The organism is Micromonospora sp. NPDC049891 (genome assembly GCF_040660295.1).
In the GTDB taxonomy this organism is placed as follows: Bacteria; Actinomycetota; Actinomycetes; order Mycobacteriales; family Micromonosporaceae; genus Micromonospora.
The window spans coordinates 57,672-114,923 of the sequence record NZ_JBFAML010000014.1; the positions used below are offsets into that span (position 1 = coordinate 57,672).

Genomic DNA, 57,252 nt, shown 5'->3' on the forward strand with positions numbered 1-57,252 from the left:
GCTCTGCGCGATGTGCGGTGGCTTCTTCTGGTTCGTCTCCCGCCGTATCGATCTGCGCCCGGAGGACCGGCCGGACGCCGAGATCGCCGACGGCGCGGGCGAGATCGGCTTCTTCAGCCCGGGCAGCTACTGGCCGTTCGGGCTGGCACTGGCCGCCGCGATCGCCGGCCTGGGCCTGGTGTTCTGGCAGTTCTGGCTGCTCGGCCTCGGTGCGGTGGCAGTGATCCTGGCTGCCTGTGGCCTGCTGTTCGAGTACTACAGCGGCACCCGGCGTACCGCCGAGCACTGAGCATCGGAACACGAGAAGGCCCGCCCCGACCGGGGCGGGCCTTCTCGTCGTCGGGTGGTCGAGCGGTCGGCCGGGTCAGGCGGCGCGATGGTGGACCGTCGCACGGTGCCGGGTCGACCGGCGCGGCGCGTTGATGATGAACATGACGATCGCCGCCCCGCAGCCGGTGCAGGCTCGCTCGGGGCAGTCGGTGCCGTGGCCGTCGACACAGGGCGGCGCCTCGAACCGCTGGGTGCTGCCGCAGGTGTCGCAGTGAAGCTCGCGCTCCGACACGGACCTCTCCTTTCGCTCGGCGGCCGGTCGGTGGAGATCGCCGGAACTACTCGGTTGTAGTTTCCCACGCTCCTCCGACAACCGCGTCGCGGCGGGTCAGGCGGCGCCGGCGACCTTGATCCAGCGGTCGAGGGTGCGGGCGGCTGCCCCGGAATCGATCGACTCGGCGGCCCGGTCCAGGCCGGCGCGGAGCGCGTCGGTCAGGTCGCCGTCCAGGGGGCCCTGGGTGGCCAGGGCCGCCGCCGCGTTGACCAGGACGGCGTCGCGCACCGGTCCCGGCTCGCCGGCGAGCAGGCGCCGGGCCACGTCGGCGTTGTGGGACGCGTCGCCGCCGCGCAGGTCGGCGAGGGTGGCCCGGGGTACGCCGAGGTCGACCGCGTCCACCACGGTCTCCCTGACGGCGCCGTTCTGGGCGATCCAGAACCGGGTCGCGGCGGCGGTGGTGAACTCGTCCAGCCCGTCCTCGCCGCGCATCACCAGCACCGAGTCGCCCCGGGCCGCGAAGACGGCCGCCATCACCGGTGCCATCGTCGCGTCGAAGCAGCCGACGGCACCCGCGCGGGGACGGGCCGGATTTGTCAACGGGCCGAGGAAGTTGAACGCGGTCGGCACCCCCAGCTCCCGACGGACCGGACCGGCGTGGCGCATGCCGGGGTGGAACCGGGCGGCGAAGCAGAAGCCGATGCCGGCCTCGGCCACGCACCGGGCCACCTGATCGGGCCCGAGATCCAGTGGAATGCCGAGGAACTCCAGCAGGTCGGCGGTGCCGCAGGAGGACGAGGCCGCCCGGTTGCCGTGCTTGACCACGCGTACGCCGGCCCCGGCCACCACCAGCGCCGTCATGGTGGAGATGTTGACCGTGTGGGCGAGGTCGCCGCCGGTGCCGACCACGTCGAGCGCTTCGGCGCGTACCTCCTCGGGCAGCTCGACCGGGACGGCCCGGCCGAGCATCGCCTCGACCAGCCCGCTCAGCTCGGCCGGGGTCTCGCCCTTGGCTCTCAGCGCCACGGCGAAGCCGGCGATCTGAGCCGGCCCGGCCGACCCGGACATGATCTCGCCCATCGCCCAGGCGGTGTCAGCGGCGGACAGTTCCTCGCCGCGTAGCAACGCGGTGAGCAGGTGCGGCCAGGTCCGATCGCCCATGGTGGGCCTCCCGAGCAGACGGTTACGGGTGGGACGGGACCGGCGCCGGCTCGCCCGGCGCCGTGGCGGTGCCGGAATGGAACGTCAGGCGGGTGCGCTGGCGCGCAGCAGCTCGGTCACGGTGGCGGCGGTGGTGACCGGGTCGAGCGGGTGTACCAGGGTGGCGTCGACCTCGGCGAAGGACGCCAGCCAGCGGTCCGCGGCGCGGGCGATCACCACACAGGTGGGCGGGGCGTCCTCACGGTCGTCCTTGATCTGCCGGGCGATGCCGATGCCGCCGCCGGGGGTGGCCTCACCGTCGAGCAGCATCAGGTCGATCTCGTAGTCGTCGACCAGACGGATGCACTCGGCGTAGGTGGACGCCTCGACGAACTCGATCCGCAGGTCGGCCGCGGGTCGGGTGCCCACGGCGAGCCGCATCCGGTCCCGTACCTGCGGGTCGTCGCTGTAGAGCAGGACGGTGCACAGACGGTCGCTCATGCCGACACTCCGCTTCGCTTCGTGCCGTCCTGAGTCACCATCGCACTGAGCTTGATCGGCTCGCTGTGCTCACTCATGGCTTCCAACGGCTCCCACTTCGTAGCTGCGTGGCTGATCGTACCGGTCGGTGTGGTGCGCGTGACACGCCGCCCCGGGCCGGTGGCCGACCCGCCTCAGGCGGTGGATTCCGCCGCTCGTCGGCGGGCCTCCTGGCGGTCCAGCTCGCGGTCGACCCGGCGGGCCTCCCGCTCGGCCTGGCGCATCCACTGGACCACCAGAACTGCGAGCATCGTCACGCTGACGAACTCGCCGCCGGCCCACAGGATCCCGCCGGCGAGCACCTGGTCCTCCCACGGGTCGGCCCAGCTCAGTCCGAGCGAGGGGTACCAGTCGCCGCCGAAGAGAGTGGTGCTCTGCATGATGGTCAGTCCGAGCACGGTGTGGAACGGCACCGACAGCAGCATCAGCAGCGCCCGCCCGGGGTACGGCCAGCGTCCCGGTAGCGGGTCCAGGCCGAGCAGCGGCCAGAAGAAGACGCAGCCGGTCATGATGAAGTGCGCGTGCACCACCTCGTGCGCCCAGGCGTGTTCCAGCGTGTAGCGGTACAGGTCGGTGAAGTAGAGCGCGAACGGGTTCACCACGAAGATGGCGAACGCCACAAGCGGGAAGGTGTAGATCCGGGCGATCCGGCTGTGCACCACCGCGAGCAGCCGCTTGCGCGGGCCGGTCGGCAGCGTACGCAGGGCCAGGGTCACCGGCGCGCCCAGCGCCAGGAAGATCGGCGAGACCATGGACAGCACCATGTGCTGCACCATGTGCACCGACAGCAGCGTGGTGTCGTACGCGTGCAGCCCGCTTACCGTCACCGAGGCGATGCCGCCGAGTCCGGGACCGAGGAAGAAGATCGTCCGGGCGATCGGCCAACGGTCGCCGCGCAGCCGCAGCCGGTACACCCCGTAGAGGTAGAGGCCGGCGGCGAGGACCAGGCCGACGGCGAGCCAGCTGTCCAGCCGGGCCTCGGTGACCACGGCGGTGATGGAGAACGGCGGTGGAGCGGCCTCGGCCGCCAACGCACCGGCGCTTGTCGTCACCTCGGTCGCGGCCTGGCCGGTCGCGGCTGCGGTGAGCAGCGGCGCGCCCGGTGCGGCCAAGGAGATCGGATCGACGTGCAGCACGCCAATCAGCCTAGGTCAGGCGAACCGGACGGTACCGATCGGGCCATGCCGGGCCCGGGTTTCACCCCCCGCTGATCGCCGGCCGTGGTGAACGGCAATAATGACCGCGTGACTGCGGCCCCAGCCATTGACAAGAGCCGGATCCACTCCCTGACGCGGCCCAACATGGTCAGCGTCGGGACGATCGTCTGGCTCTCCAGCGAACTCATGTTCTTCGCGGCGCTGTTCGCGATGTACTTCTCCATCCGCGCGGCGGCGCCGGAGCAGTGGGCGGAGCACACCGAGGTCCTCAACATCCCGTACGCGACCACCTTCACGGTGATCCTGGTGTTGTCCTCGGTGACCTGCCAGCTCGGCGTGTTCGCCGCCGAGAAGGGTGACGTCCACGCGCTGCGGCGCTGGTTCGCGATCACCTTCGTGATGGGCCTGATCTTCGTGCTCGGCCAGCTCAACGAGTACCGCGAGCTGGTGCACCACGGCGTCAAGATCAACAGTGACGGCTACGGGTCGATGTTCTACCTCACCACCGGCTTCCACGGCCTGCACGTCACCGGCGGTCTGATCGCCTTCGTGATCTTCATGATCCGCACCACCATGGGCCGGTTCACTCCGGCTCAGGCCACCGCGGCGATCGTGGTGTCGTACTACTGGCACTTCGTCGACGTCGTGTGGATCGCGCTCTACGCCATGATCTACTGGCTCCAGTGATCTTGGCGCGGCGCCCGACGCCTTGCCGCTGCTCCACCCCCGCAAGACAAGGTCCAACCGGTTAAGGACACAGGTCATGACTTCTGACAACGACCGCCGACGCGGTCTGTTCGCGCGGCTGCGCGGGCGGCCCGGGGCGCCCAGCAGGGGCCGCCGCCGGCTGGGTGCTGCGGTCCGGCTGGTCGCCGCGCTGATGCTGGCCGGCGGCGCCTACACCGTCCTCGCCCCCGGCGCCGCCGCCCAGGAGAACCCGCCGCTGAGCAGCGCCGCCGCCGACGGCAAGGCGCTGTTCGACGTGAGCTGTGTGACCTGCCACGGTCGCAACGCGCAGGGGGTCGAGGGGCGCGGGCCGAGCCTCGTCGGCGTCGGTGCCGCCTCCGTGGAGTTCCAGGTGAGCACCGGCCGGATGCCGATGGCCCGGCAGGAGGCCCAGGCGGCGCGCAAGCCCGAGGTGTTCACCCGCGACGAGATCGACCAGCTGGCCGCGTACGTCCAGGAACTCGGCGGCGGGCCGGTCGTGCCGGCCGGTGACAACCTGCACGCCGACGGCAACGTCGCGATCGGCGGCGAGCTGTACCGGATCAACTGCTCGCAGTGCCACGCGTTCAGTGGCGGCGGCGGTGCCCTCTCCTCGGGCAAGTACGCGCCGAGCCTCGCGCCGGCCACCGACCGGCAGATCTACTCGGCGATGCTCAGCGGCCCGCAGAACATGCCCGTCTTCGGCGACAACCAGATCACGCCGGAGCAGAAGGCCGACATCATCGCCTACATCCAGCAGACGCTGAAGGACGACGGCGACCCGGGCGGCTTCTTCAACCTGGGCCGGTACGGACCCTCCACCGAGGGCGTGGCGATCTTCTTCGTCGGCATCGTCGCGCTGGTCTTCGCCAGCCTGTGGATCGCGGGTAAGTCGTGAGCGGGGGGACCATGAGCAGCCAGACCGGGCAGCCGGCCCTGCCGGGCGGAGAGCCGCTCGACGTGAACGACCCCCGGCTCAGCCGGTTCGACATCGTCCGGGAGGGTGCCCGGCGGGACGACATCGAGATCGTCCATTACGAGCCGCAGGTGGCCGCGGGCACCAAGGCCGAACGCCGGATGGTCCGCACCGTGGCGGCCTTCTTCCTGCTGACCGGGCTGGCGTCGACCGCCTTCCTGGCGGTCTACATCTGGTGGCCCTGGGAGTACGAGCCGGGTCGCGGCGGTGACAAGCTCTACACCCCGCTGCTCGGCGTGACCCTCGGCATCGCACTGCTCGCCGTCGGATTCGGCATCCTCACCTGGGGCAAGAAGCTGCTGCCCAAGGAGGTGTCGATCCAGGACCGGCACGAGGGTGCCGTGCCCACCGAGGACCAGCGGATCACCGGCGAGACCATGGCCTACATGGCCGATGAGCTGGGAGTCAAGCGCCGGCCGCTGCTGGGTGTGTCGCTGCTGGCCGGTCTGCTGCCGGTCGGCGCTGTCGCGGCGGCGCCGCTGGTCGGCGGGCTGATCTCCGACCCGCACAAGGACAACCAGATGATGACCACCGGGTTCGCCCCCCGGGACGGTCAGAAGATCCGGCTGGTCCGCGAGGACGGTCGGCCCATCCGGCCGGCCGACATCAGCGCCGGTGGTCAGATCACCGTCTTCCCGGGTGTGGAGCACGGGGTGAGCAACCAGTACGCCGACTCGCCCACCCTGCTGATCCACCTGCGGGACGCCGACGCCGAGGCGTCGCGCCGCAACAACGAGCGCGAGGGCCACGGCGGCTACATGTGGGGCAACTACGCCGCGTACTCGAAGATCTGCACGCACGCCGGCTGCCCGGCGAGCCTGTACGAACAGCAGACCAACCGGTTGCTCTGCCCGTGCCACCAGTCGCAGTTCCTGATCACCGACAACGCCAAGCCCATCTTCGGTCCGGCCAGCCGGCGGCTGCCGCAGCTGCCGATCGAGGTGGACGCCGAGGGTTACTTCGTGGCTACGTCCGACTACACTGAACCCGTCGGGCCCGACTTCTGGGAGCGGCCGTGAAGCGGCGAAAGTTTGACGTAGCAGCGGTGCCGGGCAACACCGCCCGGGCGGTCGACGACCGCTTCCAGGTGGCGACTCCGCTGCGCCGACTGCTCAACAAGGTCTTCCCGGACCACTGGTCCTTCCTGCTCGGCGAGATCGCGCTCTTCTCGTTCATCGTCCTGCTGCTGACCGGTGTCTTCCTGACCTTCTTCTTCGAGCCGACGATGACCGAGGTCATCTACAACGGCAGCTACGCCCCGCTGCGGGGCACGCCGATGTCGGCCGCGTACGCCTCGACGTTGGACATCTCCTTCGACGTCCGCGGCGGTCTGATCATGCGTCAGATGCACCACTGGGCGGCGCTGCTGTTCATGGCCGCGATCGTGGTGCACATGCTGCGGGTCTTCTTCACCGGCGCGTTCCGCAAGCCGCGGGAGACCAACTGGATCATCGGTTCGCTGCTGTTCTGGGTCGGCTTCCTGGCCGGCTTCACCGGCTACTCGCTGCCGGACGACGGCCTGTCCGGCACCGGCCTGCGGATCGCCTCCGCGATCATGCTGTCCATCCCGGTGATCGGCTCCTGGGTGACCGCGGCGGTCTTCAACGGCGAGTTCCCCGGCACGATCATCATCAGCCGGTTCTTCATCGCCCACGTGCTGCTCATCCCGGGCCTGCTTGTCGCGTTGATCACCGTGCACCTGGGTCTGGTGTTCAAGCAGAAGCACACCCAGTGGCCGGGGCCGGGCCGGACGAACGGCAACGTGGTCGGCGAGCGGATGTTCCCCCGCTACGCGATCAAGCAGGGCGGCTTCTTCATGGTCGTCTTCGGCGTGATCGCGCTGATGGGCGGTCTGTTCCAGATCAACCCGGTGTGGCTGTTCGGCCCGTACGAGGCATGGGTGGTCTCGGCCGCCAGCCAGCCCGACTGGTACGTCATGTTCCTCGACGGTTCGACGCGGTTGATGCCGGACTGGGAGATCACGATACCCATCGGCGAGGGATACGTGATCCCGCCGCTGTTCTGGCCGACAGTGGTGCTACCCGGCATCCTGGTGGCGATATCCCTGCTCTATCCCTTCATGGAGGCCCGCCACCTGAAGGACTACCGCAGCCACAACCTGCTCCAGCGTCCCCGCGACGTGCCGTTCCGCACCGGCCTGGGTGCCATGGCCATCACGTTCTACGTGATCCTGACCCTCTCGGGTGCGAACGACGTCATCGCCGACAAGTTCCACATCAGCCTGAACGCGATGACCTGGGCGGGCCGGATCGGTCTGCTGCTCCTTCCGCCGCTGGCGTACTACGTCACCTACCGGATCTGCCTCGGCCTGCAGCAGCACGACCGGGAGGTTCTCGCCCACGGCGTGGAGACCGGCATCATCCGGCGGCTGCCGGACGGCCGGTTCGTCGAGGTGCACCAGCCGCTCGGCTCGGGCGACGGGCACGGCGAGCTGGAGTACGTCGGTTGGGTGGTGCCGAAGAAGATGAACCGGCTCGGTGCCCTCGGTCCGGCCATCCGCGGCTTCTTCTACCCGATCGAGCGGCCGGCCGAGGCGCCGGTCTCGCCGGGGCACCCTCCGGTCGAGCCGCGCCCGGAGCGGGAAGAGATCACCAGCGGGGAGACCCGCCCCTGAGTTCCGCCGCAACGTGACGTGGCGCCCGCCGGACTCCTCCGGCGGGCGCCACGCCCGTTTCGCCTCTTCCGGACGTCGTCGCCGCTTCCCGCCGTCGCCGGATCGCAGGAATAACCCCGGCCAGCCGGGTATCCGTGCGGTCCAACGTCTCAACGGGGAGGAAGCATGTTGGGTATCAAACGCCTCGGCCTGCTGGCCGCGCTGGTGCTGGTGGGTGTCGCACCCGCCGCCGCAGCGCAGGCGGCGGCGCAGCCGTCGGAACAGGACACCCAGTACCTGCAGGCGGTCCACCAGACCAACCTGTACGAGATCGCCGCGGGTGAGCTGGCCCAGGAGAAGGGCCAGAACCAGCAGGTCAAGGAGCTGGGGCAGCAGTTCGTCACGGACCACACCGAGCTGGACCAGTCGGTGCAGGAACTGGCCGGACAGCTCAACGTGGACCTGCCGAGCGAGCCCACCACTGATCAGCAGACGGCTCTCGACCAGCTGAACAACGCAAGTGGTGAAGAGTTCGACAGGCTGTGGGTGACCCAGGGTCTGGCCGGCCACGTCCAGGCCATCCAGGCGACCCAGACGGAGATCTCGCAGGGTACCGAGCCGCAGGTGGTCCAGCTGGCGCAGACCGCGCTGCCGGTCCTGCAGGCGCACTACGACGCCCTGGTGATGCTGGCCGAGGAACTGGGCATCCCGGTTCCGGAGACCAGCCCGACCGGTACACCCAGCCCGGGTGGCACCGTCCCGGCTCCGGGGGCGACCACGCCGACTCCGGGTGAGACCTTCACCGAGGAGGCCCCGGTTCCGGGTGGCACCGTCACCGAGACCCCGGTGCCGCAGCAGAGCTGACCCGGCGGTACGAGGCGAGCCGGTCCACCCGTCCGGGTGGGCCGGCTCGTGCCGGCCGCGGTGCACCGCGCCGGCGGTCGGGTTGGTGCGGTGCCTGGACACCGCACCTGGTCAGTCGGTGCTGCCCAGCCCGATGGCGAAGGCCTCCTCCAGGTCGTGCCGGGAGTACGCGCGGAAGGCGATGTGCGACTCGGTGTTCAGCACCCCCGGCACCTTCGAGATGCTGCCGGCGATGATCTGCGCGATCTCGTCGAACTCGCGGACCCGGACCATGGCGATCAGGTCCACGTGCCCGGCCACCGAGTAGACCTCGCTCACCCCCGGCAGGTTCGCCAGTGCCTCGGCCACCTCGGGGATCGAGTCGGTGGCGCAGTCGATCAGCACGATCGCGGTGATCACGGGGCTCTCCGTTCGTCGACGTCGTCGCTCATGCTAAGGCCCGGCCCCGGTTCAGGCCGCCGGGACGGTCAGGTCGACACCGACCCGGATCACGTCCCGCAGGTGCTCCTCGTCGCCGACGCTGCTGTTCGGCCAGACCACGCTGCGGCTCACCGTCCCCCGGACGGTGGCGCCCGCGCCGACGACGGACCGGTGACAGTGGCCGGTGACAGTGGCGGCCGGGTCGATCAGGCTGCCGTCACCAGCGGCGTGCAGGTTCGCGGCGAGGTAGTCGCCCGGGGTGCCGGTGTCGATGAAGGTTCCCCGGTAGCCCACCACGTCCAGCCGGCCGGCGGCCTCGGCCGGGCGCCAGACCGCGCGTACCAGGTCGCCGAAGGCGGCGGGCAGGTCGCGGACCAGCCGCCACGGCAACAGGGAGAAACCGGTGAACACGTGCCCGTCGAAGGTGCCGGGTGCCGTCGGGTCGCCGGCGGGCTGGCCGAGCAGACGTACCGAGTCGCCGTCCCAGCCGTCCAGCAGCGCCGCGATGTCCGGGCCGGGTGGTGCCGCCGGGTCGGACAGGTAGGCGTCGGCGTTGCCGACAAGCACGCCCCGGCCGTCGATCCAGTCCCGTAGCCGTCCCACACCGCCAGCGGTGCCGAGCGGGCTGCCCGGTTCCACCGAGAGGTGCGCCCGGGTACCCACCCGCTCCACCACCTGGTCGCCCAGGTAGCAGGCGTTCACCGCGACCGCCGTCGGGCCGTTCAGGCCGAGACCGGCGAGCCGGGCCAGCGCCCGGTCCAGCAGTGGCACGTTGCCCACCGGGCAGAGCGCCTTGGGCACCCGTTCAGTCAACGGGCGCAGCCGGGTGCCCTCACCGGCGGCGAGCACCACCGCGCAGATCCCGTCGGCGGGTGCGGCGGGCCGAGGGTCGGTCGGCGAGACACCCTCGGGCCGGGTCATGGCGTCGTGTCGGGCAGCGGCGGGGGGAACTGCCCGGCCAGCGGACCGATGTCGTAGTAGGCCAGCAGGCGGGCGGTCGGCCAGGTCAGCTTCGGCAGGTCGTCCAGCGGGTGCCAGGCGGCCTCGAAGACCTCCGCGCCGTCGACGGTCAGCTCGGTGCTCGACGCCGGCACCTCGGCGGTGAACACCACGTCCACCCAACCCTTGGCGTGCACGACGGCGTTGGGTACCGCCGGGGTGAGTCGGGTGGGGGAGAGCCGGACGCCGGTCTCCTCGAACAGTTCCCGGGCCGCGCCGACCGCCGGGTTCTCGCCCCGTTGCAGCAACCCGGCCGGCAGCGTCCACCCCCGCCCCGGCGGCTGCCGCAGCAGCAGCAACCGTCCCGCCCCCGCGGCCTCACTGTCCCGCAGCAGGGTGACGGCGCCGACGATGTACTTGGGTACGGCCATCCGGACCAGCCGGCGTCGTACCGGCAGCGGCAGCCGGTAGAAGACCTGGTACGCGACGGCGCGCCCGGTGCGGCGCGTACGGGGGATCATGGTTCCAGGTTAGTGGCCGTGAGGCTTGCTCGCGCCACGAGGACCACGCCGAGCACGGCGAGGGGGCACTGCTGTCACTGACGGTGGTCGACCAGGTCGATGAGTTGGCGTACCACGGCGTCCGGCTCGATGACCCGGTCGAAGACCGCGACCAGCAGGGTTTCCAGGTCCGGGTAGCCGAGTTCCTCCGACAGGCGCAGCAGCGGCAGGTCGCTGGCCAGCCCTCGGTTGTGCTGACGCAGGGCCAGCCCGATGGTGGCCCGGCCCAGGCGTACCTTGTCGCTGATCGAGATGCCCGGCTCGCTGTGTGCGGCGAACCACCTGTTGATCTGCATCTGCGCGTGCGGTGACTTGACGAAGCCGAGCCACTCCCGACGCGGCCCGCGCGGCGCCACCTCGGCGTCCAGGCTGCTCTCCTCGTCGGTCTCGGTGAAGATCTCCACCACGTCACCCTCCTCAAGCTCGGAGGAGAGTGGGACCAGCCGGCCGTTCACCCGTGCCGCCAGGCACCGGTCACCCCGGTCGGTACCGAGTTCGTACGCCAGGTCGACGGGGGTGGCGCCGGCCGGCAGCACGATCTGCCGGCCGTCGGCGACCACCTGGATCTGGGCCTCGGACAGGTCGCAGCGCAGCGAGTGGAGGAACTGTGCCGGATCGGCGGCGTCCTGCTCCCAGTCCAGCACCCGACGCAGCCAGTCGAGCTGCCCCGAGCGGGCGGTGGCTCCGCCGGAGCGGGGAAAGCGGAAGTCGGCGGCCACTCCGTACTCGGCCGCCCGGTGCATCTCCGCCGTGCGGATCAGCACCTCGACGGTACGGTTCTTCGGCCCGCAGACGCTCGTGTGCAGGGACCGGTAGAGGTTGTTCTTCGGTGAGGCGATGAAGTCCTTGAACCGGCCCGGCACCGGCCGCCAGAGACCGTGCACCGCACCGAGTGCCGCGTAACAGTCGGTCGCCGGGCCGTCCACCACGATGGTGATGCGGGGCAGGTCGAACGGGGCGGTGTGGCCACCGGCGACGGTGTCCTTCCAGATCGAGTACAGGTGCCGGGGTCGCGGGGCGACCTCCGCGTCGACCCGGCTGCGCCGCAGCGCCCCCTTGGCCTGCGTGACCACCTCGGCGAGGTAGCTGTCCCAGCCGGGCCGGTCGTGCACGTGCCGGGCGATGCGGGCGTGCTCGTCCGGTTCGAGGTGCAGCAGCACCACGTCGTCAAGCTCCCGCTTCAGGGTCTGGATACCCAGCCTGTCGCAGAGCGGTACGAGCACCTCCTGGGTCTTGCGGGCGATGCGTTCGCGGGACGCGGCCGAACGGACGCCCAGGGTGCGCATGTTGTGCAGCCGGTCGGCCAGCTTGATGATGAGCACCCGGACGTCCTTGCCGGCCGCGATGATCATCTTGCGGATGGTCTCCGCCTCGGCGGCCTGCCCGTAGAACGCCTTGTCGAACTTGGTCACCCCGTCGACCAGGTGGGCGACCTCGTGGTCGAAGTCCTCCGCGAGAGCCTGCAACGTGTAGCGGGTGTCCTCCACCGTGTCGTGCAGCAGCGCGGCGACCAGGGTGGTGGTGTCCATGCCGAGTTCCGCGCAGATCTGGGCGACCGCGAGCGGGTGGGTGATGAACGGCTCCCCGCTCTTGCGGAACTGGCCGCGGTGCATGTTGTCCGCGATGGTGTACGCGCGGCGCAGCACCGCCGGATCGGCGCCGGCGTGGATGGTGCGGTGGGTGCGGACCAGTTGGCCCACCGGTTCGGTCTCGGCGGTCGGCCAGGTGAGCAGCGATCGGAGTCGTCTGGTCAGCGGCAACTCGCCGGGCTGTGTCGGGAGCGCACCGCCCAGGGCACCGCCGTGTCCGGCGTTGACGTCCACCTGGGACACCCCCTCACGCCTGCTGCGCCACCACCACCGGAATCCGGCAAGCGGGAGCAGACCCTCGAAACGGGCAGGACTGCACTTCCTTAACAGAGTAAGTGAGTCGACGTAGTCCGATCGGACAGTAGCTCATGAGCGTTCGGACCAGAGTTGCCGGGACGCCGCGCTCTCGGCCTTGGTCAACAGGTCGCGGAACCGTGCCGCGCCGGCCACCGGGGAGGTCCAACCGGCGGACATCTCGACCAGCCGGGTCTCCGGTCGCTCCAACCAGGACAGGATCCGCTCCGACTCCTCCGGGCTGGCCGCCGGGACCGGGCCGTGCCCGGGCGGCACCGTCTCGGCGGTGGCCCGGATGGTGGCCAGCGTCGGTCGAGGATGGACCCCGGGCGGAGACACACCGGCGCCGGCGAGCCGGCCGTGCCGCACCAGCGCCAGCTCCCAGCCGCCGCCGGCCGCCGGATGAGCGGCGGCCACCTCGGCGAGCCCACTCAACGCGGCGAGACGCTGCATGCGTACGGCGGCCCGCAGCACCGCCGCGAGGCGGGAGCGCAGCGTGGCCGCCTCCTCGTAACGCTGGCCGGCCGAGAGCGTGTCGATCCGGGCGAGCAGGGCGTCGACCACCGGCTGTGGGTCGCCGGTGGTGGCGGTGGCGAACGGCGTGACCGCGCGGGCGTCGTACTCCTCGGGGGAGATCCGGTGCTCGCAGGGGGCCGGGCAGCGGCCCAGCTCGGCGAGCGCGCAGGCCGGCGTGACGGTGCGCAGTGACAACCGGTGGGTGCACTGGCGCAGGGGCACCGCGTCGTGGAAGCCGGCGGCGGCCAGTTCGGCGGCGCGCCGTGAGGTGAACGGGCCCAGGTAGGCGCGGTCGCCCGGGGAGATCTCCCGGACCACCGACAACCGGGGGTACGGGCCGTCGGTCAGCTTGAGCCAGACCACCCGCTCCGGGTACTTCGACCGTCGGTTGTACGGCGGTGCGTGCGCCGCGATCAGCCGCAGCTCACGCACCTCGGCCTCCAGCGAGTGGGCGCACTCCACCGCCTCCACCCGTTCGGCGGCGGCCAGCATCTCCGAGATCCGGGCGCGCTTCTCCGCGGCGGTGAAGTAGCTGCGTACCCGGGTGGCGATGTCCCGGGAGGTGCCGACGTAGAGCGGACGGTCGTCGGCGGCCCGGAAGATGTAGACCCCGGGGGAGCGGGGCAGGCCGTCGGCCAGGTGCCGCTTGCGACGTTGGGTCGGGGTGACCGCGCGGGCGAACTCGATGGCGTCGCCGATGGTGTCGACCCGGTGCCCGCCGAGGCGGCCGATGAGTCCGTGCAGCACGTCGACGGTCGCCCGGGCGTCGTCCAGGGCCCGGTGGGTCGGCTGGGTGGCGGCCCGGAAGTACGCGGCGAGGGTGCCGAGCTTGCGGTTGGGCACCTCGTCGCGCAGCAGCACCCGCCGGGCCAGCGCCGCGGTGTCCAGCACCCGTGGGTTCGGCCAGCGGTAGCCGTGCTTCGCGCAGGCCGCCTTCAGGAAGCCGACGTCGTAGGGAGCGTTGTGGGCGACCAGCACCGCGTCCGAGATGAACTCCAGGAAACTCGGCAGCACCTGCTCGATCGGCGGTGCCGGCAGCAGCATCGCCTGGGTGATGCCGGTCAGCACGGTGATGAAGGGTGGGATCGGCACCCCGGGATTGACCAGGGTGGCCAGCACGCCCAACTCCTCGCCACCGCGCACCTTGACCGCGCCGATCTCGGTGATGCCGCCGCCGTCCGGTGCTCCGCCGGTCGTCTCCAGATCGACCACCACGAACGTCGTCGCGTACAGCGGCAGCGCCGGGTCGACACCGCCGACGGTCGGGTCGAGCCCGGCCAGCGCCGGTTGCAGGAACTCCTGTGCTGCCATCCGCGGCACCGTAACGGTCCGGTCCGACACTCGCGCCCCACCGGCCCCAGCGGTCACCACCGGTCTAGGATGAGAGATCGGCTCACCACCGGGCGGTGGGCCCGGTCGCGGTGGGAGACTTGCCACATGCCCCTCACCGAGCCGCACGACGACAACCTCCCGCAGGAGGAGCAGGTCGTCGCGGTGCCCGCGGCCGGTGACGGTCCCATCGACCCGGTGGGGGACCCCGGGCCGGCGGACCCGGGGCAGCCGGAGCAGGAGCCGGAGCCGAGTCTGCCCGAGCCGGTGCGGCAGCGCATCGTCTCGCTCACCGCCGCCGTGCTGCCCGGTCTGCCCGCCGACGAAGTGCCCGTGCCGCTGCGCCGGGTCGCCAAGTTCGCCCCGAATCGACGGGCCCGGCTCGGTGCCCCGGTGATCGCCGCCCAACTCGCCGCCGATCCGCTGTTCCGGCAGCGGGTCACCGCCCGGGTCCTGGCCGATGTCGGTGACCTGGGTGCCGCCGTGGTCGACGGCACCGCCCCCGCCGCCGCCGACCCGGTCGAGGTGGCTGCCCTGGCCTACCTGGCCCGCCCGCGCGGCTGGCGGGAGCTGATCGACGCCAGTGGGGCGGCGGTCCGCGCCGAGGCGGACACGGCGGTCGTGGCCGAGCTGGTCCGGCAGGCCGAGCAGCGGGCCACCCGGGCCGAGCATGACCGGGCGGTGGCCCGGGTCGAGGCCGACAAGCTGCGCGACGAGCTGGCGCGGGTGCGTGAGGAACTGGGCCAACTGCGCGAGGAGGCCCGGCAGTTGGCTCGTACGCTGCGGGAGAGCCAGACCCGGGAGCGCCGGGCGAGCGAGCTGCTGGCCACCGAGCGGGGCCGGGCGGCACGCGCCGCCGCCGACGCGGACGCCGAACTGCGTCGTGCCCGGGCCCGGCTGGCCGAGGCCGAGGCGGCGGCCGGGGTGGCCCGCAGCAGCGCCAAGGAGGCCCGCTCGGTCGACGACGCGCGGCTGTGGCTGCTGCTGGAGACGATCGGCCAGGCCGCCCTCGGGCTGCGGCGGGAGCTGGCCCTGGACCCGGTCGACAAACTGCCCGCCGACTTCGTGGCCGACTCCTTCACCGACTCTCCTGCCGCCACCGCGGCCGCCGTCCGCGCCCAGGACACCGACGACCCGGCCCGGTTGGACCAGCTGCTGGCCCTGCCCCGGGCGCACCTGGTGGTCGACGGCTACAACGTGACAAAACGTGGCTTCGGCGAGATGTCCCTGGAGCAGCAGCGCAAGCGACTGGTCACCGGCCTCGGCGGGATCGCCGCGCAGACCGGTGACGAGGTCACGGTCGTCTTCGACGGGGCCGAACGGGTGCACGGTCTGCCACCCACCCCGCGTGGCGTGCGGGTGCTGTTCTCCCGCAAGGGCGAGACCGCCGACGAGTTGATCCGCCGGCTGGTCCGTGCCGAGCCGCCGGGCCGTCCCGTGGTGGTGGTCTCCTCGGATCGTGAGGTCGCCGACGGGGTACGCCGGCACGGGGCGTACCCGCTGGGGGCCGACTCGCTGCTGCGCCGGCTGTCGCGGTCGTGACCGCAGGGCCGCGATCCTGCGCGGCCGTGCGGGTGGGACGACGGGCGGGGGACGGGCATGCTCCGGGACATAGGATGGGCGCCCATGGCGACAGGAGCGGCGGTATGAGGCGCACGGCGGACGACCTGTCGGTTCGCGTTCGCTGCGGTGGCGGATCGCCGGCGTCGAGCGGGGTGGCCCGGTGAGTCCGCGCGGGTGGGCGCTGCTGACCCTGGCCGGATTGGCCGTCGCCCTGGTCGTGGCGGCACTGGTGCTGATCCCGTGGCAGCGTCCGCCGGCCCCCCGGGCCGACCAGCTCGCCGCCCTGCGTGACCTGCCGACCGAGCAGGTGGAGCGGGCCCGGCAGTTCCGGTCCGCGTTGCGTCCCGGCGGATGGGCGGCGCTCGGCGTCGGACTGCTGGTGGCGCTGGCGCTCGGGTTGACCCCGCTGGGCAGCCGCCTGATCGAGGTGGCCGGGCGCCCCTTCGGCGACCACTGGATCGCGCAGGCGGTCCTCGGCGGCCTGGCCGTGGTGCTGGTCGCCGACCTGGTGACGCTGCCGTTCTCGGCGTGGCGGCACAGCGTGCTCACCCGCTACGGGCTGGCCACCAACGGCTGGGGCGGCTGGGCGGTGGACCTGCTCAAGTCGTACGCGGTAAGTGCCGTCATCGGTGCGGTGGCGCTGCTCGGCTTCTACACCGTCGTGCGACTCGCCCCCCGATGGTGGTGGGCGTTCGGCGCGGCCGGCGCCGCCACCCTGGTGGTGCTGCTCTCCTTCGTGCTGCCGGTGCTCGTCGAGCCGGTCTTCAACCGGTTCAGCCCGATGGAGCCGTCGCCGCTGCGCAGCCAGCTGATGGAACTTGCCGAACGGGACGGAGTGCCGGTGCGCGACGTGCTCGTCGCCGACGCGTCCCGGCGCACCCGGGCGGTCAACGCGTACGTTTCGGGACTGGGGCCGACCCGCCGGGTGGTGGTCTACGACAACCTGCTGCGTGAGGCCACGCCGGCCGAGGTGACCGCGGTGGTGGCGCACGAGCTGGGCCACGCCCGGGACCGGGACGTACCGGTCGGCACGCTGACCGGCGCGCTCGGTGCGGCTGCCGCCGTGGTGGCGCTCTACCTGATCGGCTCCTGGCCGCCGCTGCTGCGCCTGGCCGGTGTCGACTCGGTGGCCCAACCCCGCGCGTTTCCGTTGCTGCTCGCCCTGGTCACGGTGGCCGGGCTGGTCTTCGCCCCGGTGCAGGCGCTGATGTCGAGGCGGGTCGAGGCCCGTGCCGACGCGCACGCGCTGGCGTTGACCGGAGACCCGGCGGCGTTCGAGTCGATGCAGCGACGCCTGTCCGCGGTCAACCTCTCCGACCCCGATCCGCCCCGCTGGGAGTACCTCTACTCGGCGTCGCATCCGTCCACCGTGGAGCGGATCGCCGCCGCCCGCGCGTACGCCAGAAAGGTTGGCCGGTGAACCGCACGTTGCTTGTCACGAATGATTTTCCGCCCCGGCCAGGCGGTATCCAGTCGTTCGTGCACAACCTCGCGGTGCGCCAGCCGGCCGGTTCGGTGGTGGTGTACGCGTCACGCTGGACCGGGGCGGACAAGTTCGACGCCGACCAGCCGTTCGAGGTGGTGCGTGAGCGCACCAAGGTGCTGCTGCCCACCCCGGTGGTGGCGCGCCGGGCCGCCCGGCTGGCCCGGGCGTACGGGTGCGACACGGTCTGGTTCGGCGCGGCGGCTCCGCTCGGCCTGCTCGCCGCCGGGCTCCGTCGGCGGGCCGGGATCCGGCGGGTGGTCGCCCTGACCCACGGCCACGAGGTCGGCTGGGCGGCGCTGCCGATGGCCCGGGCCGCGTTGCGGCGCATCGGCCGGGACACCGATGTGGTCACCTACCTGGGGGAGTACACCCGCACCCGGCTGGCCCGGGCGTTGGACGGCCTGACCGAGCTGCGGCGGCTCGCGCCCGGCGTGGACACCGACGTCTACCACCCGTCCGTCGACGGCGGCGCGGTGCGGCACCGGCTCGGCCTGTCCGACCGGCCGGTGGTGGTCTGCGTGTCCCGGCTGGTGCCCCGCAAGGGCCAGGACATGCTGATCCGGGCGATGCCGCTGATCCGCCGTCGGGTGCCGGACGCCGCGCTGCTGGTGGTCGGCGGCGGACCGTACCGGGCCACCCTGGCCCGGCTGGCCCGCCAGTCCGGAGTGGAGCGGGAGGTGGTCTTCACCGGCTCGGTGCCCTCGGCCGAACTGCCCGCCCACTACGCGGCCGGCGACGTGTACGCGATGCCGTGCCGTACCCGCAACCGGGGATTGGACGTCGAAGGGCTCGGCATCGTCTACCTGGAGGCGTCGGCGACCGGCCTGCCGGTGGTGGCCGGCAACTCCGGCGGTGCCCCGGACGCGGTGCGCCAGGGCGAGACCGGCTACGTGGTGGACGGTCGCGACGTCGCGGAACTCGCCGACCGGGTGGCCACCCTGCTGGCCGACCGGGACCTCGCCCGACAGTTCGGCGCGGCCGGCCGCGCCTGGGTGGAGCGGGAGTGGCGCTGGGAGACGCAGGCGCAACGCCTGACGACGCTGCTCGCCGGCTGAGACACCGACGTGCCTCGCCTGCCCGGTGCAGCGGCCGGCCCGGGCCGAAGCTGTCGTCTGCGTCTGCGCGGCGGTCCGGGCCGTGGTGACGGGTGGGTCGGGTGGCGGCCCGGTTCGGGCGCGCGGGTGTGGCGGACCTGGCTGGTTCAGCGGATGCGGGCGAGGATGTGGTCGGGGGGAGCGGGACGGCCGAAGTGCCAGCCCTGGCCGGCGTCGCAGCCGATCGCCCGCAGTCGTTCGGCCTGGCCGCCGGTCTCCACGCCCTCGGCGGTGACCGTCAGGTCCAGCGCGTGCGCCAGCGAGACCAGCGAGGCGAGGATCCGCTCGTCGGCGCGGGCCTCCGGGGCGCGTAGGCCGCGGACGAACTCACCGGCGACCTTCAACTCGGTCACCGGCAGATCGCGTAGGTAGGCCAGGTTGCTGTAGCCGGTGCCGAAGTCGTCGATGGCGATCCGGATGCCCAGGTCGGCGAGGGCACGAAGGGCGCGTACCGGCTCCTCGGAGGTGGTCATCATGGTGCTTTCGGTGATCTCCAGCTGGAGCCGGTTCGGCGGCAGGCCGGTACGCCGCAGCAGGGCCCGCACCTCCTGCACCAGACCGGGTCGGCGGACCTGACGGACCGCCAGGTTGACGCTGACGTACGGGGGCTGGCCCGAGGCGGACGTCCAGCCGACCGCCTCACGGCACGCCTCGGCGAGTACCCAGCCGCCGAGCTGCACGATCAACCCGGTCTCCTCGGCCAGGCCGATGAAGCTGTCCGGTCGCAACACACCCAGCCGTGGGTGACGCCACCGGACCAGTGCCTCCACGCCCAGCAGCGAGCCGTCGTGCAACGAGGTCAACGGCTGGTAGTCGAGGAAGAACTCACCTCGTTCCAGGCCCGCCGGGATGGCCGCGCTCAGTTCCTGGCGGGCCTGCTCCCGGCCGTCGCGCTCCGCGTCGTACAGGGCCCACCCCGCGCCCCCGGCGGACTTGGCCCAGTGCAGGGTGCTGCCCGCGGCCCGCATCAGGTCGTCCGGTGAGGTTCCGGCGACCCGCCGCTCCACGATGCCCACGCTCGCCGTGACCGTCACGTCATGCCCGTCGACCACCACCGGCTCGGAGAGCGCGGCCAGCGCCGCCTCGGCGACGGCGACCACGTCTCCGGTGCCGGTGGACCGTTCGACGAGGACGACGAAGGCGTCCCCGCCGAGCCGCGCGACCAGGTGCGGCTCGACCGCCCGCCGCAGTCGTCCTGCCGCGGCTACCAGCGCCCGGTCGCCGATCTGGTGCCCGAACGAGTCGTTGACCCGTTTGAACCGGTCCAGGTCGAGGAAACACAGCCCGACCCGGCGGCCGCTGCCGGCCGACCCGTCGACGGCGATGGCGAGGCGTTCGGCGAAGAGCGTGCGGTTCGGCAGATCGGTCAACGGGTCGTGGGTGGCCTGATGCCGGAAGCGGGCCTCACTGGCCCGCAGGGCCTGTTCCGCCTCGATCCGAGCGGTCATCGCGGCACGCCGGATGGACTCCTGCTCGTCGAGGGTCCGGTCACGCAGCGCCCGGGCGTAGCCGGTGGCCACCGCGCCCAGCAGGCGGGCCATCCGGTCCTCGATGTCGTCGGCGACCAGGTCGAGGTCGCGGACCAGACGAAGCTGGATCACCTCCACGGTCCGGCCGAGCGCCTCGGCGGAGGCGATGTGCGCGGCGACCAGCTCGTCGGCGACCCGGTGACCCACCCGCAGGTCGAGCGGCTCCGCCCGCAGCGCCTCGGTCAGCAGGTTGGTGAGCCGCTGAAGCAGCATCTCCAACTGGGCGTGGGTCATCGGCAGATAGCTGGTGCCCGCTACCGCCTTCGCCCAGGCGCGGGCGAACACGCCGACGCAGGGCTGGCCGTCCGGAGGCTCACCCACCGAGGCGCCCGACCCCGCCGAGGAACACCGCCCGTTCGGCGTCCTCGGCGCTTTCCGGGGTTTCCGGACGCCACTGCGGCACCCACACGACGCCGGGTTCGACAAGCTCGAAGCCGTCGAAGAATCCGGTCAGCTCGGCCCGGCTGCGTACCCACAGCGGGTTGTCGGTGCGCCGGTAGACCTCTTCGGCCTCGGCCCGCTCGGTCTCGTCCCGACCGTCGTCGCTGGCCTGGGACAGGACCAGGTAGCTGCCGGGGGCCAGCGCCGCGCGCAGGGTCCGCAGCACCTCGGCCGGCCGGTCGTCGTCGGAGACGAAGTGCAGCACCGCCACCACCAGCACGGCCATCGGCTGGGAGAAGTCGAGCATCGCGCGGACGTCGGGGTGGGACAGGATCCGGTCGGGGTGGCGCAGATCCTCCTGGACCACCGCCGTGCGGTCGTTGCCGGCCAGGATCTCCCGGCTGTGCGCCACGGCGACCGGATCGACGTCGACGTAGACCACCCGCGAGTCGGGGGCGTGCCGCTGCGCGATCTCGTGCACGTTGCCCACCGTGGGGATGCCGGAGCCGATGTCCAGGAACTGGCGGATGCCGGCGTCGGTGAGGAACTGCACGGCACGACGCAGGAACGCACGGTTGGCCTGGGCCATCAGTGGCGCCTGCGGTACCGCCGCCACCATCGCGCGGGCCGCAGCCCGGTCAACGGCGAAGTTGTGCGAGCCGCCGAGATAGTAGTCGTACATGCGGGCGACGCTGGGACGTTCGACGTCGATCGTCTCGGGTGCCCAGTCCGGCCGCTGCAATGACCTCACCCCTTCGCGCGCCCTCGGGGCGACGGCGCCCCGGCGGGTATTCTGCCCCGCTTTCGCAAGGGAGGCCATAGGCGGTCCGTGCGGAGGGCGACCAATGCGAAGATCCGTGCCCCGCCGTGGCGGGACACGGATCCCCGTAGGTGCCTGCGCCGGACGCCTCAGAACTTCGGCGCGTCCGGCGCTTCGAGCAGACCGAGCCGCAGCGCGGTCATCAGCGCCTGCGCCCGGTTGGCCGCGCCGAGCTTCTCGTAGAGCTTCGAAATGTGGGTCTTGGCGGTCGATTCGCTGACGAACAGCTGCTTGGCGATGCCGGCGACGCTCATTCCGTCGGCGAGCAGCCGCAGCACCTGACCCTCGCGGGGGGACAGCTGCGGCCCGGACGGGGCGAGTCGACGCTTCATCGCCTCGGCCAGGTCGGCGGCGGTGAAGGCGCTGGGGGAGGAGGCGGCGTGCCGGGCGGCGGCGACGACCTCGTCGGCCGGCGCGGTCTTCGGCACGAACGCGCTGGCACCGGCCTCCAGCGCACCGAAGAGCTGGTCGTCGCCGGCGTACATGGTGAGCACCACGATGCCCATTGACGCGCTGGACTTGCGCAGTGCCCGGGTGGCCTCCAGGCCGCTGCCGTCGGGCAGCCGCAGATCCATGATCACCACGTCGGGCTGCAGGGCACCGGCCTGCCGGACGCCCTCCGCCGCCGTGGCCGCCTCGCCGACGACCTCGAACTGCCGGTCGCGCTCGAAGGCGTGCCGCAGGCCCTTGCGGATCAAGTCGTGATCGTCGACAAGGAGGACCTTGGTACGGGTTGCCGGTGTCGGGCTTGTGGTCATCCTCGGCTTACTCCCCTTCTGCTGCGGCGGCGCTACCGCGAACGTTATCGCGCCGGGGCGGTGAACCGACCACCACCGCGACGGTCGTCCCGCTCGGCTGCCGCGGCCTGATCTCCAACCGGCCCCGGATACGTTCCGCTCTCTCGGCCATGATCGCAAGACCATAGTGCCCGTCCGAGCGCTGGTCACCTATGCCGTGACCGTCATCCGACACTTCGATCTGCGCGTAGGGCGGGTCGACCTCACAGGTGACCCAGAGATTGGCCGCGCCGGCGTGCTTGCGGGCGTTGGTGACCGCCTCCTGGGCGATGCGCAACAGCTCGGCCTCGGTCGCGGCGGGCAGCCGGGCGGTGGACTCGTCCAGGGACAGGTGCACCCGCAGTCCGCCGGAGGCGCCGACGGTGCGGGCGTACTCGGCGATCGCGGCGGCCAGGCCACCGTGCCGGTCCACCTCGCTGCGCAGCTCGAACAGGCTCAGCCGCAGCTCGGTGATCACCCGGGTCACCTCCTGGCGCAGCAGGCGCAGCGACTCGGCGGTCTCCTCAGCGTCGGAGTGGACGGTGGCCAGGGCATTGTCGATGCCGTAGCCCACCATCACCAGTTCCTGGGCCACCCCGTCGTGGATCTCCCGAGCCAGCCGCTGCCGCTCCTCGTTGGTGGCCAGCGAGCGCACCTCGTCGAAGAGCAGGGCGGCCTCCAGGCGCAGCGCGGCCGGGCCGGTCAGCCCGGTCACCTGGGCCACCACCGGCGGCGGGTACGCGTGCGCCGTGTCGGTCTCCAACACCACCAGGCCCACCGTGCGCAACCCGGCCACCAGCGGCACGATCAGCGCCGAAACCTCGCCACCCCGGTGCGAGCGGGACTGCGAGCGGGCCGCGGTCTGTGACTGCTGGCTGGCCCAGGCGTCGGCGATGGCCGAGTCCGCGTCGATAGTGGTTTCCCAGTCGACCCGGTCCGCGCCGAGCTGGGCGAGCACCACCAGCCGGCCACCACCGCTGGCGGAGAGCACCGCGCCCCGGTCGGTCCGGGCCACCGTGCGCAGCTCCTCCAACAGGTGCTCGGAGATGCCACCCGGGTCCAGCGTGGCGCCGGGCAGTTGGCGGGCCACCGTGCGCAGCTGGGTCAGCAGCCGGGTCGCCTCGGCGTACGGCTGGGGTTTGCTGTCGTGGCGGGCCTGCATCACCCGGTGCAGCGTGCCGGCGGCGTACAGACCGAGAGCGGCCAGGATCAGCCACTGCGCGCAGACGGCGAGATATCCGGGCTGGCTCAGCTGGCGGACCCCGCCGACCTCGGTGACCGCGCCGGCGACCAGCAGGCTGCCGGCGGTCACGGCGATCAGCGCCGCGCCCTCACGGAATCGGCGACGTAGCGCGGTGACGGTCACCGGGACCGCGAGGTAGGGCAGCACCGCGGAGGCGCCCAGGCCGCCGATGTGGCCGCCGACGGTGGCCACCGCGGCGACCTGGCTGGCCGCCAGCCCGAGCACCACCACCTCCGCCACCCGGCTGAGTGGGCCGACGAGCCGGTGCTGGGGTGCCAGCATCGCCGGCAACCCGGCCAGCGCCAGCAGGACGATCCACCACAGCTGGGTCACGTCGCGGGTGGCGAACAGGGTCAGGACGGCGACAAGCGTGAGGACGACGACGCGCGCCGCCGCGGCGAGCGGGTGCGAACGGGCCAGGGCGGATGTCGAGGCGGGCACGTGACGGATGGTAGTCAGCCGCGGTAGATGTCGGCGATCTCCGCCGCGTACGTCTTGTGCACGACCTGGCGCTTGACCTTCAGCGACGGGGTCAGCTCCCCGGTCGCCTCGGTGAAGTCGCGGGGCAGCACCCGGAAGACCTTGATCGCCTCGGCCTTGGAAACCGACTGGTTGGCCCGGTCCACCGCGGCCTGGATCTCCGCCCGCAGCCCGTCGTGCTGGCGCAGCGTCTCGATCCCGGTGTCGGCCGGCAGCCCGGCCGTCTCAAGCCAGCCCGGCAGGGCCTCCTCGTCGAGGGTGATCAGCGCGGCGATGAACGGCTGGCGGTCGCCGACCACGACGCACTGGCTGACCAGGCGGTGCGCTCGGACCTGGTCCTCCAGTACGGCAGGGGCGACGTTCTTGCCGCCGGCCGTCACGATGATCTCCTTCTTCCGGCCGGTGATGGTCAGGTAGCCGTCACCGTCCAGCGAACCCAGGTCGCCGGTGCGGAACCAGCCGTCGGCGGTGATCGCCTCGGCGGTGGCCTCGTCGTTGTGCCAGTACCCCTGGAAGATGAGATCGCCGGCGATGAGGACCTCGCCGTCGTCGTCGATGCGGATGGTCACGCCCGGCAGCGGCCGGCCGACCGTGCCGATCCGGGTGAAGCCGGGCAGGTTGGCCGAAGCGGCGGGAGAGGTCTCGGTCAGGCCGTAACCTTCGCAGACGGTCACGCCGACGCCCCGGAAGAAGTGGCCGAGCCGGGCGCCGAGTGGCGCGCCGCCGGAGATCGCGTCGCGGCAGCGGCCGCCGAGCGCGGCCCGCAGCTTGCCGTAGACCAGCCGGTCGAAGAGCGCGTGCTGGGCGCGCAGCGCCAGGCCCGGTCCGCCGGGCGTCTCCAGTGCCTCGCTGTACGCGATGGCGACCGCCTCGGCCCGGGCGAAGATCTTGCCCTTGCCGCCGGCCTCGGCCTTCTGCTTGGCGCCGTTGTAGACCTTTTCGAACACGCGCGGCACCGACAGGACGAAGGTCGGCTTGAACTCCTGGAGCTGGGCGACCAGATCCTTGGTGTCCGAGCAGTGCGCCATGGTGGCCCGGGCCTGCACCACGCCGATCTGGATGAGCCGGGCGAAGGCGTGCGCGAGCGGCAGGAACAGCAGGGTCGACGCGTTCGGCCCGAACAGGTTCGGCAGCACCGGCACGGCGTTGGCGATGTCGGCGTACATGTTGCGGTGGGTCAGCACGCAGCCCTTGGGTCGGCCGGTGGTGCCGCTGGTGTAAATGATCGTCGCCATGTCCGAGGAACGCAGACCGGCGCGGCGGCGCTCGATCTCGGTCGGCTCCACCTCCGCGCCGGCGGCCACCAGGTCGTCCACCCCGCCCAGGTCGATCTGCCAGACGTGGGACAGCGCGGGCAACTGGTCACGGACGCCGGCCACCAGCGTGGCGTGCGCGGTGGTCTCCACCACGACGGCCACCGCGCCGGAGTCGCCCAGGATCCAGGACGCCTGCTCGGCGCTGGAGGTCTCGTAGATCGGCACGGTGACCGCACCGGCCGCCCAGACGGCGTAGTCGACCAGCGTCCACTCGTACCGGGTGCGGCTCATCAGCGCCACCCGGTCGCCCGGCTGCACGCCGGCGGCGACCAGCCCACGGGCGACCGCGGCCACCTCGTCGCGGAACTGCCGGCAGGTCACGTCGGCCCAGGCACCTGTGGCGTCCCGGCGGACGAACTGCACCGCGTCGGGCGCGGCCTCGGCGTTGTCCCAGACCGGATCGGTGAGGTTGGCCGAATCGCCGACAGTGACGATCGGCGGGACGGTGAACTCGCGCACCTGCACTCCCTCGTGCTCACAGGACCGGGTCGGGCCGCCACCTGCGCCGGTGGCTGTGTCGAAACCTACCCGGCCGGCCGGCCGGGAGCACACCGCAGGTGGGCGGCGCGGCACGCCGGGGGTCACCGGACGGTAGCCTCCCAGCATGGCGGACACCTCCACCCAGTCGATCATCATCGGCGCGTCACCGGACCGGGTGGCGGCGGTCATCTGTGACTTCCCGAGCTACCCGGAGTGGACCGACGCGGTCCGCGAGGCGGAGGTTATCGAGGAGTACGAGGACGGTTACGCCAGCCAGGTCCGTTTCGTCCTCGACGCCACGGTGATGACCGACGAGTACGTGCTGGCGTACGCCTACGCCGAGGATCTGTCCCGCATCGAGTGGCACCTGGTGGCCCCGTCGAAGATGCAGCAGGCGCAGCGGGGCGCGTACGACCTGGTGGCCAACGCCGACGGGGGTACCACCGTGACCTACACCCTGGAGGTGGAGCTCGCGGTCGGGATGCTCGGGATGTTCCGGCGCAAGGCCGAAAAAATGATCATGGATGCCGCGTTGAAGCAGCTCAAGCGCCGGGTAGAAGCATCCGGTGCGGCGCAGTGACGCGTCCGGCGACCCGGTCGCCGCGGTAGAGGAGCCCAGCATGGGTGCGACAGATCCGGGTACGGCCCGGGAAGAAGCGGAGCGGCTGGTCGCCACTCTGCTGGCCACCGTACGGATGGCCGCCAACAACCCGGCAGCGGTGCCGCTGGGCCCGCTCGGCGGGATCGTGACCGGTGTCCTCGGTCACAACGACGCACCGGCCGCCGGGCCCGGTGCCGCCGGGGGTGGTTTCGCCACCGGTGCCGCCGAATGCTGCGTCTGCCCGGTATGCCGGGGCATCGCCGCGCTGCGCGACCCGAGCCCCGAGTTCGCCGAACGACTGGCCACCGGTGCCGGAGATCTGGCCGCTGGCCTGGCAAGTTTCCTGCGCGCCTTCAGCCCGGCCGAGTCGGCCCCCGGCCCGGCCGCCGACCCGGCGGAGACGTCCGCCGCCGATGCCACCGCCACCGCCGCCGAACCGTACGGCGACCACGTGTGGCGCGAGGCGACCCGTACCGGGCATGATTCTCAGCCGGCACCGGAGCGGGACGTCTGGTCCGCCGCGACCCGGGCGGAGGACGTCGCCGTCCCGGCCGCCGCGCCCGTCGACGCCGCCGGGCCGGTCGCACCGGCCGGGCGCCGGACGTCGACCGAGCGTCGCGTGGTGCCCGCCTCCCGGGTACCCGACGGCGAACCCGTGCCGGGTGACCAGCCCGCACCGGACGGCCGTGCCGTGCCCGGCGGGCGGCAGGGCGCACCAGGCGACGGAGCCTGATCAGGGACGACCCGCACCACCGGCGAGGGCCGGTGTGCGCGGGGTGGCACAGCAGAGGGGAGTGGCAGCGGTGACGCTGACCATCGGAGTCGACGTCGGTGGCACCAAGGTGGCCGGCGGTGTCGTCGACGACACCGGCACGGTCCTTGTGCAGACCCGACGGGACACCCCCGCCGACGATGTCGGCAAGACCCGCGACGTGATCATCGAGTTGGTCGCCGAACTGGCCGCCGGCCACGACATCCAGGCGGTCGGCATCGGCGCGGCGGGTTGGATCGACGCCAGCCGTTCCACGGTGCTCTTCGCCCCCAACCTGGCCTGGCGTGACGAGCCGCTGCGGGCGTACGTCAGCGCGGCGGTCGGCCTGCCGGTCATCGTCGAGAACGACGGCAACGTGGCGGCCTGGGCGGAGTTCCGCTACGGCGCCGCCCGCCACGCCGACGACTCGATGGTCATGTTCACCATCGGCACCGGCGTGGGCGGCGGCATCGTGCTCGGCGGTGAGCTGGTCCGGGGCGCCCATGGCATCGCCGCAGAACTGGGCCACATGCTCACCGTCCCCGACGGTCACCAGTGCGGCTGCGGCCGACTCGGCTGCATCGAGCAGTACGCCAGCGGCAGCGCCCTGGTCCGGTTCGCCCGGGCTGCCGCCCGGCAGGAGCCGCACCGGGCCGCAGCCCTGCTGGAGTTGGCCGACGGGGAGGCCGAGGCGATCACCGGCCCGATGGTCACCGCCGCCGCCAAGGGTGGCGATCCCGTCTCGGCCGAGGCGTTCGCACAGGTCGGGCGCTGGCTCGGCACCAGCCTGGCGGACATGGCGCAGATTCTCGACCCGCAGATCCTGGTCGTCGGCGGCGGCGTCATCGACGCCGGTGACCTGCTGATGGGCCCGACCCGTCGCTCGTTCACCGAGGCGTTGGCCCAGCGCAGCCGGTTGCCGGTGGCCGAGATCCGTCCGGCCGAGCTCGGCAACTCCGCCGGAGTCATCGGCGCTGCCGACCTGGCCCGACGGGTCTAGCCCGTGTCCTCGACACACCCGGTGACCGAACTCGGCGTGCCGCTGCGCGTGCTGTCGTACAACGTCCACGGCCAGCGCGACGACACCGCCGCGCTGGCCGCTGTGGTGCGCGAGGCGGCGCCGGACGTGGTGATCGTCCAGGAGGGGCCGCGCCGGTTCCGGTGGCGGGAGAAGTCGGCCGCGCTGGCCGAGTCGTTCGGCCTGGTCGTCGCCGCCGGTGGGCTGCCGTCGCTGGGCAACCTGGTGTTGACAAGCCTCCGGGTGCGGGTGACCGGGACCCGCTGCCGGCGTTTCCCGCTGACCCCCGGCCGGCACCTGCGCGGCGCCGCTTACGCCGACTGCCGGGTGGGCGCCTCCGCCCGGTTCACCGTGGCCGGGTCACACCTGTCCACCGACGCGGCGGAGCGTCCCGGCCAGGCCGAGCTGTTCAAACGGGACCTGGCCGCCGCACCGCACCCGGTGATCGCCGCCGCCGACCTCAACGAGGAACCGGGTGGGCCGGCATGGCGCACCGTCGCCGACGGGCTTACCGACGCGGCGGAAGCGGCCGACCGGACCGACCGGCTCACCTACTCGTGCGCGGACCCCCGACGGCGCATCGACGCCCTGTTCGTCGATGCGCGGATCATCGTGGTCGACTACGACGTGGTGGACACCCCGCTGACCCGGCGGGCCAGCGACCACTTCCCGGTCCTGGTCGACCTGTTGCTGCCCGCCACCGCCTGACATCGGCCGTCCGCCGGGCTGGACATCCCGCTCCGTTGTGGAGAGGATTTCGCGCGACCCGGCACTCGTGCCGAGACGAAGGAGATCCCCCGGTGCCCACCTCCACCGAGCCCGGCCGGCCAGATCCGGAAACGACGACTCTCGCTCGCCGCCATGACGGCCGCCCGGTCTCCGACCGGGGCGACACCGTCTGCGTCATCGGCGCCGGTGCCAGCGGCCTGACCGCGGTCAAGAACCTCGCCGAGCACGGCTTCGGGGTCGACTGCTACGAACGCGAGACCGGCGTCGGCGGTGCCTGGAACTGGCGGCACGACCGCAGCCCGGTGTACGCCAGCACCCACCTGATCTCGTCGCGGCCGTTCACCCAGTTCCCCGACTTCCCGATGCCCGACCACTGGCCGGACTACCCGCACCACAGCCAGCTGCTGTCGTACTTCGAGCGCTACGCCGACCACTTCGACCTGCGCCGGCACATCTGGTTCGGTACCGAGGTGGTGCGCGTCGAGCCGGTCGCCGACGACCGGTGGGACGTCACCACCCGCAGCACCGGCGGCTACGGCCCCGAGCGCACCTCCCGGTACGCCGCCGTGGTGATCGCCAACGGGCACAACTGGTCGCCGAAGCTGCCCCGCTACGAAGGGCTGGAGCAGTTCCGTGGCGAGGTCATGCACGCCTCGTCGTACAAGGACTCGGCGCAGCTGCGGGGCAAGCGGGTGCTCGTGGTGGGCGCCGGCAACACCGGCTGCGACATCGCTGTGGAGGCCGCCCAGCAGGCGTCGCGTTGTTGGCACTCCACCCGCCGTGGCTACTGGTACGCCCCGAAGTACGTCTTCGGTCGTCCCGCCGACCAGGTGAACGACCTGCTGCTGGCGTTGCGGGTGCCGCTGCGCGTACGGCAGTGGCTCTACCACCGGACGCTGCGACTGACCGTCGGCGACCTGACCCGCTTCGGCCTGCCGAAGCCGGACCACCGGGTGTACGAGACGCACCCGATCGCCAACAGCCTGCTCGTCTACCACGTGGGGCACGGCGCGATCGCCCCGGTGCCGGACATCGAGCGTTTCCACCCGCACTCGGTGGAGCTGACCGACGGCCGGCAGATCGACCCGGAACTTGTCGTCTTCGCCACCGGCTACCTGCCGCGCTTCGAGTTCCTCGACGGGAAGATCCTCGGCGACGACGAGGGAGTGGGCCGGCCCTGGCTGTGGCTCAACGCCCTCGTACCGGACCATCCCACGCTCGCGGTGACCGGGCTGCTCCAGCCGGACTCCGGCATCTTCACCCTGGCCCACTGGCAGGCCGTGCTCTTCGCCCGGCTGCTGCGGTTGCGCGTCAGCCGTCCCGAGCGGGCCGCGGCCTTCGCCGCCCGGGTACGCGCCGGGGCTGGTGAGCGCTACTCGGGACAGGTGAAGGAATCGACCCGGCACTGGTTCGAGGTCGGGCACGCCGACTACCTGCGCGCGCTGGAGCGCGCCCTACGCGAGCTGGAGAGCAAGTGACCGAGCGGGTGATGCGCAGCTGGGAGTGGGCGCGGCCGGTGCGCCCGGTCCGGCGTGAGGTGCTCAGTGCCGTTCCGGAACTGGAGGAGGGGCGGCCGCCACTGCTGTTCGTGCCGGGCTTCGGTCACGGTGCCTGGGCGTACGCCGAAAACTGGCTCGGACATGTCGCCGCCCGCGGCTTCAGCGCCTACGCGGTGAGCCTGCGCGGGCACGGCGGCAGCGACCCGGCACCGGAGGCGACCCTGCGGGCGTACGCCCACGATGTGGTGCAGGTGGCGGCCGGCCTGCCGCGCCGGGCGGTGCTGGTGGGGCACGGCGCCGGGGCCCTGGTCGCCGCGCACGCCATGGCCCGCTATCCGGCCCGGGCTGCGGTGCTGGTGGCACCGGTGCTCGGCGGTTGGGCGACGTTCGGCACCGCGTTGCGTCGCAACCCACTCGGTACCCTGCCGGCGGTGTTCGGTGCCGGGCTGCGGCTGAACCGCAGGCAGCTGTTCAGCAGCGAGCTGCCCGACGCGGACGCCCGGCGCCACACCGCGCGGCTGGGGCGGGCGGCCCGGCGGGCCCAGTGGCAGCTGTTGACGGGCGCCGAGCCGGAGCCGGCGGTGGGTGACCCGCCAGTGCTGGTGCTGGGTAGCCCGGACGACCGGGTGGTGCCGGCCTCGGCGTTGACCCGGGCCGCGCGACGGTACGGTTCGGCTCCGCTGCTCTTTCCCGGTATGGGGCACGACCTGATGCTCGACGCCCGGTGGCGGGAGCCGATCGACGCGATCCTCGACTGGCTGGTCAAGGATCCGGCCCGCGACGACCGCGGCTGACCGTCGCGGGCGTGGCCGGGCGGGCTGGGCGGGCTGGGGGTCAGCCGCCGCCGAGGCGGCTGAGCATCGAGCCGCTCTGATCCAAAGTGGACAGATAGGAGCGGGCCCAGGCGCGGATGTCGTGTTCGTGCAGGTGCGCGCGCATGGCCCGCATCCGCTCCCGTACGTCGGCGGGGTCGGCCCGCAACGCCGCCAGCAGGCCCTGCTTGAGCCCTTCCAGGTCGTGCGGGTTGACCAGGTACGCCTGCGGCAGCTCGGCGGCGGACCCGGCGAACTCGCTGAGCAGCAGCGCGCCGGTGTCGTCGACCCGGGCGGCGACGTACTCCTTGGCGACCAGGTTCATGCCGTCGCGTAGCGGGGTCACCGCCATCACGTCGGCGACCCGGTAGAGCGCGGCCAGTTCGGCGCGGTCGAACGGCTGGGTGAGGTAGTGGATCGCGGGCTCACCTACCCGGCCGAACTCGCCGTTGATCCGCCCGACCTCCCGCTCGACCCGGTCCCGGAGGATCTGGTACTGGCTGACCCGCTCCCGGCTGGGTACCGCCACCTGCACCAGCACCGTGTCGCGGACCTTCACGTGCCCGCCAGCGAGCAACTCGCTGTAGGCCTTGAGTCGCTGCTCGATGCCCTTTGTGTAGTCCATCCGGTCGACGCTGAGGACCACCTGGTCGGGGCTGCCCAGGTCGTGGCGCAGCCGGCGAGCCCGGTCGGCCACGTCCGGGCGGTCGGCCAGCGCGGCCATCTCGACGGTGTCGATCGACACCGGGAACGCACCGATGCGCACCACCCGGTCCTCGATCCCGATCCGCCGGTCGGTGGCCGGCAGCCCCAGCACCTTCGTCACCAACTGGGCGAAATTGTGCGCCGCCTGGGCGCGTTGGAAGCCGACCAGGTCGGCGCCGAGCATCCCGCGCAGCAGCTCGGCCCGGCGGGGCAACTGCATGAACAGTTCCGGCGGCGGGAACGGCACGTGCAGGAAGAAGCCGATGCGCAGGTCGGGTCGGAGGGTGCGGAGCAGCCCCGGTACCAGTTGCAGGTGGTAGTCCTGCACCCAGACCACCGCGCCGGGCTCGGCGACCTGCGCGGTGGCCTCGGCGAACCGCTGGTTGACCCGAAGGTAGGCGTCCCACCAGCGCCGGTGGTGCTGCGGCTGCTCGACCGCGTCGTGGTAGATCGGCCAGAGGGTCGCGTTGGCGAAACCCTCGTAGTGGTCGCGCAGGTCTTCGCCGCTGAGCGGCACGGAACGCATGCGTACCCCGTCGATGTCGGGCAGGGCGGGCGCGGGACCGGTCCCGCCGGCCCAGCCGACCCAGGTCGCGGGGGTGTGGCGCAGCAGCGGGTGCAGGGCGCTGACCAGCCCACCGGGGCTGCGGCGCCACTCGCAGGCACCGTCGGGGGCCACGCTGTCGTCGATGGGTAGGCGGTTGGCCACCACCACGAGGGAACTCTGTCGCATCTCGGGCATTCCGATCAGCAGGGGAGTGACCGCCACGAGGGAGGAACAACCGGGCAGTCGGCGGGTGACGTGACGTACTGCGGTATTCCTACTGACAGTAAGTTACACCACTGTTACGCGCGTCGGCGTGGCGGTCGGCGTCCCGGTATCCGGGCGGCTACCCTGCGCGGCGAATCAGACGACGGCGCCGTCGTCCGGGTCGCGGTCGTCGGCGTCACCCGGTCGCAGCCGCCACACCAGCGTGACGAAGCCGGCGAGGATGCCGGTGAAGCCGAGCAGCGTCACGATCCCCTGGTCGGCGGGGAGCAGATCGGGGAAGAGGAACAGCACGAAGCCGAGCAGCACGGCGAGGATGCCGGCCATCGCGAACTTCGACACCCGGGGCAGCGGCGGAGGCGGTGGCGGAACGTAGCGCTCGTCGTCGTCCGGGTCGTCGGGCAGCTCCGCGCCGAAGGTGTCCAGGCCGTCCAGCAGTGACGGCCCCTCCCCGTCCCGGGGGCCACGTCCCACCGAGACGCCGGAGATGTCGGCGGCGTACGGCAGCCGGCGTACGTCGGTGGCGGTCGGACCCGGCTCCTCGGAGCCGGGCCGGGTGGCGGTGGCCGTGCCACCGCCCCGGCCGGCCTGGTCGTCCACGTTCTCTGCGGCGGGCCACGGGTGGTCGCCGGTGTCGGTCGGGGTGTGGAAGCCGGCGACGATCCGCTCCCACTCGGCGTCGATGTCCGGTTCCTCGCTGGCGCGGGCACCGCCGGTCTCGTCGGCGAGCTGGCTGAGGTAGTCCCGGGCGGTGCTCAGGTGGGAGCGGTCGACGTAGAGCCGGTCCACCGGCCGCGACGGCACGGTGGTGGTGCGGGTCACCGGATTCAGGTCGGCCGACGGTTGCAGGTAGGCGGCAATGCCGCCGGCGGCCAGCACGTCGAGCAGGTGCTCGCCGACGCGCGGGTCGACGTCGCCAGCGATGGCGTACTCGCTCGCGTCGAGACCGTTGTCCCGCCGTCCCCGGCGGGCCCCACCCGCTGACACCGGACCATCCTCCTCATCGCGCCACCGGCGCGCCCCGCAGCCCCTCGACGCGCCCCCGCACGCCCCGTGCCCTGAATCGTGACACGTCGAGGGTGGGTTCGGGGAGTGCCTTGTGGCGCGGCGTACGGTCGGCGCGGACCGGGCGCCTCGTCGCCACTGCCAACTGTCGCACCGCTGTGGAGCAGGCGACGACCCTCGGTGATGACGACCCAGCGTGACAGAGCCCGCCGTGCCCTTCCACCACCCGCCCGATCCTTTGCTCTGCTTCAACCAACGCAAGGCTGCCTGACCAGGTACGACGGCGCCAGCGGAAGTCGGGTTCCGGATGACAATCGATACGGAAAGTGACTATTGCGTGGGTTGAAGCAGAGCAAAGCGCGGAGACCTGAGGTACCGAGGCCAGCCGGCCGGCACCGAACGTGACGGGCGATTTCGGGCCGGGCGTCCGTTGCCGCGACTGGCGGTGGTTCGTAGGCTCGTGCCACACGATCACCCGACCCGGCGCGGTCCGCGGTGATCAACACCTGGGGAAGGGATGCCGGTGCTCTACTGGCTGCTGAAGTACGTGCTGCTCGGCCCGCTGCTGCGGCTCATCTTCCGGCCGCAGGTGGAGGGTCTGCACCACGTACCCGCTGCCGGACCGGTCATCCTGGCCAGCAACCACCTCTCCTTCTCCGACTCGATCTTCACGCCGCTGATCGTGCCCCGGAAGGTCACCTTCGTGGCCAAGGCGGAGTACTTCACCGGCAAGGGGATCAAGGGCTGGCTGACCAAGATGTTCTTCACCGGCACCGGCACCATCCCGGTGGACCGCTCCGGCGGCCGGGCCGCCCGCGCCGCACTGGACACCCAGCTGAACGTGCTGCGGTCCGGTGGCGTAGCCGGCATCTACCCGGAGGGCACCCGCTCGCCCGACGGTCGGCTCTACCGGGGCAAGACCGGAGTCGCCCGGCTGGCGCTGGAGAGCGGTGCGCCGGTCGTGCCGGTGGTGATGCTCAACCTGGACGAGATCCAGCCGCCCGGTCAGCTCATCCCGAACCTGGCGCGGGTCCGGATCCGCTTCGGCCCGCCGCTGGACTTCTCCCGCTACGCCGGGCTGGCCGGAGACCGGTTCGTCGAGCGCGCGGTCACCGACGAGATCATGTACGAGTTGATGGAGCTCTCCGGCCGCGAGTACGTCGACGTCTACGCCCAGAAGCTCAAGACCCAGCCCGCCGCGACCACCACGCCGCCCGCCACACCCGTCGCGGCCTGAGCCGCCCACCCAGTGCCGCAGACCGGGCAGAGGGGCCGGGCCGGCGGCGGTTCAGCAGGCGAGGGTCTGCGCGGCGTCGGCGGGCGGGTGGGTCAGGGCGAGCAGGCCCGGTGCGCCGTTGCGGTGGGCGAAGGCGCGCAGCTCGGCCAGGGGTGCACCGGCCGCCGCGTGGTCGCCGGCGAAGGTCAGTTCACGTACCGCGAAGGTCAGCGCCAGCATCCGGTCGGTGACGTCGGGGATGCCGGCGTACGTCTCGGCGGCGGCCAGGTGCAGCTCGGCGGCGTGCCGGTGGTCGTCGTCGGCGCCGGCCAGCGCGCCGGTCACGGTCCGTAGCGCCGCCTCCGACCAGGGCGTACGGTGCCCGACCTGGTCGAGCATGGCGCGTACCCGGGCGGCGGGCTTGCGGCCGGCGAGGCTGGCCGCCCAACTCGCCGCGGCGATCCACTCGCCGCTGGCCAGCGCCGGCACCGCCGTCCACGATTCGGCCAGCTCGTCGACGAGCGCGGCGGCCTCGTCGACGCGGCCCTGTACCGCGCGGCACAACGCGCCCATCGCGAGCATCGTCCAGTGCAGCCGGTGGAAGCCGCTGCGCCGCGCGAAGTCCAGCGCGGCCGCCACGTCGTCGCGCGGTGGTGTCCCGGGCGGGGACTGATCGGCGGACGGACCCGGCGGCACCGGCTGGCCCCGCAGCACCAGCAGGCACGACCGCAGGCCGCGCACCTGCATGTCCCAGCTGCCCGTCGGGGTGTCCACGAACGCCTCGGCGGCGGCGAGCAGCCGGCCGAAGTCGCCCTCGAACCAGGCCCGCATGGCCTCGCTGGAGTAGCTGGTGGTCAGGGTCTGCCCGCTCGCGGTACGCGCCGGGACCGCCGAGAGCAGGGCGTCGGAGCGCACCCAGTCGCCCTCCTCGCAGACGGCGTAGGCGAGGTTCTGGGTGGCCCGGGGCAACGCGAGCAGTTGACCGGCCCGGCTGAACTCGACGATTGTGTACAACTCGTCGAGCCCGGCCCGGTCGCCGGCCTGGTAACGGGCGGTGGCCGCGGTGATCCGGGCGTTGGTGCGGATCTCGGTCAGCCCGAGCCGTTCACCGATCTCCGCTGCCGTGTCGGCCGCCGCCACGGCCGGATCACGCTCGTAGTTGAGCATGTGCAGCCGCCCCAGCTCGGCGAAGGCGTCGGCCTTCTGCGCGCTGTCCGGTAGCGGCTCGAACAGCCGTACCGCCCGGTCCAGGCAGGCCAGCGCCGCCGGACGGTCGGCCCGCAGCCACGCCGCCTGGCCGAGCAGCGTCCAGGCCCGCGCCGCGCACGCCTCGTCGCCGTACGCGAGCAGTCGCTCGGCGAGCGCCTGCACCTGCTCCGGCCCACCGCCGGAGAGGAAGGCGTTGCCGTCGCGGTGGAACGAGATCTCGGTGCTGAGCAGCTCCAACTGGAGGCGGCCCACCGGATCGGAGTCGTCGGCCAGGCCGAGCGCCCGGGCCGCGTGGCTGGCGGCGGCGTCCAGCCCGTGCAGCGCGTACGCCCGGCGCGCCGCCCGGTGCAACGCGGCCCGGGCCGGCGCGGCGTAGCGGCGGGTCTCCATGCCCAGCGAGCGGGCGATCTCGTGCGCCGCCCAGCGGTGGTGGGCCAGCACCTCGGCCAGGTCGGTGTCCCGGCTCTGCGACAGCGTGTCCAGCCAGTCGGCGGTGCGTTCGTGCCGGGCCACCCGCTCGGTACGGGGCAGCCGCTGGTAGCACACGTCGCGGACCAGGACGTGCCGGAAGCGGTACTCCGGTTGACCGGCCATCGTGGAAGCGGCCTGCTCGTGGACGAAGTCCCGCTGTTCCAGCCGACGCAGGGCCCGCTCGACGGACTCGACAGGCTGGCCGACGGCGGCGGCCACCGCGCCCGGCCAGAACTGCACCCCGACGACCGCGGCGGCCAGCAGAACCGCCCGGTCCTTGGCGTCGAGCAGGTCGACCCGGTTGGCGATGACCGCGTGCACGCTCTCCGGCATCGGCAGGTCCAGGTGCTTCTCCAGCGACCAGCCGCGTCCGGACTGCCGCAGCGCCCCCTGCTCGATGAGCATCCGGACGTACTCGTGGGCGTAGAGCGGATTGCCGCCGGCCACCTCGATCAGCGGGGTCAGCAGGTCGGCGGAGAACGCGGCCTGGCCGAACATGTGCGCGTACAACGCGGCGATGCCGGTGTCCCGCAACGGCGGCAGGGCGATGGTGACCGAGCCGGTGATGGTTCCCGCCCAGCTCGGATCCCGGTCGACAAGCTCGGGGCGGGCGGTGCACAGCAGCAGCAGCGGTACGTCCCGGGCCGCCGCGCCGAGCAGCTCCACGAAGCGCAGCATCGCGTCATCGGCCCAGTGCAGGTCCTCGAAGACCAGCACGGTGGGGCGACGGGCCGCGAGGGCGAGCAGGAACCGCCGCCACGCCGACTCCGCCTCCTCCGCCGGCAGCGGGTTGCCGGCCAGCCCGACCAGCGGACGCAGCGCGTCGGCCACCCGGTCCCGCTCGTTCACGCCGACCAGTTCACCGACGGCGGTGGCCAGTCGTTGCGCGGCGCTGGCCGCCGGGTCGGTGTCGAGGATGCCCGCCTCGGCCTTGACGATGTCGGCGAGTGCGGCGAACGTGACGTTCTCGCCGAACGGTGGACACCGCCCGATCCGCCAGGTCAGCGGCTCGTCCACCAGCCGGCTCGTGTGCCGGTGCAACTCGCGGACCAGTCGGCTCTTGCCGATGCCGGCCCGGCCGAAGACGGTCACCACCTGGGGACGGCGGTCGCGCAGGCTGCGGTGCAGGGCGTTGACCAGCATGCCCAGCTCGTGTTCCCGGTCGATCAGCGGGGTGGTGTCCGGTTCCCGATCAGTGGGCTGCTGGCGTACTGCCGACCGGGCCAGCCACACCTCGGTCGGTGCGGACCGACCGCGCAGGGTGACCGGGGGCTGCTCGTCGTACCGGATGGTGTCCCGGGTCAGTGCGTGCGTCGCGCCGTCGACAAGCACCCCGCCGGGTGGCGCCGCCGACTGCAACCGGGAGGCGGTGTTGACCACGTCGCCGGCGACGATGGCCTGCCCACCGTCGCGGGCGGCGGCCACGTCGACAAGCGCCTCCCCGGTCGCCACGCCGACCCGGAAGCGCAACCCGTCGGTGCCGGTCGGGGTGAACCGGGTCAGCACCCGCTGCAACTCCAACCCGGCTCGGACACACCGCAACGCGTCGGTCTCGGTGGCCACCGGCGCACCGAAAAGCGCCATCACCGCGTCGCCGATGTACTTCTCCACCACCCCGCCGTACTGGCCGACCACCCGCCGGGCAGCGGAGAAGAAGCCGGTCTGCATGCCCCGGACCAGCTCCGGGTCGGCCCGCTCGACGTACGGGGTGAAGTCGATCAGGTCGACGAAGAGCACGCTGACCCGGCGGCGATCCTCCTGGTTGAGGCTCCCCGGTAGGTCCGTGCCGGCGCGGGGTGCGCCGCAGGAGGTGCAGAAGGCCACGTCCGGTGCGAGCGGGCGCAGGCAGTGCGGGCAGACGGCACCGAGTTCCGCGCCGCAGCCACCGCAGAAGCGGTCGCCCTCGGCGGCGGTACGTCCACAGCGGTCACACTGCGCGGCGATGACACCCTCCACTGGCAGGCCCCCGACGCCCCGGGGCGCAGCATCGAGTATCGCCGTCCGACGCATTGTCGGGTACCGGGCTGTTGGCTTGTGGACACTCAGCCGGGCAGCTCACCACGTTCCGGAACGGCTAGATTCAGGCAGCCGATTCGACGACCGCTGATCAGGGGGACAGCTCCATGGTGTACGTGATGCTGAAGAGTGACTGGACCGACGGTAACGGGGTCGCCCACTCCGCGGGTGACTCGGTGGATGTGGACGCCGCCACCCTCGCGCAGTTGCAGGCGCAGGGGATCGTCGGCGAGGTGCCCGGCGGTGGCAAGGACGGCACGGACTGGGTCGGACCGGGTGGCACCGACTGGGTCGGGCCGGGCAGCACCAAGCCCTGACCGAACAGCTGAGCGGGGCCGGGACGATCGTCCCGGCCCCGCTCGCGTACCTGATGTCGTCGTCCTGGTTGACCGCGCCGGGCCGGTCAGCGCTCGTTCATGCCGGCGCGGCGGCGCAGCGCGGGCACGTCGGTGACGACGATCCGCCGGCCCTCGGTACGCAGCCAACCCCGGTTGGCGAACGACCCGATCGCCTGGTTGACGCTCTGCCGGGAACCGCCGGCCATCTCGGCGAGCTGGCTCTGGTTCAGCTCTATGGTGATCATCGGGGCCTGACTCTCCCCGGCGAGCCGGACCAGCGTCTTGGCCACCCGGCCGGGCAGGTCGAGGAAGACATGGTCGGCGTTCTGCTCGGTCAGCCGGCGGATCAGCGCACCGAGGGACCGCATCACGGCGTCGAGGATGCGTGCGTTCGAATGCACCAGCTCCATGAACGCCGGACGGGACAATGCCAGCGCGGCGGTGTCCTCGATCGCCTCGGCCGAGGTCGACCGGGTCGAGGCGTCCAGCAGAGAGACCTCACCGAGCACGTCCGGTGGTCGCATCACGGTCAGGATCGCCCGCTCGCCGGTGGGCGCGGTCCGGAACACGGCCACCGCACCCCGCCGCAGGATGATCAGCGACTCGCCCGGGTCGTTCTCCACGAACAGCAGCTGACCCTTGCGGTACGTGCGGGGCACCGCTGCGGCGACCACCCGCTGGCGCACCTCCGGCTCAAGCCCGGCGAACATGTCGACGCCGGTGAGCGCGTCGCCCGGCTCCGGCAGGCGCATCTCCACGGCCCCACCCCTCCCCGGTCAAGGACCCCAATTCGCTCACCGGGTGAGCCTGGCGGCCCTGACGAGGTGATCCGACACCCGTTCGGCGTCCGGCAGCGGTAACACATCAGATCATGACGGTCCGGTCGCGTGCTGTACACCCCTCAAATCACTTCCGTGACCGGTTCGAGCTGGGGCGTGACCTCGCGGCGGCCCATGGAAGCGCTCCCGGCACCGCCGACCCGATCGACGGGCCGCGGTGACCGTCGGCGAGGATGGTCCGGATGGCCTACCGCTACTTCTACGACTGCGAGTTCATCGAGGACGGCCGGACCGTCGAGCTGGTCTCGATCGGCGTCGTCGACGAGCACGGCCGCGAGTTCTACGCGGTCTCCACCGAGTTCGACGCGTCCCGGGCGGTGCCCTGGGTCCGCCGCAACGTGCTGGACAAGCTGCCTTCTCCCGCTGACCGGTCCTGGCGGTCCCGCGAGCGCATCCGTGACGACCTGTACGACTTCCTGGTCGAGCCGATCCGGGGCCGCCCCGGCGAGGAGTTGGAGCTGTGGGCCTGGTACGCGGCGTACGACCATGTGGCGCTGGCGCAGTTGTGGGGCGCGATGCCGGCGCTGCCCCGGGAGATTCCCCGGTACACCAAGGAGCTGCGGCAGCTGTGGGACGACCGGGGGCGGCCCCCGCTGCCGAACGCCGCGGCGGCCCGGCACGACGCGTTGGTCGACGCCCGGCACAACCTGGCCCGGTGGCGGGCGATGACCGGTTCGTGAGATCCGGGATTTCGGTGGTTTGACCCGTGCTGTCCCGGGCACCGGGTTCGCCGACGGGCCGAGGCGAGGGAGTTCCGGCGTGACCAGGTGCAGTGGAGTACCGACGTGAGCGGCGGGGTGATCGGCGGCCGGCAGGCCCGGATCCGGATCACCGAGCTGATCCGGGCCGCGCGGATCTGCACACTGACCACGATCTCCCTCGACGGTCGGCTGGTGGGTCGGCCGATGACCCTCCAGCGGGCGGAGTTCGACGGGCAGCTGTGGTTCTTCGCGTACGCCGGCTCGGCGACCGTCCGCCAACTGCGGGTCAACCCGGAGGTCGAGATGAGCCTGCACGACCCGCAGGCGCAGGTCTGGGCCTCGATCACCGGCAGCGCCCGGGACGACCCTGACCCGGCGCGCGCCGAGCGGCTGTGGCACCCGGGACTGGCCGCGTGGTTTCCGGACGGTCCGGCGACGGCGGGTCTCACGCTTGTCGCCGTGCACACCACGGCCGCGCGATGCTGGGACGCGCAGGGTGGCCAGACCGACCTGATCGGCCCGGTCGGCGCAGCGGCGAGCGCTGGGCCGTCGACCGATCGCCGCGAGGACGGCTACTGACCGGTAGCGGGGCGCGGTGTGGGCCGTACCGAGCGGCGACTACAGTTCGTAGGGACGGCCCGCCCCGGGCCGGCAACGGTGCCGAGGTCCGCGCTGACACATATCCTGGGGCTTGATCGGGCTTGACCAGATGCTCCCCAGGAGGATGAGCGGATCATGCGTATCGGCGTGCTCACCGGCGGCGGCGACTGCCCGGGTCTCAACGCGGTCATCCGGGCGGTGGTCCGTAAGGGCGTCGCCAGCTACGGCCACGAGTTCGTGGGTTTCCGCGACGGTTGGAAGGGTCCGCTGGAGGGGCTGTCCCGCCCGCTCGGCATCGCGGAGGTCCGCGGCATCCTGCCCCGTGGCGGCACGATCCTCGGCTCCTCCCGGACCAACCCCTTCAAGATCGAAAACGGCGTCGAGCGGATCAAGGACAACCTGGCCGCGCAGGGCGTCGACGCGCTCATCGCCATCGGCGGTGAGGACACCCTCGGCGTCGCCACCAAGCTCCATGAGCTGGGCGTCAACGTCATCGGTGTGCCGAAGACCATCGACAACGACCTCGGTGCCACCGACTACACGTTCGGCTTCGACACCGCCGTCAACATCGCCATGGAGGCGATCGACCGACTGCACACCACCGCCGAGAGCCACCACCGCACCCTGGTGGTCGAGGTGATGGGCCGGCACGCCGGCTGGATCGCCCTGCACGCCGGCCTGGCCGGCGGTGCCAACGTGATCCTGCTCCCCGAACGGAACTTCGACGTCGAGCAGGTCGCCGGCTACGTCGAGAAGCGTTTCCAGCACCAGTACGCCCCGATCGTCGTGGTCGCCGAGGGCGCCCAGCCGCTGGAGGGGCAGATGGTCCTGCAGAACCAGGAGCTGGACGCGTTCGGTCACGTCCGCCTCGGTGGCATCGGCCAGTGGCTGGCCGAGCAGCTGGAGGCCAAGACCGGCAAGGAGGCCCGCACGGTCGTGCTCGGCCACATCCAGCGCGGCGGCACCCCCACCGCGTTCGACCGGGTGCTCGCCACCCGGCTGGGCCTGCAGGCCATCGACGCCGCCCACGAGGGTGACTGGGGCAAGATGGTCGCGATGCAGAGCACCAACATCGTCCGCGTCCCGCTCGCCGACGCGACCGCCGAGCTGAAGACCGTTCCGCTGGAGCGGTACGCCGAGGCTGAGGTCTTCTTCGGCAGCTGATCGTCGTTCCGGCGTCGCGGACGGGCCGCCAGGCCCGCCGCGACGCCGGCCCACGAAGGGGGTACGCCAGGTGTCAGCCGGGGTGCACACCGTCGCGGTGATCGGGGCGGGCAAGATCGGCGAGCTGATGCTCTCCGGGCTGCTGCGGTCGGGCTGGCCGGTGGACCGGCTACTGGCCACCGCCCGCCGTCCGGCACGCGCCGAGGAACTGGCCGCCCGCTACGGCGTGCGGGTGGTGGACAACCTCACCGCCGTGGACGAGGCCGAGGTGCTGGCCGTCTCGGTGAAGCCGCAGGACGCCGCCGCGCTGCTGGACGAGATCGGGCCCAAGGTGCCGCCCGGCAAGCTGCTGATCTCGCTCTGCGCCGGCCTGCCGAGCAGCTTCTTCAGCCGTCGGCTGCCCGAGGGCATCCCGGTGGTGCGGGTGATGACGAACACCCCTGCGCTGGTGGACCAGGCGATGACCGCGATCTCGGCGGGCGCGTACGCCACAGGTGAACACCTGGCGCTGGCCGAGGAGATGTTCAAGCCGCTGGGCGCGACCATCCGGGTGCCGGAAACCCAGCAGGACGCGGTGACCGCCCTCTCCGGCTCCGGTCCGGCCTACTTCTACCTGCTCGTCGAGGCGATGACCGACGCCGGCATCCTGCTGGGCCTGCCCCGTCAGGTGGCCCACGACCTGATCGTGCAGACCGCGATCGGCTCGGCGGTCATGCTGCGCGACTCCGGCGAACACCCGGTGAAGCTGCGCGAGGCGGTCACCTCGCCCGCCGGCACCACCATCTCCGCCATCCGCGAACTGGAGAACCACGGCGTACGCGCGGCCCTGCTGGCCGCCCTCGAAGCCGCCCGCGACCGCGCCCGCGAACTGGCCGCCCAGGCCGAGTAACCCCACCCCCCCGGATACCCGCGTTGATCATGAGGTTAGCGGCAGTAGTCGATCTTCAAACTGCCGCTAACCTCATGATCAACGGGGAGCGGGGCGTTTTCGGCGTACCGGAGTGTGGTGGGGGATCGGTGCGGTGAGTGGGGTGGCGCATACTGGCGCGGTGTTCACTCTCGCCCAGGCCCGGCACCTGGTAGCCACCCTGCACCCCCGGATCGACGAACTGGTCCGGGTCCGTGCCGACCTGGCCGAGTTGCAGGCCGACCTGGCCGCACACGGGCTCAGTGCGCTCGGTGGTCGGGCCGAGGTCAAGGGCCTGGAGGCCCGGCTGTACGCGGTCCTCGACGAGATCCAGCAGCACGGCATCGAGGTCAAGAGCGTGGCGCCGGTGCTGCTCGACTTCCCCGGTGAACGTGAGGGCCGACAGGTGCTCTGGTGCTGGCTGGAGGGGGACACCGACGTGCGCTGGTACCACCGCGCCGACTGCGGCTTCGCCGGCCGCCGCCCGATCTGACGCCCGAACGGGCTCGACGGACAACCGCTACCGGAAGGCCGGCACCGGTCGGGTCCAGGCGGTGGCAGGAAGGCCCGCGCGGCCGGGGGCCAGGTGGAAATGTGAACACGGCTAGTCTCTGCCGGTGGGTGATGTGCGGCGGGCGACTGTGGACGACGCCCGGGAACTGGTCCGGTTGCGGTCAATCATGTTGGGTGCGATGAGTGGTGCGCCGCCGGAGCCCGGCGAATGGCAGCATGTCGCCCTGCGTACGCTCCGGCGACAGCTGCCGGACCTGGAGGCCGACCTCGCCGCCTACGTGGTGGACGCGCCGGGCCGACCTGGGACGCTTGCCGCGTGCGCGGTCGGCGTGGTCGACCTGCGGCTCGGCGGTCCGGTGGACCCGGGCGGCAGGTCCGGGTACGTCTTCAACGTGGCGACCGATCCGGCGTACCGTCGGCGGGGTTTCTCGCGGGCCTGCCTGGTCGCGTTGCTGGACTGGTTCGCCGCGCGGGGCGTGCGCACGGTGGACCTGAAGGCCAGTCCGGAGGGGGAGCCGCTCTACCGGGAGCTGGGCTTTCGTGCCACGTCGATGGCCGCGATGCGGCGGGTCGGAGGGTGCTGATGTTCGCCGTACCGTTGGGTGAGGACGCCGAACTGCGGCCGCTGAACCCGTGGCACGCCGAGGAGTTCCTGGCCAACCTGGACCGGTCGCGGGAGCACATCGCGCCGTGGGTGTCGCCGTCCTTCGTGGCCACCGATCTCGACGGGGCGCGGCACGTGCTCCAGCGTTACGCCGACCGGTGGGCCCGGGACGACGGCGGCATCTGGGGGATCTGGTCCGATGGCAGGCTGGTCGGCGGGGTGCTGCTGGTGTCGCTCAACGCGGCCTCGGGCGGGTGTGAGGCGGGTTGCTGGTTGGAACCGACCGCCGAGGGGCGGGGTCTGGTGACCAGGGCTGTCGAACGGATCATCGACTGGGTGCTCGTCGAGCGTGGGCTGCACCGGGTCGAGTGGCGGACCAATGCCGGAAACGTGCGCAGCATCGCGGTCGCCCGCCGGCTGGGCATGCGCCGCGACGGTGTCCTTCGGGAGGCGTTGCCGGGTCCTCAGGGGCGCATCGACCTGGAGGTCTGGTCGCTGTTGGCACCCGAGTGGCGGGCCCGGCACACCGGCACCGACGAGCCGCGCTGAGCTGAGGATCGGCCCCGGCGTGGGCGTCGGCACCGATGAGCCGCGCTGAGCCGAGGGTGAGCCCCGGGCGCATCCGCGGGGCCGGCGTAGGGGGTGCGGCCGGTCAGCCGGCGTCCGCGAGGGCGGAGCGCAGGATGCCCGCGCCGGCCGGGGCTCCGCGCTCCGCGTCCGACGGATCGGCGGAATAGATGACGCCGTACGCCGGGGTGTCCGGCTGGAAGCGCCAGCTGTCGGCAAGCGTGCCCGCGTCCACCGCGTCGTAGCCGATCCGATCCAGGAAGGCGGTCACCGTGGCCTTGGCCTCGGCGTCGTCACCGGCGATCGGCAGCGCGCTGCGGTCGGCGGCGTCGCCAGGTCGGGCCAGGGTGAGCAGGTGCTTGAAGAAGATGTTGTTGAACGCCTTCACCACCCGGGACTGCGGCAGGTGACGTTGCAGCAGCTGGCTGCTGGTGACGCTGCCCTCGTCCAACTCGGGGAACTGGCCGTCCCGCTGCGGGTAGTAGTTGTTGGTGTCGATGACGACCTTGCCGGCCAGCGGCTCGGCCGGCACGGCCCGGTACGACTTGAGCGGAATGGTGACCACCACCAGGTCACCGGCGCGGGCGGCGGCATCGACGGTGCCCGCGCTCGCCTGCGGCCCCAACTCCTCGACCAGGCCGGTCAGGGTCTCCGGACCGCGTGAGTTGCTCAACACCACGTCGTAGCCGGCGTTCACGGCCAGCCGCGCCAGCGTCCCTCCGATGTGCCCGCTCCCGATCAACCCCACAGTCGCCATACCCACCCCTTCCTCTCCACCCGAACCTACCCCGCCCCGCGGTAGCACCCACCGGCTCGTCGATCATGCAGTTTCTGTCGACCCGAAAGTGTGCGAAAGCCATGAAACGGCGACCAAAACTGCAAGATCGACGAGGCGTTCGTGGGGCGAGGCGGGGCGGGGGTGGGGTGGTCAGGTGGGGAGGGTTTTGTCGATGGCGGTGCGGAGGTCGGGGTCGTCGGGGGTGACGGTGGGGGAGAAGCGGGCGGCGACGGTGCCGTCGGGAGCGACGAGGAACTTCTCGAAGTTCCAGCGGACGTCACCGGTGTGACCGTCGGCGTCGGCGGTGTCCACCAGGGCCGTGTAGAGGGGGTGGCGGTCGGGGCCGTTGACGTCGACCTTCTCCGTGATCGGGAAGGTCACCCCGTAATTGACCTGGCAGAACTCGCTGATCTCCGCAGCCGTGCCCGGCTCCTGGCCGGCGAACTGGTTGCACGGCACGCCGAGCACCGTCAGCCCTCGATCGGCGTATTCGTCCTGAAGGGTCTGCAGGCCGGCGTACTGCGGGGTGAGGCCGCAGCGGGAGGCGACGTTGACGATCAGCAGGGCGCGTCCGCGGTACTGCGCGAGGTCGGCCGGGCCACCGGCGAGCGCACCGATCGGGATGTCGAAGACGGTCATGCCCGGAGGCTACCGCCGGGATCGAGATCGCGGGCGATGCGGGTGGCGGGGAAGTTACCGATCGGTACCCGAGCATTGGCCGGCGGTGATGTGAGTGGGAGTCAATCTGGCCCCCTGGGCCCAATCGATACATGGACATCTTGACGAAGTGGTGGCGTGTGAGTAGCGTCTCCTCATCCTTTTGGAAAGTTTCCTAACTGTTTGGAGACGCCACATGAGAAGATCGCTTCGCCGAGCCCTCTGGGTCGGCGCCGTGGTCGCGGTGACCGTCGCCACGGTCCCGATGGCCTCGGCGTTCGGCGCCGGAAGCGTGACCACCTCGTTCACCCGGGTGTCGGACTGGGGGACCGGTCACGAGACGCGGGTCACCATCACCAACGGTTCGGACGCCAGCGTCAGCACCTGGCGCATCGAGTTCGAGCTGCCGTCGGGCACCAGCATCAGCAGCTCCTGGGACGCCGACGTCACCCGCAACGGCAACCGCTATGTGGCGGTCAAGAAGAGCTGGGCCGGTGCGCTGGCCCCGGGCGCCTCCTTCAGCTGGGGCTACAACGGCACCGGCGCGTACCGGGCGCCGCTGAACTGCACGATCAACGGCGCGCCATGCGGCGGCGGCACCACCCCGCCGACCACCACCGCACCGCCCACCACGACGCCGCCCACCACGACGCCGCCCACGACCACCCCGCCGACCACCACGCCCCCGACCACCACGCCGCCGAACCCGGGCGCGCAGAAGGTGGTCGGCTACTTCGCCCAGTGGGGCGTCTACGCCCGCAACTACCACGTCAGGAACATCCACACCAGCGGCTCGGCGTCGAAGCTGACCCACATCCTGTACGCCTTCGGCAACACCACGGGCGGCCGGTGCACCATCGGTGACAGCTACGCCGACTACGAGAAGGCGTACACCGCGGCGGAGAGCGTCGACGGCGTCGCCGACTCCTGGGACCAGCCGCTGCGCGGCAGCTTCAACCAGCTGCGCAAGCTCAAGAAGATGTACCCGCACCTCAAGGTGATCTGGTCGTTCGGTGGCTGGACCTGGTCCGGCGGCTTCACCCAGGCCGCGCAGAACCCGACCGCCTTCGCCGAGAGCTGCTACAACCTGGTCGAGGACCCGCGTTGGGCGGACGTCTTCGACGGCATCGACATCGACTGGGAGTATCCCAACGCCTGCGGCCTGACCTGTGACGCCAGCGGCCCGAACGCGTTCAAGAACGTGGCCAGCGCGCTGCGCACCCGGTTCGGCTCGGCCAACCTGGTCACCGCCGCGATCACCGCTGACGGCAGCAACGGCGGCAAGATCGACGCTACCGACTACGCCGGTGCCGCCACGCACCTGAACTGGATCATGCCGATGACGTACGACTACTTCGGCGCCTTCAACGCGCAGGGCCCGACCGCCCCGCACTCGCCGCTGTACTCGTACTCCGGCATCCCGCAGCAGGGCTTCTGGTCCGACGCGGCGATCCAGAAGCTCAAGAGCAAGGGCATCCCGGCCAACAAGCTGCTGCTCGGCATCGGCTTCTACGGCCGTGGCTGGACCGGCGTCACCCAGACCGCGCCGGGCGGTACCGCGACCGGACCGGCGCCCGGCACCTACGAGCAGGGCATCGAGGACTACAAGGTGCTCAAGAACACCTGCCCGGCCACCGGCACCGTCGCCGGTACGGCCTACGCCAAGTGCGGCAGCAACTGGTGGAGCTACGACACCCCGTCGACCATCGGCGGCAAGATGACGTACGCCAAGAACCAGGGCCTCGGTGGTGCCTTCTTCTGGGAGCTCTCCGGTGACACCAGCAACGGTGAGCTGATCGGCGCCATCAAGGGCGGCCTCGGCTGAGCCGACGGCCGACGCAACACCCACACGACGGGGAGGGGCCCCGCACCGGCCCCTCCCCGTCCGGCGTGCCCGGGGCCGATCTCCGTGCCCGGCCGGCGGTGTGACAGACTCGCCGCTCGACCGTGTCTCGATGTCCGCCATCGAGGGAGGTGACGATGCGGGTCACGTACCGGCGTCCGGCGAGCACCGCCGCGCTGCTCGCCATCCTGCCCTTCGCCCTGGTCGGCTGCGGGCTCGTCGGTGGTGAAACCGAGGCGGAGCAGCCCGGACGCGCGCCGGCCGAGGAGGCCATGCTGAAGTCCCGCGAGCGGGTCCAGGCGTACCTCGACGCGATGGCGGCCAAGGACGTGGCGGCCGGTCGCAGCCAGCTCTGCGCGGTGCTGCACGACGCGTTCGACGCCGCCGCCACCGAGCCCAACGGCGACTTCGCCGACCACTTCAAGGTGTCGAAGTCCGAGATCACCGACATCCGACCCGGTCCGTCCGGGCAGGAGGTGAGCGCCGCCGTCACGGTGACCGTCGGCAAGAAGAAGGCGACCCGTCCGCTGTTGTTCACCGTCACCCGCGACGGGCTCGACTGGTGCATCTCCGACGAGCGACCCGGCGCGAACAGCCCGGCCCCGGCACCCACGCCCTGACCTGCGCCACCGTCGAGGATCGTCCATCTGCCGGAACCCGGCCCCTCGCCGGTCGCCCACCCGGCTGGTCGCCGTACGCTGAATACCATGCGCCATGAGTGGCATCAGTTGAGTCATCCGGCGGTGGGCAGCCCGGTGCTGCAGACCAGCCGCCCGACCGTCGACTCCGCCGAGGACGAGGCTCTCGGCCTGGACCGCTGGCGGGAGTTGCCGCGCGCCCAGACCCCACCCTGGCCCGACGAGGCCCAGGTCGCCGAGGTCTGCAAGGTGCTCGACACCGTGCCGTCGGTGGTCGCCCCGTACGAGGTCGACCAGTTGCGCCAGCGTCTGGCGCTGGTCTGCGAGGGCAAGGCGTTCCTGCTCCAGGGCGGTGACTGCGCGGAGACCTTCGCCGACAACACCGAGAGCCACCTGCTGGCCAACGCCCGCACGCTGTTGCAGATGGCCATCGTGCTGACCTATGGCGCGTCGTTGCCGGTGGTGAAGGTGGCCCGGGTGGCCGGGCAGTACACCAAGCCCCGGTCGCTGCCGACCGACGCCCGGGGGCTGCCGGCCTACCGCGGCGACATGATCAACTCGCTGGAGACCACGCCGGAGGCGCGGGTCGCCGACCCGCAGCGCATGATCAGGGCGTACGCGAACTCGGCCGCCGCCATGAACATGCTGCGCGCCTACCTGGCCGGCGGACTGGCCGACCTGCACGCGGTGCACGACTGGAACAAGGGCTTCGTGCGCAACTCCCCGGCCGGGGAGCGGTACGAGGCGATCGCCCGGGAGATCGACCGGGCCCTCGCGTTCATTCGCGCCTGCGGGATGACCGACGACGAGGCGTTGCGCACGGTCACCCTGTACTGCTCGCACGAGGCCCTCGCGCTGGAGTACGACCGGGCCCTGACCCGGGTCTCCGGCGGCCGGCCGTACGGGCTTTCCGGGCACTTCCTGTGGATCGGTGAGCGCACCCGGCAGATCGACGGCGCGCACATCGACTTCATCTCCCGCATCGCCAATCCGATCGGGGTCAAGCTCGGCCCGACCACCACTCCGGACGAGGCGATCGAGCTGTGCGAGAAGCTCAACCCGGACAACATCCCCGGCCGGCTCACCCTGATCAGCCGGATGGGCAACCACAAGGTCCGGGACGCGCTGCCGCCGATCGTGGCCAAGGTGACCGCCGCCGGAGCCAAGGTGGTGTGGCAGTGCGACCCGATGCACGGCAACACCCACGAGTCGTCGAACGGCTACAAGACGCGTCACTTCGACCGGATCGTCGACGAGGTGCTGGGCTATTTCGAGGTGCACCGTGGCCTGGACACCCACCCCGGCGGCCTGCACGTCGAGCTGACCGGTGAGGACGTCACCGAGTGCCTCGGGGGTGCCCAGGGCATCGCCGACCTCGACCTGCCCGACCGCTACGAGACCGCCTGTGACCCCCGCCTGAACACCCAGCAGTCGCTGGAGCTGGCGTTCCTCGTCGCGGAGATGCTCCGTGGCTGACGCGAGGAGTGAGCTTGCGAGCCCCGCAGTCGGCGGCCGGAGGGATGACTGTGGCTGACGCGAGGAGTGAGCTTGCGAGCCCCGCAGTCGGCGGCCGTGAGGCGGCTCCGTGGCTGATCTGATCGACCTGCGGTCGGACACGGTGACCCGGCCCACCGCGGCCATGCGGCGGGCCATGGCCGACGCCGAGGTGGGCGACGACGTCTACGGCGAGGACCCGACGGTCAAAGCCCTGGAGGTCGAGGTCGCGGCGATGTTCGGGCACGAGGCGGCACTGTTCTGCCCGAGCGGGTCGATGGCCAACCAGATCGCCCTGCAACTGCTGGTGCCGCCCGGCGCGGAGCTGCTCTGCGACGCCGACGCGCACGTGGTCACGTACGAGATGGGGGCCGCCGCCGCGTACGGTGGGGTCACCTCGCGAACCTGGCCCCCGGTGGGCGCCCAGCTCGACCCCGACGTGGTCGCCGGCATGATCCGTCCCGACGGTTACTGGGCGGTGCCCACCCGGGCGATCGCGGTGGAGCAGACCCACAATCGTGGCGGCGGCGGGGTGATTCCCCTCGACACGCTGCGGGAGCTGCGCAGGATCGCGGACGCCGGGCAGGTGGCGCTGCACTGCGACGGTGCTCGGATCTGGCACGCCCACGTCGCCGACGGGGTGCCACTCGCGACCTATGGCGCGTTGTTCGACACCCTGTCGGTGTGCCTGTCCAAGGGGCTCGGCGCGCCGGTGGGCTCACTTGTCGTCGGCGCGGCCGACAGGATCGAGCGGGCCCGGGTGATCCGTAAGCGGATGGGCGGTGGGATGCGCCAGGCCGGCATTCTGGCTGCCGCCGGCCGGCACGCTCTGACCCATCACATCGACCGGTTGGCGGCCGACCACGCCAAGGCGGCCCGGTTGGCGGAGGCGATCGCCCCGTTCGGGGTGCTGGCCACCACGGTACGCACAAACATCGTTCCGCTGGACCTGACCAAGGCCCCGCTGGACGCGCCCGCGTTGGCCGCCGCCGCCCGCGCCGAGGGCGTACTGATCTCGGTGCTCGGCCCTCGCACCGCCCGCCTGGTCACCCACCTCGACGTCACCGACGCCGAGGTCGACCACGCCGCCACCACCCTCACCCACATCTTCCGCCACTAACTCACCCACCCCACCCCGGACCCTGGACCCCGTGTTGATCATGAGGTTGGCGGCACTCGCAGAGATCGAGATCGCCGCCAACCTCATGATCAACGGGGCCGAGGGTCGGGGGTAGGGGAGTTAGGCGGAGGGGAGGAGGCGGCGGAGGGTGGTTATGTCGGCGGCGTGGCCCTCGTGGCGTTCGGTGGGGGTTTCGACGAGGGTCGGGACGCCGAGGGTGGCGGGGTGACGCATCAGCTCGGCGAAGGCTGGTTCGCCGATCATGCCCTTGCCGATGTTCTCGTGGCGGTCCCGGGTGGAACCGCACAGATCCTTCGAGTCGTTCGCGTGTACCAGTCGTAGCCGGTCCGCCCCGACGGTGGCCACCAGGGCGTCCAGCGTGGCGGTCATCCCGCCCTCGGCGGCCAGGTCGTGCCCGGCGGCCCAGGCGTGACAGGTGTCGAAGCAGACCCCGAGCCATGGGTGCCGGTCCACCGCGTCGAGGTACGGCCCGAGCTGCTCCACCCGGCAGGCCAGCGACCGGCCGCCTCCGGCACTCGGCTCGACCAGCAGCATCGGCCCGCCCGCGTCGGCGGCCGAGTCGAGCAGCGGCAGCAGCGATTCGCGTACCTGCCGCATGGCCGCGTCGGCGTGCCCGGCGTCCACCGCGCTGCCGGCGTGGAACACCACCCCACGGGCGCCTATCGCGGCACCGCGGCGCAGCGCGTGCGCCAGGGTCTGGGTCGACCGCTCGACTGTCGCCGCGGTAGGGGAACCCAGGTTGACCAGAAGCGACGCGTGGATGTAGACGGCGACGCCACGTTCGGCGCAGCCGTCCCGGAACAACGCGTCCTGCACCGGATCACCGGCCGGCATCGCCCAGCCCCGGGAGTTGCCGACGTAGACCTGCGCCACCTCGGAGCCGGCCGCGTCGACGTACGGCAGGGCCGCCTTCGCCAGCCCACCCGAGGTGGGCGTGTGTGAACCGATCGGCCGGCGGCCTGGATCCGGGGCGGACATCAGAAGCACCCGATGGTGATCTGCGTCCCCGGGGCGACCTGGGCGTTCTCGTTCGGGTTCTGGAACCGGGTGACGGCGTTCGGGTTGAACTGCACCGCCACCGGGAAGCCCTGGCTCTCCAGCACCTGCTTGGCCTGCTGACACGGCAGGTCGACGACGCGCGGCACGGTCACCAGCGGCGGGCCCTCGCTGACCTCCAGCCGGATCTGGGCACCCTTTTCCACGCCGCCGCCAGCGGCCGGGCTCTGCCCGATCACCTCGTCACGCGGCTTGTCGGACTCTTTGCGCGTCGGCTCCACAAGCACCAGTCCGAGCTGCGCGATCTGGTTACGGGCGTCGTTGAGGTTCTTGCCGACCAGGTTCGGCACGGTGATCGGGGCCCGGCCCTTGCTGAGGATGACGGTGATCTCATCGCCCGGCTTGACCTCCTCGCCCGCCTTCGGGTCGGTGGCCACCACGATGCCCTCCGGCAGGCTGTCGTCGTACCGGGCGGTGCCCTTGGTCACCTCGAGCTGGGCGCTGAGCAGGTCGGCCTCGGCCAGCGCGAAGTCCTTGCCGACCACGTCCGGCAGCTCGAAGCGCTCCGGCCCGAGCGACAGGGTGAGGGTGATGGTGCCGCCCTTGAGGATCCGGGCGGACGACGCGGGCTCCTGGCCCAGCACACCGTCACGGGGGATCTGGTCGTCGTACCGCGGATCGGCGTAGACCACGTCGAAGCCCGCCTGGGAGGCCTGCGCCTCCGCCTCGGCCTTGCTCATGCTCACCAGCTCCGGTGCGGTGGTGTACCGGCCGACCCCGAACCACCAGCCACCGAGCGCGGCCACCAACCCGAGCACGACGACCACGGCCGCGACGGCGAGCCGGCCGCCACCCTGGCCGGTCAGCCGGGCACCCAGTCCGGCCAGTCGGGTACGCAGATCGTCGTCGCCGCCGGACGTCGCCCGACGGCGACCGCGAGTGGGTGGGCCACCCTCCGGCAGCCGGGCCCAGGTCGGTCGGTCAGGCGGACGTACGGGCGCGACCATCATCGTCGGTTGGGACATGGCCGCCGGGCCGTCGGTCACCGGGGCGATCCGGGCGGTGTGGCTGTTCGGACTACCCAGACCGTCCCGGGCCACCTGCACCTCGGTCAGCAGCGTGCCGGCGTCGCCGGGGCGGGCCGTCGGGTCGCGGCGGGTGGCGCGGGCGACCAGGTCGTCGAGCACCCTGGGCAGGCCGGGCACCAGCGTCGACGGTGCGGGGACGTCCCGGTCGACGTGCTGCCAGGCGATGTCGATCGGCCGGTCACCGTCGTAGGGCACCCGGCCGGTGAGCATCTCGAACAGCACGATGCCCGTCGAGTAGACATCGGTGCGGGCGTCGGCCCGGCCGTCGGTCACCAGCTCCGGAGCGACGTACGCCACGGTGGCCATCAACTGGTTGCCGCTGTCGTGGTCGGTGCTCGCCTCGACGGCTCGGGCCAAACCGAAGTCGGCCACCTTGACCACGCTGTCGACGAGGTTGGCCGGACCGCCGCTGGGCGCCTCGGCGACCAGCACATTCTCCGGTTTCACATCCCGGTGCACCAGACCGGCCCGGTGGGCGGCGCCGATGGCCGCGAGCATCTGCTCGGTGATGGCCAGCGCCTCGTCCGGGTTGAGCCGGCGCCGCTCGGCCAGCACCTCGCGCAGGGTGCGGCCGCGGACGTACTCCATGACCAGGTACGGCCGGCCGGCGTGGGTGCCCTGGTCGTAGACCGCCACCACGTTGGGGTGGGTGAGCCGGGCGATCGTCTTGGCCTCGTCGGTGAACCTGTCGACGAAGCTGGATCGACCGGCCTGACCGGGTGACCCCTGGGTCGAGTGAATGATCTTGACGGCGACGGTGCGTTCGAGCCGCTCGTCAGTGGCGGTGTACACGGTCGCCATGCCGCCACGGGCCACGCGACCGCGAATGCGGTAGCGCCCGTCGATCAGCGAGCCCAGCAACGTGTCGGCGACCTGTGTGTCCATCAGCAGGCAGTCTATGTGTCGGGGGGATGAAGGTTGAACAGGATGCTACCGGCCGGCGTCCGTCGGCGGGTCCGGCGCGCGCGCAGGGTGACGGTCGCCCCTGCTCAGGGTGGTCGCCGGGAGGCCGTTGACCGGAGATGGGGGTGGCGTGGCAGGGTGTTGCGCGTGACCGATTCCGTACCCGCTGAGGGCGCCGCGCCCCTGGCCGGTCCCGCCGACGCGGCGGGCTGGCTGACCCTGCCGGACGTCGCCGAGCGGCTCGACCTGCCGATCAGCAAGGTCCACCAGATGATCCGGGACCGGGAGCTGATCGCGGTGCGCCGCGACGGTGTCCGCCGGATCCCGGCCGACCTGGTGGCCAACCGCACCGTGCTCAAGCACCTGCCGGGCGTGCTCACCCTGCTGGCCGACGCCGGTTACGACGACGAGGCCGCGCTGCGCTGGCTCTACGAGCCCGACGACACGTTGACCGGTGGTACCCCCGCGGTCGCCCTCGGCGGCGACCAGGCCCGTGAGGTCAAGCGCCGCGCCCAGGCACTGGGCTTCTGACGCGGGCCACCTGCCGGGGGTCACGAGCCGGACGTCTGACGCTAGCCGGACGTCTGACGCTGCCCCGCGCCGCGCCCGGGCCACGGGCTGGTGAGCGGGCCGCAGGCTGGTGAGCGGGCGCCGGGTGGTGGGCGGGCCGCGGGCCCCGGGGGCGTCGGGCTACCGGGGTCAGTCGGCGCGGCGGGTGGCGGCGATGGCCAGGTCCACAAGCGCCTGTCGGGCCTCGGTGTCCAGGTCGACGGCGGTGAGCGCGGCGAGCGCCGCGTCGGTGAGCGTGACGATGCGCTGCTCGGTACGGGCCAGCGCACCGGTGTCGACGATCAGCTCCCGCAGCCGGGCCACCGCGGTGGCGTCCAGATCCCCGTCGCCGAGGCCACCGAGCAGCAGGGCGCGGCCGGCGTCGTCGGCCGCCTCCAGGGCCGCCGCCACCAGGTAGGTCCGCTTGCCCTCGCGCAGATCGTCACCGGCCGGCTTGCCGGTCTGCGCCGGGTCGCCGAAGACGCCAAGCACATCGTCGCGCAACTGGAAAGCCTCACCCAACGGCAACCCGTACGCCGAGTAGGCGATGCGTACGTCGGCGGGGGCGTCGGCCAGCGCCGCACCGATCAGCAGCGGCCGTTCCACGGTGTACTTGGCCGACTTGTACCTGGCGACCTTGCTGGCCCGTTCCAGTGAAGTGTCCCCGGTGGCCTGGGTCAGCACGTCGAGGTACTGCCCGATGGTGACCTCGGTACGCATCTCGTCGAAGTCCGGCCGGGCGCGGGCCACCGTCCGGGGGTCGAGCCCGGCGGAGTGCAGCAGCTCGTCGGACCAGACCAGGCACAGATCGCCGAGCAGGATCGCCGCGGCGTCACCGAAGCCGTCCGGGTCGCCACCCCAACCGGCGCGGCGGTGCCGGGTGGCGAAGCGTCGGTGCACCGCCGGCTCGCCCCGTCGGGTGTCCGAGCGGTCCATCAGGTCGTCGTGGATCAGGGCGCTGGCCTGCACGAACTCCAGCGCGGCGAGGGCGGTCACCACCGGGTCGGTGTCCACCCCGCCGGCACCCCGGTAGCCCCAGTAGGCGAAGGCCGGTCGCAGCCGCTTGCCGCCACCCAGCACGAATGCCTCGATCGCCTCGGCGACCGGCACCAGGGCGTCGTCGACATCGGTCATCCAGGCGCGGCGGCCGGCGAGAAAGTCCGACAGCGCCTTGTCGACCCGCTGGCGCAGGCTGGCACGGTCGACGGGGGAGACGGGAGCAGCATGGGTCACGTCCCGACGCTAATGGGTCGAGGTGCGCCACGACGACCCACCCGCCCTCCGGCGCGTCGGGTCAGCCGCTGGTCGCGGCCGTGCCGGGGCGCGTCGTGCCGGGCGCGGCGACCCGCCGGGCCCGGTCGCGGTGCCGGATTTGGCCGCCGGGCCGGGCCCGCCGGCCGAGGCGCGGCCGGTTGGCCTGGCAGCGGGGCCGGTGCGCCGGGCTGCCGGAGCGGCGGGCTGGACCGCCGGTGCCGCGAGGACCCGGACCAGCCAGCCACGCCAGAAGCTCCCCGGCTCGCGTACCTGCCGCTCCCAGCGGGAAATCTCGTGCCGGCTCACCGTGGGCACCCCGGCGGCGGCGCAGAGTTCGGCGGCGAGGCGGGACTGGCTCCAGCCCCGGGCGCGTCGTGACCGGGCCACCAGCGGGCCGAACGGCGGGCGACCGGGCGGGATCGGGGACATCTGGGCCTCCGGGCAGGTCGGCGTGGCGGTGGCCCGACCCACCCCGCACGGGGAGGTGCCGGTACGCACCGGTCTGCTGATGACCCCCGCGCGGCCCCCAAGGTGCGGACTCGGCCGCCCCGCGCCAGGTGAGCACGCTAGCCCGCAGATGTGACAGTTCCGGAAGGCGGCACGCGTCCCCACCGCTGGGAAGCCGGTGGGGGTGTCCGGCCCGGCCCGCTAGAGTCGGTGCGTGGCGCTCGGTCTTCCCTCGGTCCTCCCGAACTCGCAACCGGCGATCGGGGAGCTGGTCCGCGACTGCCAGCCGACCTTCTCCTTCGAGTTCATGCCCCCGAAGACGGAGCAGGGCGAGCGGCAGTTGTGGCAGGCCATCCGTGAGCTGGAGCCGTTGCGCCCCTCCTTCGTCTCGATCACCTACGGTGCCGGCGGCTCGACCCGGGACACCACTGTCGCGGTCACCGAGCGGATCGCCACCGAGACCACCCTGCTGCCGATGGCCCACCTGACGGCGGTCAACCATTCCGTCGCCGAGTTGCGGCACGTGATCGGCCGGCTGGCCGGCGTCGGGGTGCGCAACGTGCTTGTGGTACGCGGGGACCCGCCGGGCGATCCCACCGCCGAGTGGATCCCGCATCCGGACGGCGTGCTCTACGCCGAGGATCTCGTTCGCCTGGTCCGTCACTCCGGTGACTTCAGCGTCGGTGTCGCGGCCTTCCCCTACCGGCACCCGCGCTCGCCGGACGTCGACACCGACACCGAGTACTTCATCCGCAAGTGCCGGGCGGGTGCTGATTTCGCCATCACCCAGATGTTCTTCGACGCCGACGAATATCTTCGGCTGCGCGACCGGGTGGCCGCCGCCGGCTGTGACACCCCGATCCTGGCCGGGGTGATGCCGGTGACCCGGATCGGCACCATCGAGCGGTCCGTGCAGCTGTCCGGGGCGCCCTTCCCGCCGGCGCTGGCCGCGCGGTTCGAGCGGGTCGCCGACGATCCGGAGGCGGTCCGCCGCCTCGGCATCGAGCAGACCAGCGAGATGTGCCTCCGGCTGCTCGACGAGGGGGTCCCGGGCATCCACTTCATCACCTTCAAC

Annotated in this window: 54 protein-coding genes (2 of these 54 running past the window's edge); 30 read left to right on the plus strand and 24 right to left on the minus strand. The window is 72.1% G+C overall.

The features are described from left to right. Positions 1 to 289, plus strand: the 3' portion of a protein-coding gene (locus tag AB0I71_RS19065) for a cytochrome c oxidase subunit 4 (RefSeq protein WP_210830174.1). The gene continues 140 nt to the left of window position 1, outside the view; only the last 289 of its 429 coding nucleotides appear in the window; its start codon lies off the left edge, out of view; it ends in the stop codon at positions 287 to 289. A gap of 75 nt (positions 290 to 364) precedes the next feature. On the opposite strand, the gene AB0I71_RS19070 is transcribed toward AB0I71_RS19065, so the two are convergent. The 4 genes from AB0I71_RS19070 to AB0I71_RS19085 all read right to left on the minus strand — a co-directional run bounded on the left by AB0I71_RS19070 (position 365) and on the right by AB0I71_RS19085 (position 3,360). Further along, entirely contained in the window at positions 365 to 562 is a 198-nt protein-coding gene (locus AB0I71_RS19070) for a hypothetical protein (RefSeq protein ID WP_357586320.1), read from the minus strand. A 96-nt stretch (positions 563 to 658) separates the two neighbouring features. After that, positions 659 to 1,705: an anthranilate phosphoribosyltransferase gene (trpD, locus tag AB0I71_RS19075; protein WP_357586322.1), complete on the minus strand. Its 1,047-nt coding sequence runs from the start codon at positions 1,703 to 1,705 to the stop codon at positions 659 to 661. An 84-nt stretch (positions 1,706 to 1,789) separates the two neighbouring features. Next, on the minus strand, positions 1,790 to 2,185 hold the full coding sequence (locus AB0I71_RS19080; RefSeq protein WP_357586323.1) for a hypothetical protein: 396 nt from the start codon (positions 2,183 to 2,185) through the stop codon (positions 1,790 to 1,792). Between the two features lie 173 nt (positions 2,186 to 2,358). Then, positions 2,359 to 3,360, minus strand: coding sequence for a cytochrome c oxidase assembly protein (locus AB0I71_RS19085; RefSeq protein WP_357586324.1), 1,002 nt, complete (start codon positions 3,358 to 3,360; stop codon positions 2,359 to 2,361). Positions 3,361 to 3,468: 108 nt separating this feature from the next. Between AB0I71_RS19085 and AB0I71_RS19090 the strand changes: the two genes are divergently transcribed. From AB0I71_RS19090 to AB0I71_RS19110, 5 genes are all read left to right on the plus strand, one after another. Further along, entirely contained in the window at positions 3,469 to 4,068 is a 600-nt protein-coding gene (locus AB0I71_RS19090) for a heme-copper oxidase subunit III (RefSeq protein ID WP_357586326.1), read from the plus strand. 76 nt (positions 4,069 to 4,144) lie between these two features. Continuing rightward, positions 4,145 to 4,984, plus strand: a complete 840-nt coding sequence (locus AB0I71_RS19095; protein WP_357586328.1) for a cytochrome c — start codon at positions 4,145 to 4,147, stop codon at positions 4,982 to 4,984. 11 nt (positions 4,985 to 4,995) lie between these two features. After that, entirely contained in the window at positions 4,996 to 6,081 is a 1,086-nt protein-coding gene (locus AB0I71_RS19100; protein WP_357586330.1) for a Rieske 2Fe-2S domain-containing protein, read from the plus strand. Next, a complete protein-coding gene (locus AB0I71_RS19105; RefSeq protein ID WP_357586332.1) occupies positions 6,078 to 7,697 on the plus strand; it encodes a ubiquinol-cytochrome c reductase cytochrome b subunit in 1,620 nt (539 codons plus the stop codon). The genes AB0I71_RS19100 and AB0I71_RS19105 overlap by 4 nt, the downstream gene beginning before the upstream one ends. 165 nt (positions 7,698 to 7,862) lie before the next feature. After that, complete coding sequence (locus AB0I71_RS19110; protein WP_357586334.1) at positions 7,863 to 8,540, plus strand: DUF4142 domain-containing protein; 678 nt, start codon at positions 7,863 to 7,865, stop codon at positions 8,538 to 8,540. Between the two features lie 111 nt (positions 8,541 to 8,651). On the opposite strand, the gene AB0I71_RS19115 is transcribed toward AB0I71_RS19110, so the two are convergent. The 5 genes from AB0I71_RS19115 to AB0I71_RS19135 all read right to left on the minus strand — a co-directional run bounded on the left by AB0I71_RS19115 (position 8,652) and on the right by AB0I71_RS19135 (position 14,169). Then, a complete protein-coding gene (locus tag AB0I71_RS19115) occupies positions 8,652 to 8,939 on the minus strand; it encodes an Lrp/AsnC ligand binding domain-containing protein (protein ID WP_164449239.1) in 288 nt (95 codons plus the stop codon). 51 nt (positions 8,940 to 8,990) lie between these two features. Continuing rightward, entirely contained in the window at positions 8,991 to 9,881 is an 891-nt protein-coding gene (locus AB0I71_RS19120) for a sugar phosphate nucleotidyltransferase (protein ID WP_357586337.1), read from the minus strand. Further along, the gene (locus AB0I71_RS19125) at positions 9,878 to 10,420 is read right to left on the minus strand and encodes an NUDIX domain-containing protein (protein WP_357586339.1); all 543 of its coding nucleotides are present in this window, start codon (positions 10,418 to 10,420) and stop codon (positions 9,878 to 9,880) included. The genes AB0I71_RS19120 and AB0I71_RS19125 overlap by 4 nt, the downstream gene beginning before the upstream one ends. A 74-nt stretch (positions 10,421 to 10,494) precedes the next feature. Next, on the minus strand, positions 10,495 to 12,282 hold the full coding sequence (locus AB0I71_RS19130; RefSeq protein WP_357586341.1) for an HD domain-containing protein: 1,788 nt from the start codon (positions 12,280 to 12,282) through the stop codon (positions 10,495 to 10,497). 132 nt (positions 12,283 to 12,414) lie between these two features. After that, positions 12,415 to 14,169 carry a DEDD exonuclease domain-containing protein gene (locus AB0I71_RS19135; protein WP_357586343.1) on the minus strand — a complete coding sequence of 585 codons (1,755 nt, stop codon included), beginning with the start codon at positions 14,167 to 14,169 and terminating at the stop codon, positions 12,415 to 12,417. Positions 14,170 to 14,295: 126 nt separating this feature from the next. Between AB0I71_RS19135 and AB0I71_RS19140 the strand changes: the two genes are divergently transcribed. From AB0I71_RS19140 to AB0I71_RS19150, 3 genes are all read left to right on the plus strand, one after another. Then, positions 14,296 to 15,729, plus strand: coding sequence for an NYN domain-containing protein (locus tag AB0I71_RS19140; RefSeq protein ID WP_357586345.1), 1,434 nt, complete (start codon positions 14,296 to 14,298; stop codon positions 15,727 to 15,729). Between the two features lie 181 nt (positions 15,730 to 15,910). Beyond that, entirely contained in the window at positions 15,911 to 17,170 is a 1,260-nt protein-coding gene (locus AB0I71_RS19145) for a M48 family metallopeptidase (RefSeq protein ID WP_357586347.1), read from the plus strand. After that, positions 17,167 to 18,291: a glycosyltransferase family 4 protein gene (locus AB0I71_RS19150; protein ID WP_357586349.1), complete on the plus strand. Its 1,125-nt coding sequence runs from the start codon at positions 17,167 to 17,169 to the stop codon at positions 18,289 to 18,291. The genes AB0I71_RS19145 and AB0I71_RS19150 overlap by 4 nt, the downstream gene beginning before the upstream one ends. A gap of 146 nt (positions 18,292 to 18,437) precedes the next feature. Here the strand turns inward: AB0I71_RS19150 and AB0I71_RS19155 are convergent, their stop codons facing one another. From AB0I71_RS19155 to AB0I71_RS19175, 5 genes are all read right to left on the minus strand, one after another. After that, on the minus strand, positions 18,438 to 20,093 hold the full coding sequence (locus tag AB0I71_RS19155; protein WP_357586490.1) for a bifunctional diguanylate cyclase/phosphodiesterase: 1,656 nt from the start codon (positions 20,091 to 20,093) through the stop codon (positions 18,438 to 18,440). 79 nt (positions 20,094 to 20,172) lie between these two features. After that, complete coding sequence (locus AB0I71_RS19160) at positions 20,173 to 20,982, minus strand: SAM-dependent methyltransferase (protein WP_357586351.1); 810 nt, start codon at positions 20,980 to 20,982, stop codon at positions 20,173 to 20,175. A gap of 167 nt (positions 20,983 to 21,149) precedes the next feature. Next, a complete protein-coding gene (locus AB0I71_RS19165) occupies positions 21,150 to 21,818 on the minus strand; it encodes a response regulator transcription factor (protein WP_007072219.1) in 669 nt (222 codons plus the stop codon). A gap of 7 nt (positions 21,819 to 21,825) precedes the next feature. Continuing rightward, entirely contained in the window at positions 21,826 to 23,520 is a 1,695-nt protein-coding gene (locus AB0I71_RS19170; RefSeq protein WP_357586353.1) for a GAF domain-containing sensor histidine kinase, read from the minus strand. A 14-nt stretch (positions 23,521 to 23,534) separates the two neighbouring features. Next, complete coding sequence (locus tag AB0I71_RS19175; protein ID WP_357586355.1) at positions 23,535 to 25,334, minus strand: AMP-dependent synthetase/ligase; 1,800 nt, start codon at positions 25,332 to 25,334, stop codon at positions 23,535 to 23,537. A 145-nt stretch (positions 25,335 to 25,479) separates the two neighbouring features. On the opposite strand from AB0I71_RS19175, the gene AB0I71_RS19180 reads away from it, so the two are divergent. The 6 genes from AB0I71_RS19180 to AB0I71_RS19205 all read left to right on the plus strand — a co-directional run bounded on the left by AB0I71_RS19180 (position 25,480) and on the right by AB0I71_RS19205 (position 30,747). Continuing rightward, positions 25,480 to 25,935 (plus strand): SRPBCC family protein, encoded by a 456-nt coding sequence (locus tag AB0I71_RS19180; protein ID WP_357586357.1) that lies wholly within the window; start codon positions 25,480 to 25,482, stop codon positions 25,933 to 25,935. Positions 25,936 to 25,975: 40 nt separating this feature from the next. Next, the gene (locus tag AB0I71_RS19185; protein WP_357586359.1) at positions 25,976 to 26,689 is read left to right on the plus strand and encodes a hypothetical protein; all 714 of its coding nucleotides are present in this window, start codon (positions 25,976 to 25,978) and stop codon (positions 26,687 to 26,689) included. A 70-nt stretch (positions 26,690 to 26,759) separates the two neighbouring features. Next, positions 26,760 to 27,707 carry an ROK family glucokinase gene (locus AB0I71_RS19190; RefSeq protein WP_357586361.1) on the plus strand — a complete coding sequence of 316 codons (948 nt, stop codon included), beginning with the start codon at positions 26,760 to 26,762 and terminating at the stop codon, positions 27,705 to 27,707. 21 nt (positions 27,708 to 27,728) lie between these two features. Then, on the plus strand, positions 27,729 to 28,433 hold the full coding sequence (locus AB0I71_RS19195) for an endonuclease/exonuclease/phosphatase family protein (protein ID WP_357586492.1): 705 nt from the start codon (positions 27,729 to 27,731) through the stop codon (positions 28,431 to 28,433). Positions 28,434 to 28,525: 92 nt separating this feature from the next. Further along, a complete protein-coding gene (locus AB0I71_RS19200; protein WP_357586363.1) occupies positions 28,526 to 29,932 on the plus strand; it encodes an NAD(P)-binding domain-containing protein in 1,407 nt (468 codons plus the stop codon). Beyond that, positions 29,929 to 30,747: an alpha/beta fold hydrolase gene (locus AB0I71_RS19205; protein WP_357586365.1), complete on the plus strand. Its 819-nt coding sequence runs from the start codon at positions 29,929 to 29,931 to the stop codon at positions 30,745 to 30,747. The genes AB0I71_RS19200 and AB0I71_RS19205 overlap by 4 nt, the downstream gene beginning before the upstream one ends. Positions 30,748 to 30,787: 40 nt before the next feature. Here the strand turns inward: AB0I71_RS19205 and AB0I71_RS19210 are convergent, their stop codons facing one another. Further along, positions 30,788 to 32,203, minus strand: coding sequence for a trehalose-6-phosphate synthase (locus AB0I71_RS19210; protein ID WP_357586367.1), 1,416 nt, complete (start codon positions 32,201 to 32,203; stop codon positions 30,788 to 30,790). Between the two features lie 174 nt (positions 32,204 to 32,377). Further along, entirely contained in the window at positions 32,378 to 33,226 is an 849-nt protein-coding gene (locus AB0I71_RS19215; protein WP_357586369.1) for a DUF308 domain-containing protein, read from the minus strand. Between the two features lie 541 nt (positions 33,227 to 33,767). On the opposite strand from AB0I71_RS19215, the gene AB0I71_RS19220 reads away from it, so the two are divergent. After that, positions 33,768 to 34,481 (plus strand): lysophospholipid acyltransferase family protein, encoded by a 714-nt coding sequence (locus AB0I71_RS19220; protein WP_357586371.1) that lies wholly within the window; start codon positions 33,768 to 33,770, stop codon positions 34,479 to 34,481. A 51-nt stretch (positions 34,482 to 34,532) separates the two neighbouring features. Here AB0I71_RS19220 and AB0I71_RS19225 read toward each other — a convergent pair whose 3' ends face one another. Next, positions 34,533 to 38,096 carry an adenylate/guanylate cyclase domain-containing protein gene (locus tag AB0I71_RS19225; RefSeq protein ID WP_357586373.1) on the minus strand — a complete coding sequence of 1,188 codons (3,564 nt, stop codon included), beginning with the start codon at positions 38,094 to 38,096 and terminating at the stop codon, positions 34,533 to 34,535. A gap of 167 nt (positions 38,097 to 38,263) precedes the next feature. Here AB0I71_RS19225 and AB0I71_RS19230 point away from each other — a divergent pair, with 167 nt between their 5' ends. After that, positions 38,264 to 38,473, plus strand: coding sequence for a hypothetical protein (locus tag AB0I71_RS19230; protein WP_210830200.1), 210 nt, complete (start codon positions 38,264 to 38,266; stop codon positions 38,471 to 38,473). Between the two features lie 86 nt (positions 38,474 to 38,559). On the opposite strand, the gene AB0I71_RS19235 is transcribed toward AB0I71_RS19230, so the two are convergent. Then, positions 38,560 to 39,252 carry a Crp/Fnr family transcriptional regulator gene (locus AB0I71_RS19235; protein WP_093401197.1) on the minus strand — a complete coding sequence of 231 codons (693 nt, stop codon included), beginning with the start codon at positions 39,250 to 39,252 and terminating at the stop codon, positions 38,560 to 38,562. Between the two features lie 263 nt (positions 39,253 to 39,515). Here AB0I71_RS19235 and AB0I71_RS19240 point away from each other — a divergent pair, with 263 nt between their 5' ends. From AB0I71_RS19240 to AB0I71_RS19270, 7 genes are all read left to right on the plus strand, one after another. Continuing rightward, on the plus strand, positions 39,516 to 40,013 hold the full coding sequence (locus tag AB0I71_RS19240) for a polyadenylate-specific 3'-exoribonuclease AS (protein WP_357586376.1): 498 nt from the start codon (positions 39,516 to 39,518) through the stop codon (positions 40,011 to 40,013). 105 nt (positions 40,014 to 40,118) lie between these two features. Then, the gene (locus AB0I71_RS19245; RefSeq protein ID WP_357586378.1) at positions 40,119 to 40,613 is read left to right on the plus strand and encodes a pyridoxamine 5'-phosphate oxidase family protein; all 495 of its coding nucleotides are present in this window, start codon (positions 40,119 to 40,121) and stop codon (positions 40,611 to 40,613) included. Positions 40,614 to 40,769: 156 nt separating this feature from the next. Then, complete coding sequence (locus AB0I71_RS19250) at positions 40,770 to 41,798, plus strand: 6-phosphofructokinase (protein WP_204007838.1); 1,029 nt, start codon at positions 40,770 to 40,772, stop codon at positions 41,796 to 41,798. Positions 41,799 to 41,868: 70 nt separating this feature from the next. After that, positions 41,869 to 42,687, plus strand: a complete 819-nt coding sequence (gene proC / locus AB0I71_RS19255; RefSeq protein ID WP_357586380.1) for a pyrroline-5-carboxylate reductase — start codon at positions 41,869 to 41,871, stop codon at positions 42,685 to 42,687. 160 nt (positions 42,688 to 42,847) lie between these two features. After that, entirely contained in the window at positions 42,848 to 43,198 is a 351-nt protein-coding gene (locus tag AB0I71_RS19260; protein WP_357586382.1) for a DUF2203 domain-containing protein, read from the plus strand. A 124-nt stretch (positions 43,199 to 43,322) separates the two neighbouring features. Further along, positions 43,323 to 43,802: a GNAT family N-acetyltransferase gene (locus tag AB0I71_RS19265; RefSeq protein ID WP_357586384.1), complete on the plus strand. Its 480-nt coding sequence runs from the start codon at positions 43,323 to 43,325 to the stop codon at positions 43,800 to 43,802. After that, positions 43,802 to 44,371: a GNAT family protein gene (locus AB0I71_RS19270; RefSeq protein ID WP_357586386.1), complete on the plus strand. Its 570-nt coding sequence runs from the start codon at positions 43,802 to 43,804 to the stop codon at positions 44,369 to 44,371. The genes AB0I71_RS19265 and AB0I71_RS19270 overlap by 1 nt, the downstream gene beginning before the upstream one ends. Positions 44,372 to 44,474: 103 nt before the next feature. Here AB0I71_RS19270 and AB0I71_RS19275 read toward each other — a convergent pair whose 3' ends face one another. After that, a complete protein-coding gene (locus AB0I71_RS19275) occupies positions 44,475 to 45,146 on the minus strand; it encodes an NADPH-dependent F420 reductase (RefSeq protein WP_357586388.1) in 672 nt (223 codons plus the stop codon). 171 nt (positions 45,147 to 45,317) lie between these two features. Next, positions 45,318 to 45,806, minus strand: a complete 489-nt coding sequence (locus tag AB0I71_RS19280) for a glutathione peroxidase (protein WP_357586390.1) — start codon at positions 45,804 to 45,806, stop codon at positions 45,318 to 45,320. Between the two features lie 214 nt (positions 45,807 to 46,020). Here AB0I71_RS19280 and AB0I71_RS19285 point away from each other — a divergent pair, with 214 nt between their 5' ends. From AB0I71_RS19285 to AB0I71_RS19300, 4 genes are all read left to right on the plus strand, one after another. Continuing rightward, positions 46,021 to 47,649 (plus strand): glycosyl hydrolase family 18 protein, encoded by a 1,629-nt coding sequence (locus AB0I71_RS19285; protein ID WP_357586392.1) that lies wholly within the window; start codon positions 46,021 to 46,023, stop codon positions 47,647 to 47,649. 155 nt (positions 47,650 to 47,804) lie between these two features. Beyond that, positions 47,805 to 48,287, plus strand: coding sequence for a hypothetical protein (locus AB0I71_RS19290; protein WP_357586394.1), 483 nt, complete (start codon positions 47,805 to 47,807; stop codon positions 48,285 to 48,287). Between the two features lie 87 nt (positions 48,288 to 48,374). Continuing rightward, positions 48,375 to 49,781 (plus strand): class II 3-deoxy-7-phosphoheptulonate synthase, encoded by a 1,407-nt coding sequence (locus AB0I71_RS19295; protein ID WP_357586396.1) that lies wholly within the window; start codon positions 48,375 to 48,377, stop codon positions 49,779 to 49,781. A 109-nt stretch (positions 49,782 to 49,890) separates the two neighbouring features. Beyond that, positions 49,891 to 50,919, plus strand: a complete 1,029-nt coding sequence (locus AB0I71_RS19300) for a GntG family PLP-dependent aldolase (protein WP_357586398.1) — start codon at positions 49,891 to 49,893, stop codon at positions 50,917 to 50,919. Between the two features lie 120 nt (positions 50,920 to 51,039). Here AB0I71_RS19300 and AB0I71_RS19305 read toward each other — a convergent pair whose 3' ends face one another. Together AB0I71_RS19305 and pknB are read right to left on the minus strand one after the other, a co-directional pair. Then, on the minus strand, positions 51,040 to 51,918 hold the full coding sequence (locus AB0I71_RS19305; RefSeq protein ID WP_357586400.1) for a deoxyribonuclease IV: 879 nt from the start codon (positions 51,916 to 51,918) through the stop codon (positions 51,040 to 51,042). Further along, positions 51,918 to 53,909, minus strand: coding sequence for a Stk1 family PASTA domain-containing Ser/Thr kinase (pknB, locus tag AB0I71_RS19310; RefSeq protein WP_357586402.1), 1,992 nt, complete (start codon positions 53,907 to 53,909; stop codon positions 51,918 to 51,920). The genes AB0I71_RS19305 and pknB overlap by 1 nt, the downstream gene beginning before the upstream one ends. Before the next feature lie 165 nt (positions 53,910 to 54,074). Between pknB and AB0I71_RS19315 the strand changes: the two genes are divergently transcribed. Beyond that, on the plus strand, positions 54,075 to 54,458 hold the full coding sequence (locus AB0I71_RS19315; protein ID WP_357586404.1) for an Rv2175c family DNA-binding protein: 384 nt from the start codon (positions 54,075 to 54,077) through the stop codon (positions 54,456 to 54,458). A 168-nt stretch (positions 54,459 to 54,626) separates the two neighbouring features. On the opposite strand, the gene AB0I71_RS19320 is transcribed toward AB0I71_RS19315, so the two are convergent. Beyond that, complete coding sequence (locus AB0I71_RS19320; RefSeq protein WP_357586406.1) at positions 54,627 to 55,709, minus strand: polyprenyl synthetase family protein; 1,083 nt, start codon at positions 55,707 to 55,709, stop codon at positions 54,627 to 54,629. Between the two features lie 9 nt (positions 55,710 to 55,718). Beyond that, on the minus strand, positions 55,719 to 56,228 hold the full coding sequence (locus AB0I71_RS19325; protein ID WP_357586408.1) for a helix-turn-helix transcriptional regulator: 510 nt from the start codon (positions 56,226 to 56,228) through the stop codon (positions 55,719 to 55,721). A 163-nt stretch (positions 56,229 to 56,391) separates the two neighbouring features. On the opposite strand from AB0I71_RS19325, the gene metF reads away from it, so the two are divergent. Further along, positions 56,392 to 57,252, plus strand: partial view of a methylenetetrahydrofolate reductase [NAD(P)H] gene (metF, locus tag AB0I71_RS19330; RefSeq protein WP_357586410.1) — the 5' portion only. 57 nt of this gene lie beyond the right edge of the window; 861 of the gene's 918 nt are visible here — the first part of the coding sequence; its start codon is at positions 56,392 to 56,394; its stop codon lies beyond the right edge, outside the window.

Bases quoted from the DNA above. Each gene is read 5' to 3' on its own strand.
- trpD (WP_357586322.1), bottom strand. From the start codon at position 1,705: ATGGGCGATCGGACCTGGCCGCACCTGCTCACCGCGTTGCTACGCGGC.
- AB0I71_RS19080 (WP_357586323.1), bottom strand. From the start codon at position 2,185: ATGAGCGACCGTCTGTGCACCGTCCTGCTCTACAGCGACGACCCGCAG.
- AB0I71_RS19095 (WP_357586328.1), top strand. From the start codon at position 4,145: ATGACTTCTGACAACGACCGCCGACGCGGTCTGTTCGCGCGGCTGCGC.
- AB0I71_RS19100 (WP_357586330.1), top strand. From the start codon at position 4,996: ATGAGCAGCCAGACCGGGCAGCCGGCCCTGCCGGGCGGAGAGCCGCTC.
- AB0I71_RS19110 (WP_357586334.1), top strand. From the start codon at position 7,863: ATGTTGGGTATCAAACGCCTCGGCCTGCTGGCCGCGCTGGTGCTGGTG.
- AB0I71_RS19120 (WP_357586337.1), bottom strand. From the start codon at position 9,881: ATGACCCGGCCCGAGGGTGTCTCGCCGACCGACCCTCGGCCCGCCGCA.
- AB0I71_RS19125 (WP_357586339.1), bottom strand. From the start codon at position 10,420: ATGATCCCCCGTACGCGCCGCACCGGGCGCGCCGTCGCGTACCAGGTC.
- AB0I71_RS19135 (WP_357586343.1), bottom strand. From the start codon at position 14,169: ATGGCAGCACAGGAGTTCCTGCAACCGGCGCTGGCCGGGCTCGACCCG.
- AB0I71_RS19140 (WP_357586345.1), top strand. From the start codon at position 14,296: ATGCCCCTCACCGAGCCGCACGACGACAACCTCCCGCAGGAGGAGCAG.
- AB0I71_RS19155 (WP_357586490.1), bottom strand. From the start codon at position 20,093: ATGACCCACGCCCAGTTGGAGATGCTGCTTCAGCGGCTCACCAACCTG.
- AB0I71_RS19165 (WP_007072219.1), bottom strand. From the start codon at position 21,818: ATGACCACAAGCCCGACACCGGCAACCCGTACCAAGGTCCTCCTTGTC.
- AB0I71_RS19180 (WP_357586357.1), top strand. From the start codon at position 25,480: ATGGCGGACACCTCCACCCAGTCGATCATCATCGGCGCGTCACCGGAC.
- AB0I71_RS19185 (WP_357586359.1), top strand. From the start codon at position 25,976: ATGGGTGCGACAGATCCGGGTACGGCCCGGGAAGAAGCGGAGCGGCTG.
- AB0I71_RS19210 (WP_357586367.1), bottom strand. From the start codon at position 32,203: ATGCGACAGAGTTCCCTCGTGGTGGTGGCCAACCGCCTACCCATCGAC.
- AB0I71_RS19230 (WP_210830200.1), top strand. From the start codon at position 38,264: ATGGTGTACGTGATGCTGAAGAGTGACTGGACCGACGGTAACGGGGTC.
- AB0I71_RS19240 (WP_357586376.1), top strand. From the start codon at position 39,516: ATGGCCTACCGCTACTTCTACGACTGCGAGTTCATCGAGGACGGCCGG.
- AB0I71_RS19250 (WP_204007838.1), top strand. From the start codon at position 40,770: ATGCGTATCGGCGTGCTCACCGGCGGCGGCGACTGCCCGGGTCTCAAC.
- AB0I71_RS19270 (WP_357586386.1), top strand. From the start codon at position 43,802: ATGTTCGCCGTACCGTTGGGTGAGGACGCCGAACTGCGGCCGCTGAAC.
- AB0I71_RS19275 (WP_357586388.1), bottom strand. From the start codon at position 45,146: ATGGCGACTGTGGGGTTGATCGGGAGCGGGCACATCGGAGGGACGCTG.
- AB0I71_RS19280 (WP_357586390.1), bottom strand. From the start codon at position 45,806: ATGACCGTCTTCGACATCCCGATCGGTGCGCTCGCCGGTGGCCCGGCC.
- AB0I71_RS19285 (WP_357586392.1), top strand. From the start codon at position 46,021: ATGAGAAGATCGCTTCGCCGAGCCCTCTGGGTCGGCGCCGTGGTCGCG.
- AB0I71_RS19290 (WP_357586394.1), top strand. From the start codon at position 47,805: ATGCGGGTCACGTACCGGCGTCCGGCGAGCACCGCCGCGCTGCTCGCC.
- AB0I71_RS19295 (WP_357586396.1), top strand. From the start codon at position 48,375: ATGCGCCATGAGTGGCATCAGTTGAGTCATCCGGCGGTGGGCAGCCCG.
- AB0I71_RS19305 (WP_357586400.1), bottom strand. From the start codon at position 51,918: ATGTCCGCCCCGGATCCAGGCCGCCGGCCGATCGGTTCACACACGCCC.
- pknB (WP_357586402.1), bottom strand. From the start codon at position 53,909: ATGGACACACAGGTCGCCGACACGTTGCTGGGCTCGCTGATCGACGGG.